The sequence below is a fragment of the Streptomyces sp. NPDC003691 genome (genome assembly GCF_053981115.1).
Window position 1 is genome coordinate 1 of the sequence record NZ_JBSFNQ010000052.1, and the last position, 56986, is coordinate 56986.

Here is a 56986-nt window from a genome sequence, read left to right on the forward strand (position 1 = left end):
GTACGCCCTCGTCGATCGCGAGCCTGGTCATGAACGCGAACTTCTCGTCCAGCGTGGACCCGGGCCGCTCCGGCGTACGCGTCAGGCGGCCGCGGTCTTCTTGTCCTCGGCGGCGCGCCGGCGCCTGCGGGCCAGCAGCACCCGGCGCTCCGCCGCCGTCAGTCCGCCCCAGACTCCGTAGGGCTCCGGCTGGAGCAGCGCGTGGTCCCGGCACTCCACCATCACGGGGCAGCGGGCGCAGACCCGCTTCGCGGCTTCCTCTCGTGACAGCCGGGCCGCCGTGGGCTCCTTGGAGGGGGCGAAGAACAGACCGGCCTCGTCCCTGCGGCAGACGGCATCAGCGTGCCAGGGCCCGTCCTGGTCTTCCCTGGCGGGTACCCGCTGGGAAGGAACGGCGGCCACCTGCAAGGACTGGTACGGCAGTTGCAGCACGGGTCTACTCCTGACGACGGCTTCGCGAGCGAGAGACGATGCAGCAGTCCCTACCCGCTGTACGCACGCCTATGCACTGAGTGGCACTCGGTTCCGGCGCACGGCACCGCGCACGGGGGGCACACGGCCGGAAACCGCCCCCGGCCCGGCAGCGGCGGCGCTCCGCTCAGCCCAGGTGTTTCCGCAGGCGGTTATGGAGATCGGCGACCCGCCGGCCGCGCTTGGGGCGCGCCTCGACATTGCCGAAAACCGCATACCCGTTGACGACCACCACCGGGGCCTCGGGGTCTGACGCCTCCGCCCCGCGGATCTCGAAGTTGCCGCAGATTCCGCTGCCGTTGCCGCGCAGGGTGATGTTCTCGGGGACCCGGACCTCGACATTGCCGAAGACCGAGGTCGCGTTGATCACCGTGACCCGCTGCTGGAACAGCGCCTGGGTGAGGTCGATCTCGACACTGCCGAAGAGGGAGAAGGCATTTGTCCGCTGCCCGATGCTCCAGCGGCCCTTGCGGACGGTGCTGGAGAAGACGGCGACGAGATTGTCCGGCGCGGCCGCTTCGGGACCGTAGGCGTACGGGGCGCCGCCGGCGGGCCTCGCGGACGCCGCCGCCGGCAGGTCCCGCACGATGGGCTGCAACTCGCCCAGGGTCTTGGCGCGGTAGACGGCCTCGATGCGCTCGGAGTGCTCCTCCGTGTCCAGCCGGCCCTCGGCCAGCGCGTCCCGGAGGATGTCGGCGATCCGGTCCCGGTCGGCGTCCGACGCGCGGATCCCGCCGGAGGGCCCGGCCCCGGGGGCGGGGACGGGCCCGGACGCCGCGGGAGCGGCGGGCTGCTGGGGGTGGTGCTTGTCGAGGTCCACGGCACCAGGGTAGCGAAACGCGATAGATCGCAACTAGGGGCAACACCCCTGGAAGCACCCGGGTTCCGGGCGGCCCGACCCTTAGTGGACGCCTTGGTGGACGGGCCGCCCGCGGCCGTGTCCGATGACCGGTCGGTAGCCGCCCGGCAGCGGACGGTGATCATCCGGCAGGCCCGCCCTACTGAGCCTTACCTCACAAGCCCGCCGCTCCGGGCGCGCTCTACCCTGGGGGGCGCGCCGTCGCCCGTCGATGTCGTGCGTTTTCATCCGCTGTGTGAGGAATGGCCGTCATGCCGGAATTCGTGTACTCCGATCTGCTCCCGCTGGGAGAGGACACCACCCCCTACCGTCTGGTGACCTCCGAGGGCGTCTCCACCTTCGAGGCCGACGGGCGCACCTTCCTCAAGGTCGAGCCGGAGGCGCTGCGGCGGCTCGCGGCCGAGGCGATGCACGACATCTCGCACTATCTGCGGCCCGCCCACCTCGCCCAGCTGCGGCGGATCATCGACGACCCGGAGGCGTCGTCCAACGACAAGTTCGTCGCGCTCGACCTGCTCAAGAACGCCAATATCGCCGCCGCGGGCGTACTGCCCATGTGCCAGGACACCGGCACGGCGATCGTGATGGGCAAGCGCGGCCAGAACGTGCTGACGTCCGGCCGGGACGAGGAGGCCCTCTCCCGCGGTGTCTACGACGCCTACACCAAGCTCAACCTCCGCTACTCCCAGATGGCGCCGCTGACCATGTGGGAGGAGAAGAACACCGGCTCCAACCTGCCCGCGCAGATCGAGCTGTACGCCACCGACGGCGGCGCCTACAAGTTCCTCTTCATGGCCAAGGGCGGCGGCTCGGCGAACAAGTCGTTCCTCTACCAGGAGACCAAGGCGGTCCTGAACGAGGCCGCGATGATGCGGTTCCTGGAGGAGAAGATCCGCTCCCTGGGCACCGCCGCCTGCCCGCCGTACCATCTGGCGATCGTCGTCGGCGGCACCTCCGCCGAGTACGCCCTCAAGACCGCCAAGTACGCCTCCGCGCACTACCTCGACGAGCTGCCCGCCGAGGGGTCCCCGGCCGGACACGGCTTCCGGGACAAGGAGCTGGAGGAGAAGGTCTTCGAGCTGACCCAGCGGATCGGCATCGGCGCGCAGTTCGGCGGCAAGTACTTCTGCCACGACGTACGGGTGGTCCGGCTGCCGCGGCACGGCGCCTCCCTCCCCGTGGCGATCGCCGTCTCCTGCTCCGCCGACCGCCAGGCGGTCGCGAAGATCACCGCCGAGGGGGTCTTCCTGGAGCAGCTGGAGACGGACCCGGCGCGGTTCCTGCCCGACACCACGGACGAGCACCTCGACACCTCCGGCGACGTGGTCCGCATCGACCTCAACCGGCCGATGGACGACGTGCTGGCCGAGCTGACGAAGTACCCCGTCAAGACCCGGCTCTCGCTGACCGGCCCGCTGGTGGTGGCGCGCGACATCGCGCACGCCAAGATCAAGGAGCGGCTGGACGCGGGCGAGGAGATGCCCGGCTATCTGAAGGACCACCCCGTCTACTACGCAGGTCCGGCGAAGACGCCCGAGGGGTACGCCTCCGGGTCCTTCGGCCCGACCACGGCGGGCCGGATGGACTCGTACGTCGAGCAGTTCCAGGCGGCCGGCGGCTCCCGGGTGATGCTGGCCAAGGGCAACCGCAGCAAGCAGGTCACGGACGCCTGCGCCGCGCACGGCGGCTTCTACCTGGGCTCCATCGGCGGCCCCGCGGCCCGGCTGGCCCAGGACTGCATCAAGAAGGTGGAGGTCGTCGAGTACGAGGAGCTGGGGATGGAGGCGGTCTGGCGGATCGAGGTCGAGGACTTCCCGGCGTTCGTCGTCGTCGACGACAAGGGGAACGACTTCTTCACCGAGCCGGCGCCCGCGCCGACGTTCACCTCGATCCCGGTCCGCGGGCCCGGCCTGGGCTGACGGCCCGGCCGTACCGGCCGTCCCGGCCGGGGTTTCCGGAGCGGCCGTACGGGGCCGGGCCCCGCGCCCGGTCCCGGCGGCCCCGGCTCCTGTCCCTGTCCCTGTCCCGCACCACGGGAGCGCGCCCGTTTCCCCGTACGAAGCAGTACGGGGAAACGGGCGCTTTCCGTTCCGGTCCGTCCGCCCGAGGACCGGCCCGGAAGCACTGACGCGGATGCCGGACGGTGCCTGCGGCTCCGCCCGAGGCCCGGCCCGGAAGCCGGGGCCGCGATGCGTACGGCCCCGCGGCAAGCGCCGCGGTAGGCACGGCGGCCCGGTGCAGGGCCGCCGCACCGTCCGGCGCGCCGCTCAGGAGCGGTGCGTACGGCTCAGAAGCGGTGCGCACCGAGCCGCGTACGGCTCAGAAGCACGTACCCAGCCGCGTACGGCTCAGGCGAAGCGCTGGTTGGCCGCACCCGCCGCACAGGGCCGCAGCCTGACCGGTGCCTGCGACGACTCGTGCGTCGCGCACAGCGACTGCGCGGCCGCCGGGCGCAGGGTGCCGTCCACCCGGACGAACTTCTGGTTGGCCGCGCCCGAGCAGTTCCACACGATCAGCTCGGCGCCGGACCGGTAGTTGGCGCCCGGGACGTCCAGGCACCGGTCCTGGGTGAGTTCGGTGTGGACCGAGCCGGCCGCGGGATCCTGCCACCAGCCCTGGTTGCGGCCGCCGTGGCAGCCCCAGCCGACGACCCCGGTGCCGTTGCTCGTCACCGAGCCGGTGACGTCGAGGCACTGTCCGGTGGCCTGGTTGCGCAGCGGCTTGTAGACGTCGTCCCAGGCCACGGTGCGCAGCACGGGCCGGCCGTCGGAGTTGGTCTCGGCGCAGCTCGCCTCCCGGGTTCCGGCGCCGTACATCTGGGTCAGGCAGGACGCGAAGGCCCCGTGCCCGCGGTAGTTGGGGTGGAAGGACTGCCGGGCGGTGTTCTCGTCCGGCGGGAAGGGGTTGGACAGCTCCAGGTGGAGGCCCCGGGCCCAGGTGTCCTCCATACACACCTCGTGGCCGTGGAAGAGCCGCGAGTTGTCCAGGTAGAGGGCGCCGGTGTTCGCGGCGGCCTGCCGCATGCCGCGCTCGAAGAGGGGCACCGCGGTGTTGCGGCCCCAGACGGTGTCGGCGTCGTACCCCATACCGCCGCAGATCAGCTTGCCGGGGAAGTTGGGGTTGTCGCGGAAGTCGGGGCCGATGGGGCCGGGGTAGCCCATGACGACCAGCTTGTAGTCCCCGTCCGTGTACCCGGCGCCGCGCATCACGGTCCGCAGATCGCGGACGGTGGCCTCCACCTTGGGTACCAGGGCGTCGACCCGGGCCTGCCAGCCGGGACCGTACTTGGGGGCGCAGGGCCCCTGGAGGGTGACGTACCGGACCACGCAGTCGGTCATGACCGGGCCGAACTGGAGGTCGTCGTTGGCCCCGGCGACCAGCAGGACCAGCTTGATGCGGGTGTTCCGGGCTTTGATGGCCAGATTGTCGCTCTGGACCAGCTCGTCGGCGTACTGCTTGGTGCCGCCGATCCGGATGTTCCCGGTGTACGCGCCGGAGCAGGCGACGTTGAAGGTGACGTCGGCGGCGATTCCGGTGCGGTGGATCGCGGCGTCGGGCGAGCGGTGGCACCAGTTGGACGGGCCGTCCGTGCCGGGCTCGTACGCGCCGATGCCCTCGCCGGAGATCTCACTGTCCCCCAGCGAGATCAGACCGGTTTTGCGGTCGGCGAGCGGCCGCTCGGCGGGGCTGCCGTACAGCTTCACGGCCTCCGCGGCGCGGATGGCCTCCAGTTCGGGCGTGAGCGGTACGGAGGCGGCCGCGGCCCGCTCCGTACGGCCCGGGTCCGCGCCGGCGGTGGGCGAGGCCAGGCCGACGAGTCCGGCCGCCAGCGCGGCCACGGCGGCCACCGTACATCGCAGCCTCCGTCCGGCCGTTCGTTCTCCGTGCGTCATGTGGTGCCTCCCCTGGTCTGTGGTTACCCCGGGTTCTACTGGCAGGTAGCGCGCAGGGGAATAGGCAGAACAAGACAAGTGCTCACCTTTGCAGGAGCCTTGCAGGAGTCCTCAGGAGGTACACACCCCATGACCGGAACCGACGGCGCCGGCGGTACGGCCGGCCGCGAGACAGGCGGCAGGGCGGACGGCGAGGCCGGCCGCGAGGACCGCGGCTACCGCGTCGAGCGGGATTCGATGGGCGAGGTACGGGTCCCGGCCGGGGCCAAATGGCGGGCCCAGACCCAGCGGGCGGTGGCCAACTTCCCGATTTCGGGGCAGCCGCTGGAGCGCGCGCACATCGCGGCGCTGGCCCGGATCAAGGCCGCGGCCGCCGTGGTCAACGCCCGGCTCGGGGTGCTGGACGAGGAGGTCGCGGCGGCGATCGCCGGGGCCGCCGGGGAGGTCGCCGACGGGCGCTGGGACGACCAGTTCCCGGTGGACGTCTTCCAGACCGGCTCCGGCACCTCGTCGAACATGAACATGAACGAGGTGCTGGCCACCCTGGCCGAGGAGCGGCTGGGACGGCCGGTCCACCCGAACGACCAGGTGAACGCCTCCCAGTCGTCGAACGACGTCTTCCCGTCCTCCATCCATATCGCCGCCACCGGCGCGGTGACCGGCGAGCTGATCCCCGCCCTGGAGCATCTCGCGGCGGCCTTGGAGCGCAAGTCCGCCGAGTTCGCCACGGTCGTCAAATCGGGCCGGACCCATCTGATGGACGCCACTCCGGTCACCCTCGGCCAGGAGTTCGGCGGCTACGCGGCCCAGGTGCGGTACGGCGCCGAACGGCTGCGGTCCGCGCTGCCCCGGCTCGCCGAGCTGCCGCTGGGCGGTACGGCGGTGGGCACCGGCATCAACACCCCGCCCGGCTTCTCCGCCGCCGTCATCACCGAAGTCGCGGCGGCCACCGGGCTGCCGCTGACGGAGGCCCGCGACCACTTCGAGGCGCAGGGCGCGCGGGACGGGCTGGTGGAGACCTCCGGGCAGCTGCGGACGATCGCGGTCTCCCTGACCAAGATCGCGAACGATCTGCGCTGGATGGCGAGCGGTCCGCGGACCGGACTGGCCGAGATCGTCCTGCCGGATCTCCAGCCCGGCTCGTCGATCATGCCGGGCAAGGTCAACCCGGTCGTCCCCGAGGCGGTGCTGATGGTCGCGGCCCAGGTGACCGGGAACGACACCACGGTCGCCGTGGCGGGGGCCGCAGGCAACTTCGAGCTGAACGTGATGCTGCCCGTGATGGCCAGAAACCTGCTGGAATCCGTACGGCTGCTGACCGCCGCCGCGAGGCTGCTGGCCGACCGCACGGTCGACGGCATCACGGCGAACACCGAACGCGCCCGGGAGTACGCGGAGTCCTCGCCGTCCGTGGTGACCCCGCTGAACAGGTACCTCGGCTACGAGGAGGCCGCGCGGATCGCGAAGAAGTCCCTGGCGGAGCGGAAGACGATCCGCCAGGTGGTGCTGGAGTCGGGCCATGTGGAGCGGGGCGCGCTGACCCTGGAGCAGTTGGACGAGGCCCTGGACGTCCTGCGGATGACCCGCCCCTGAGGGCGGCGGCGCCCCCGGCGAACGGCTCGCGCGGGCGGGGCCGGCGCGATCCGGTGCGCCCGGGGCGCGTCGCCGGTGCTCCCGGACGGGAACGGGCCGCCGGGACAGGTGCTCCGTAAGATCTGCTCATGACAGGCACGGAACAGACGGAGCAGACGGAACAACAGACTGAACAGCAGACGGAACAGCAGACGACGGCACGGAACGGCCGCCCGGCCGGGCACCCGGAGAACGGCACGCCGCCCCGGCCTGCTTCGGCCGCCCGGCGCTGGCGGCCCGGGGATCACATCCTCTGGCGGTACCGGGACCACGGCGGACCCGGCAGACCCGCCGCCCCCGACGGTGATCCGGGGTTCGCGGTCTGCCGCCCGGTGACCGTCGTCCGGGACACCCCCGAACTGCTCGCCGTCTGGCTGGCACCGGGAACGGAGTGCGTCCGTCCGGCGCTGGCCGACGGCTCCCCGCTGCACGAGCAGCCGCTGGCCACGCGCTATACCGTGCCGCGTACGGCCGTCCGCGACCACTGGTGGGGCGCGGGGGTGCTGAAGCTGGCCCGGCCCGGCGAGCCCTGGTCGGTCTGGCTCTTCTGGGACGAGGAGTGGGAGTTCCGGAGCTGGTACGTCAACCTGGAGGAGCCGCACACCCGTTGGAGTGGCGGAATCGACTCGGAGGACCACTTTCTGGACATCTCGGTTTTCCCGGACCGGAGCTGGCTCTGGCGGGACGAGGACGAGTTCGCCGAGGCCCGGCGCGCGGGCCTGGTCCGGGCGCCGGAGGCGGACCGTATCCAGCAGGCGGGCCGCGCGGCCGTGGCGTCGGTCCGGGACTGGGGGGCGCCCTTCGCGGACGGCTGGGAGCACTGGCGGCCCGACCCGTCGTGGCCGGTGCCTCCGCTGCCCGCCGACTGGGGGCGCACGCCCGCGCGGACGGCATCCTGAGGGCGCCGCGGCGGGCCGGGCGTGCCCCGGAGACGCACGGGCACGGGCCGGAGGCGTACGGACACCGGAGCCGTCCGGAGCCGGAGACGGCCGGGCTCGGGAGACGTAAGGGACCGGAGACGAGCGGACCCCGGAGACGTAAGGGACCGGAGACGTACGGGCACCGTCCCGGGCCGCCCCCGGAGCGGAAGCGGCACCTCTGCCTCCGGTCGGCCGGGCACCGGAAGCCCCCCGAGCACCGAAAGGCGGACAAACCCCCTGCGGGTGGAGCAGATGTGCGGCTTCTTGCCCAGATGTGACCGAGATCGCTTCGGGGAACTGCCCGCAATCTGTCCGACTCCGGTCCAAGAACGCCCTCCGGGGCAGAGGACGTCGTGAGACTCTTGATGCGCCCCCAGGGGTCAAACGTAGGATCGTCGTCCACAAGGCTCGCCGTTCGGGGACTGTTCGGTAACCATGGAGCGCAGCGCAGAACCTGACCGTGGGTCATCGGTGTCACCGGCAGCCGGCCGGCGCCGCGGCGGACGGTCCCTGTTCACCACATCAGTTCGCCAGTACGCCAGCAGAAGACAGGTCACTACGAGGGGGTGGAGCCGTGCGGGATGCCCGCCACCCTGTCGCCGTCGCCCGCGGCGCGGGTATACGGCCCCCTGAGGCCCATGCATCGCACACCCGGCCCAGATGGACGGAATCCCACGCGTGACGGAGCAGCCCACCTCCCATGAAGGCCGGCAGCCCTTGGCTGCCCGGTCGCAGGAACGCACCCGGCCGCGGGCGGACGCGGCCGCCGCCGCGGCGGTGTCCGCCGCGCTCTCCTCGCCCGTCCCGGCGCCGAACGGCCCGGTCGGCGGGGGCGTCGCGCATCCGCCCGGCACACCCGCGGGCTCCGGCGGCCCGGGTCTGCCGGGTAGCCCCGGCGGTCCCGGTCTGCCGCCCGGCACACCCGACCCGGCGGGCGCCGCCCGCCGCGAGGGCGACCGGCTGCGCTTCGTGGGCGCCGCGACCCGCCGGATCGCCCGGGGCATAGACCTGGACGAGATCGTCCTGGGCCTCTGCCGGGCGACCGTGCCGACCTTCTCGGACGCGATCCTGGTCTATCTGCGCGACCCCCTGCCGGTCGGCGACGAGCGCCCGGTCTCGCCGTTCCTGCTCCGGCTGCGCCGCACGGACCGGCTGCGTTTAGCTGAAGACGGTGCCGACTTCGGTGGTACGGGCCTGCTGCCCGTCATCGATCAGCACAACGAACTCACCCCGGCGGCCGAGCAGTGCGAGGTCCGCTCCGGCGGCGCGCTCTCGGAGGTGCTCCGCGGGGTGCGGCCCGTCTTCGGCGACTCGGCGGCGGCCCGCGCCGCGCTGCCCGAGCTGCTGGGCGCGGACCGGACGGTCCCCAACGGCCACCGGGCGATCCTGGCGCCGCTGCGCGGGCGGCGCCGGGTGATCGGTGCCGCCGTCTTCCTGCGCCGCCCCGACCGGCCGGCCTTCGAGCCGAACGATCTGCTCGTCGCGGCCCAGCTCGCCACGCATACGGCGCTGGGCATCGACAAGGCGGTGCTGTACGGCCGGGAGGCGTATATCGCCGACGAGCTCCAGCGCACCATGCTGCCGGACTCGCTGCCCCAGCCCACCGGCGTCAAGCTGGCGTCGCGCTATCTCCCGGCGGCCGAGACCGCCCGGGTCGGCGGCGACTGGTACGACGCGATCCCGCTGCCCGGCAGCCGGGTCGCCCTTGTCGTGGGAGATGTCATGGGCCAGCTGCGGACCACGGCGCAGACGCTGGCCGGGCTGGACCTGCCGCCGCAGGAGGTGCTGCACCATCTGGACGAGCAGGCGCAGCGGCTGGGCACCGACCGGATGGCGACCTGCATGTACGCGGTGTACGACCCGGTCTCGCACCGGATCACCATCGCCAACGCCGGGCATCCGCCGCCCATCCTGCTCCATCTGGGCGGCCGGGCCGAGGTGCTGCGGGTGCCCTCCGGCGCACCGATCGGCGTCGGCGGGGTCGACTTCGAGGCCGTCGAGCTGGACGCCCCCGCCGGGGCGACCCTGCTGCTGTACACCGACGGTCTGGTGGAGTCCCGGCTGCGGGACGTCTGGACCGGTATCGAGCAGTTGCGGGAGCGGCTGCACGCCACCTCCCAGCTGACCGGCCCGGACCACGCCCCGCCGCTGGAGGCGCTCTGCGACGACGTCCTCGACATGCTGGGCCCGGGCGACCGGGACGACGACATCGCACTGCTCGCGGCCCGTTTCGACGGGATCGCGCCCAGTGATGTCGCCTACTGGTTCCTGGAACCGGAGGATGCCGCCCCGGGCCGGGCCCGGCGCCTCGCCCGGCGGGCGCTGTCCCGCTGGGGTCTGGAGGATCTGTCGGACGCGGTGGAGCTGCTGGTCAGCGAGGTCGTGACCAATGCCGTGCGGTACGCGGAGCGGCCGGTGACCCTGCGGCTGCTGCGGACCGATGTGCTGCGCTGCGAGGTCGGCGACGACTCCCCGCAGCTGCCTCGGCAGCGCAAGGCCCGCGATACGGACGAGGGCGGCCGCGGTCTGTTCCTGGTGAACCGGCTGGCCCGGCGCTGGGGCGCGACCCGGCTCTCCAGCGGCAAGGTCGTCTGGTTCGAACTCCCGACCAGGCCGTAGGGCCGGCGGGCCGGACGGAAGCAGGCAGGACAGAAGGGCGGGGCCTCCGCGGCCCCGCCCTTCTGTCCTGCTCCCTGCCCCCGGGTCCCGTCCCGGGGGCAGGGAGCGGGAGGCAAGGAGCAGGAGGCAGGGAGCGGGCCCCGGAAGAGGGTCCCGGCGGGGCATACGCCCGACCGGCGGAGGCGGAGGGGCGAGCGGTTGCCGACACCGTGTCGGCGGCGTTCACTGGGGTACACGGCGCCCGTAGCGACCCAACCATGTCTCCCGGCGGGAGGACGCTCGTGTCCGATACCCCCTACACCACCAACAACGCCGGCATTCCGGTGGAGAGCGACGAACACTCCCTCTCCGTCGGACCCGACGGCCCGGTCCTGCTCCAGGACCACTATCTGATCGAGAAGATGGCCCAGTTCAACCGGGAACGGGTCCCCGAGCGGGTGGTGCACGCCAAGGGTTCGGGGGCGTACGGCTTCTTCGAGGTGACGAACGACGTCAGCCAGTTCACCAAGGCGGACCTCTTCCAGCCCGGGAAGCGTACGGAGATGCTGGCCCGGTTCTCCACGGTCGCCGGTGAGCAGGGCTCGCCCGACACCTGGCGGGATCCGCGCGGCTTCGCGCTGAAGTTCTACACCGAGCACGGCAACTACGACATGGTCGGCAACAACACGCCGGTCTTCTTCGTCCGGGACGCGCAGAAGTTCCAGGACTTCATCCGCTCGCAGAAGCGCCGGCCCGATTCCGGGCTGCGCGACAACGATATGCAGTGGGACTTCTGGACCCTCTCCCCCGAGACGGCGCACCAGGTGACCTGGCTGCTGGGCGACCGGGGCATCCCGAGGTCGTACCGCTTCATGAACGGCTACAGCTCCCACACCTATATGTGGGTCAACGCCGGCGGCGAGCGGTTCTGGGTGAAGTACCACTTCAAGACCGACCAGGGCGTCGAGTTCCTCACCCAGGCGGAGGCGGACGAACTGGCCGGCCGGGACGCCGATCTGCACCGCCGGGATCTGCACGAGGCGATCGCGGGCGGGAACGCCCCGAGCTGGACGCTGTACATGCAGATCATGCCGTTCGACGAGGCGCCGGACTACCGCTTCAACCCCTTCGACCTGACGAAGGTGTGGCCGCACGGCGACTATCCGCTGATCGAAGTCGGCCGGATGGTGCTGGACCGCAATCCGGAGGACTACTTCGTCCATATCGAGCAGGCCGCCTTCGAGCCGTCGAACCTGGTGCCGGGCATCGGCCCGTCGCCGGACAAGATGCTGCTCGGACGGCTCTTCTCGTACCCGGACACCCACCGGTACCGGATCGGCCCGAACTATGCGCAGCTGCCGCCGAACCGGGCGCACTCGGTGGTCTCCTCGTACGCCAAGGACGGGCCGATGCGGTACGAGCCGGCGAACACGGCACGGCCCTACGCGCCCAACTCCTACGGCGGGCCGGCGGCGGACACGGCGAAGTTCGGGGAGATCGCGGGCTGGGCCAGCGCGGGCGAGATGGTCCGGGAGGCGTACACGCTGCACCGGGAGGACGACGACTGGGGCCAGGCGGGCACCCTCGTGCGGAACGTCCTCGACGACGCGGCCCGGGACCGGCTGGTGTCGAACGTCTCCGGGCATCTGAAGGACGGGGTGTCCCGGCCGGTGCTCGACCGGGCGCTCCAGTACTGGCGCAATATCGACCAGACGGTCGGCGACCGGATCGCCAAGGAGGTCAACGGCGCCTGACGGGGCCGGACGGTACGGCGGTGCCCGCGGCACGCTCCCCGGAGAGGGGGCGCCGCGGGCACTTCGCCGTACCGGCTCGGGGCGTCCGGTCCGGCTCGTACGGCTCGGGTGGTCCGGCCGGCCGGTTCAGCTCACCCGGATCAGGCCGTCCGGATCAGCTCGTCAGGTGGCGGCCGTCCGGTTCAGTCCGTCCGGTTCAGGAGCCCGGGGGCCGGAACTGCGGCCGCGGGTTCGGGTTCCCCGGCTCCGCCGGGTTTCCGGGCTCGCCGCCCGGATCACCGGGTCCGGTGCCGTCGGTCGGGCTCTGGGACGGCGAGGGGCGGGTGGGGGGCCGGATGGTCGGCGAGGCGGGCGGGTCGATGACCGGCGGCCGGGACGTGGTCCGGGACGGCGACGGCTCGGCCGGTTCCTCCTCGCGCGGCTCCTCGCTGGTGCTGGGCGACGGCTCGCCGGAGTCCGACGGGGAGGGCGCGGGCTCGCCGCGGGCGGGCTCGGCGACCTCCAGGTCGAACCGGGCGCGGGCGTCGGCGGAGCCGAGCGCCTCGGCGGTGTACGCCTTCCAGATCCTGGCCGGCATGCCGCCGCCGTTGGCCCGGCCCGGGTTGATGGTGTCGGTCAGGGTGACCTGGCCGGTGCCGTCGGCCTTCTCGCCGAACAGGGCGACGGAGGTGACCAGCTTCGGGGTGTAGCCGACGAACCAGGCGGAACGGTTGTTCTCGGAGGTGCCGGTCTTGCCGGCCGCGTCGTACGGGCCGGCGGCACGGCGGCCGGAGCCGTCCTTGACGACGCCCTCCATGGCTGCCGTCACGGTGTCGGCGGTACCGCGGGAGATCACCTGGCCGCCGACCGGGTCCTTCAGCGCCGCCTTGCGGGCCCGGTGCTCGGCGGACTTCACGATGGAGGGGGTGACCTTCTTGCCATGGTTGGCGAAGGTCGCGTACACCCCGGCCATGTCCCAGGTCGAGGCGCCCATCGTGCCCAGCGACATGGCGGGGCGCTCGGGCCAGCCGTCGCCGTCGCGCATACCGAGGTCCAGCGCGGTCTTCTTGGTCTTCCCGGGGCCGACGTCGACGATCATCTGGGCGTAGACGGAGTTGACGGACTGGTTGGTGGCGCGCTGGACGGTGATCCGCGGGCCGTAGTCCCGGTCGTCCTCGTTCTCCGGGTTGAACGGGGTGTCGCTGCCGACCACGGGCCGCTTGCTGGTGCCGTCGTAGACGGTGTTGAGGCTGATCGGCTCGCCGTCCTGGGTTTTCGACTCGTTCTCCAGGGCGGAGGCGAACACCACGGGCTTGAAGGTCGACGCGGGCTGGTAGTCGCGGCGGGTGGCGTTGGACAGCCAGTGCTCGGTGGCGCCGACCCCGCCGTACAGGGCGACGACCTCGCCGGTCTCCGGGTCCACCGAGGTGGCACCGGCCTGCACGGTGGCGTCCTTCTTGTCCTTCTTCCGGTCGAGCTGGGACTCCAGCTGCTCGGCGACAGCCGCCTCCAGCTCCTTCTGCCGGGCCCGGTCGATATTGAGGGTGATCGTCCAGCCGCCCGCCTTGATGTCCTCCTCGCCGATGCCCTGCCGGGCCAGCTCGGCGTTGGCGGCCTCGACCAGATAGCCGGTCTGGCCCTCCATGCCGGGGGTGGCCTTCGGCGCCTTCGGCACGGGGAACTTCTGGGCGTCGCGGACGGCCGGGTCGAGCTTGCCCATCTCGACCATGTTGTTCAGGACGTACGTCCAGCGCTCGGTCACCAGCTTCTTGCCGGTCTCCGAGGCGATGGCCCAGTCGTACTGGTGGGGGGCCTGGAGCAGGGCGGCGAGATAGGCGGCCTGGGAGACGTTCAGCTTCGACGCGTCGACGCCGTAGTACGCCTGGGCGGCGGCCTGGATGCCGTAGGCACTGCGGCCGAAGTAGCTGGTGTTGAGATAGCCGGCCAGGATGTAGTCCTTGCTCTTCTCCTGGTCGACCTTGAGGGCGATCACCAGTTCCTTGAGCTTCCGGCTGACCGTCTGGTCCTGGTTGAGGTAGTAGTTCTTGACGTACTGCTGGGTGATGGTCGAGCCACCCTGCTTGCCCTTGCCGGAGACGGTGTTCAGCAGACCCCGGGCGGTGCCCTTGAAGTCAATGCCGTTGTCCTTGTAGAAGCTCTTGTTCTCGGCGGCGACGAAGGTGTGGCGGACGTCCTGCGACAGCTCGTCCAGCTCGATGATCTCGCGGTTGACCTCGCCGGTCCGGGCCAGGACGGTCCCGTCGGCGTACTTGTAGACGTTGGACTCCATCTCGGCCTGCGCGTTGGCGGCCGGGACCGGGACCATCATGTAGATCACCGCGAAGGCGCCCATGCCGAGCAGGCAGAGGCCGAGGAAGGTGCCCAGCATCTTCTTCCAGGTGAAGAAGCGGCGTATGCCCGTGCGTCCGCTCGTCCCGCCCCGGCGCGCACCGCGCTGCCGGGCACGTCGTTCCTCGGCTCGGCCCATCGCCCGTCCAGCTCCGCTCTTCCCCGAGGGGGTCTCGTTACGGTCACCGGTATCCGGTGACCGTTCTGGTCGCAGCCGACCAAAACAGCTTAGAAAGCTAACATCGCTCGCCCTGAAAAAATCGGACTGATCACGTCATTCCGGACGTGAGAATCAGCACCCCTTCCCTGAGAAACGACCCCCGGGCCGCCCCCGGGGTTGCCTTGGAGGCCGCCACAGGTATTAATGTGTAATCACATTGCTAGCAGCGGTCGCCGAGGCGGCCGCTGTCGGCAGCAGCACGGACCGGCGGCCGGTACGGCCACCGGTGCACACGAACCCTGGGGGGACTTCATGACCACCGCCGACATGACGAGAGACCAGCACCCGACGGCGGACCCGCAGATACGGGAGTTCCCGGCGTCCAGCATCGGCGGCGGGCTCGCCCTGCTGCTGGGGGTGGCCGGGGTCGCCGCGGGCGCGCTGACCGCCGCCGCCGCAGGCGTGGTGGAGCGCGATGCCGCCCAGTTGGGGCTGATCTTCGGGGGCCTGCTGCTGGGGCTTGCCGCGCTGGTCGCCATGGCCGGGCTGAACATGGTGGAGCCCGGTGAGGCCCGGGTCGTCCAGCTCTTCGGCCGCTACCGGGGCACCGTCCGCACCGACGGCCTCCGCTGGGTCAACCCGCTCACCTCGCGGGAGCGGATCTCCACCCGGGTCCGCAACCACGAGACCGCGGTCCTCAAGGTCAACGACGCCTACGGCAACCCCATCGAGCTGGCCGCCGTGGTGGTCTGGCGGGTCGAGGACACCGCCCGGGCAATGTTCGAGGTCGACGACTTCCTGGAGTTCGTCTCCACCCAGACCGAGTCCGCGGTGCGGCAGATCGCCATCGAGTACCCCTACGACGCCCATGACGAGAACGAGCTCTCCCTCCGCGGCAACGCGGAGGAGATCACCGAGAAGCTCGGCGTCGAGCTCCAGGCCCGGGCCGAGGCCGCGGGCGTACGGATCGTCGAGTCCCGCTTCACGCACCTCGCCTACGCCCCGGAGATCGCCTCGGCCATGCTCCAGCGCCAGCAGGCGGGCGCCGTGGTGGCGGCCCGGCGGCAGATCGTGGACGGCGCGGTCGGGATGGTCGAGGCCGCGCTGACCCGGATCGGCGAGGACGGCATCGTCGAGCTGGACGACGAGCGGAAGGCGGCGATGGTCTCCAATCTGCTGGTCGTGCTCTGCGGCGACCGCTCGGCCCAGCCCGTCGTCAACACGGGCACGCTCTACCAGTGACGCCCCCGCCGCCCCCGCCACCGCCACCGCCACCGCCACCGCCACCGCCTCCGCCTCCGCGCAAGCAGGTACTGCTCCGGCTGGACCCCGCGGTGTACGACGCCCTCGCCCGCTGGGCCTCGGACGAACTGCGCAGCGCCAACGCCCAGATCGAGTTCCTGCTCCGCCGGGCCCTGGCGGAGGCCGGGCGGCTGCCGGGCGAGACCAAGCCGATCCGCAGAAGGGGCCGCCCGCCGAAGGCGGTACCGGACCCGGACGGCGGCGCGGGCAGCGGCCCGGACGGCGGCGCGGACGCGGGAGCGGGCGGCAGCGGTCCGGATACCCGCCCGGACCTGGACGCGGGAGCGGAGGGCGGAGCGGGCTGAGCCCGTACCGCCCGCCGGCCCCCGGCGCCGGGGGCCCGACGCCGGGGCCGGAGCGGCCGTGCGGACTCGTGTCCCGTACGGCCGTTCCGGCCCCTCGGCGGTGTCCGGGGCAGTGTCCCGGTGTCGCCCACCGGGCCGGACGAGAGGTCCGATTCCCGCCGGAACAACGGCCCCCGCCCGGCCAGGATCGGTGCCATGAACCGTATCGACGGAAAAACAGCACTGGTCACGGGCGGCAGCAGGGGTATCGGCGCGGCCGTCGCGGTACGCCTCGCCGAGCAGGGCGCCGATGTCGCGATCACCTACCACCGGAGCGCGGACCGGGCCGCCGGGGTGGTGGCCCGGATCGAAGCGGCCGGGCGCCGGGGACTGGCCGTCCGGGCCGACAGCGCCGACCCGGACGCGGTCCGCGCGGCCGTGGCGCGGACCGCGGACACCTTCGGCAGGCTGGACGTCCTGGTGAACAACGCCGGGGAGTTCCAGGTGGCCCCGCTGGAGGAGCTCACCTCCGAGCAGATCGACCGGACCCTGGCGGTCAATGTCCGCGCCCCGCTGGTCGCGGCCCAGGCCGCGGCGGCCCGGATGACGGACGGCGGCCGGATCATCGGCATCGGCAGCAATGTGACGACCTACATCCCCTTCCCCGGCTTCTCCCTCTACTCGGCGAGCAAGACGGCGCTCGTCGGGATGACGAAGGCGCTGGCCCGGGAGCTGGGCGGGCGGGGCATCACGGTCAATGTGGTGCACCTGGGCGCGACGAACACCGATATGAACCCGGCCGACGGGCCGCTGGCAGAGACGATCCGCGGCTATACCGCGGTGGGGCGGTACGCCGAACCGGCCGATGTCGCGGCCATGGTCGCCCATCTCGCCGGGCCGGACGCGGCCTATGTGACCGGGGCTCAGATCGCCGTGGACGGCGGCTTCACCTCGTGAGGCGGGCGCCCCGGGAAACGATCACGGGGTGATCGGCCCGCCGCCGGGCCCGCCGGAGCGGGACCGCCCGGCCCGGAACCGGCTCGTGCGGGAACCGCTCGCGCGGGACGAGCCGGGGCAGGACCGGCCGCGGCGGCCGGTCCCGGGCCCGCCGGAGCCGGACTGCGGCTCCCACGGGCCGGGCGCCCCGGTCCCGGGCGGGCCGGGGCGGGACCGTACGGCACGGGACCTGTTCGTACGGGAATCGTTCGCATGCGGCGGGCGGGTGCGGGGCCGCCTCCCTCGGGACCCGCCGGGGCGGCAGGGCCCGCTCCCGTACGGGCCGACGGGCGGGCGGACGGCTCCGCGCGACGGCACGGGTCACACCACCCGGGTCATGACGGAGTCGTAGCCGCCGCCCCCGGGGTAGACCCAGGAGCCCGAGAGCGTATTGCCGCCGTCGCCGAAGACCGCCCGGTAGTAGGCCGGGGACCCCTTCTCGCCGCCCCAGATGGTGAGGGTGTCGCCGTCGAGCTCGTAGACGTAGTCGAAGGTGTTGCCCTGGCTGTCGTAGTAGCGGGAGCGGATGTCCTCGCCCGGCTGCTCCGCGCCGAACTCCTTCAGCCGGCCGATGACCTCGATCCCGGTCACGGGCTGCCCGAACTGCTCCAGGCGGATGTCCTGGAGCAGGAAGAAGCCGCCTTCCAGCCAGCGGTAGGTGACGGTGCCCTCGACCCCGCCGCTCACGGCCCAGGTGCCGGTCAGCCGGTCGAGCGCGCGCAGGGCGGCGTCCGGGCCGGGGGTCGCACCGTCGGCGTTCTCGTCGGTGTTCCCGGAAGCGGTCTCGGGAGCGGTCTCGGTGGTGGCGGTGTGCTCGGTCATGGCTCGCTGTCCTTCCGCGGTGGTGGTGCGCTTGCGCGGCGCCGCTGCGCCGTTGCCCGTATGACGGGCGGCCCGCGGGAAAGGAATCGGCGGCGCTTCTGTGACCCGCGTCACTCCGCCAGGGTGAGCGGGAGCCCGGCCGACAGCCCGGGGTCGAAGGTGATGATCTCGGCGATCAGACCGTCCACGACGGTCAGGACATCGATGTTGACCGCGGTGAACACGGTCTCGCCCGCGCGGCGCACATAGTTGACGGCCGCGGGCCGGCGGTTGACCGCGTACGCGACCGAGCGCCACTCGCCCCAGGCCCCGCCCCCTTCCAGCACCGGGCGCCACAGGCCGAGAATCGCCTCCCGCCCGTCGAAGACCAGACGGTGCGGGGGCATGGTCTGGCGGGCGTCCTCGCGCAGCAGCAGGGCGAGCGCGGACAGGTCGGCGTCGCGGGAGGCGGCCAGGTAGCGCTGGAGCAGTTCCCGTTCGGCGGCGCTGGGTTCGGTGGCGGCGCCCCATTCGGAGCGCTGTTCGGGCAGATGCGCGCGGAGGGTCGTACGGGCCCGCTGGAGTGCGCTCTTGACCGCGGGGAGGGTCATGTCGAGGGTGTCCGCGGTCTCCTGGGCGGGCCATCCCGCGATGTCGCGGAGGATCAGCACCGCCCGCTGGCGGGGCGGCAGATGCTGGATGACGGCGAGGAAGGCCAGCTCGACGGTCTCCCGGGCGATCGCGACGGCATGGGGTTCCCCGCTGCCGGGGGCGGCCAGGTCGAGGAGGTGGTCGGGGTAGGGCTGGAGCCAGGTGACCTCGGCGAGGGCGGCGGCCGGGGATCCGGCACCGTCGGCGGTGAGCGCGGTCTCGCGGGTGCGGGCGGGTCCGCGGAGGAAGTCGAGGGCGGCGTTGGTGGCGATCCGGTAGAGCCAGGCCCGGAAGGTGGAGCGGCCCTCGAAGGCCTCGCGCCGCCGCCACGCCTTGAGCAGGGTCTCCTGCACCAGGTCCTCGGCGTCGGTGAAGGAGCCGAGCATCCGGTAGAGGTGGACCCGCAGCTCATGGCGGTAGCGCTCGGCGAGGGCGGTGAAGACCGCTTCGCCGCCGGTGCGGATCGTCTCGGCGGACGGTTCGTCCGCGGTCCGGCCCGTACGTCCCCGGGCCGTACCGGTCTCCGTCGCCGTCCCCGTACCGGTCCCGCTCCCCTGGCTGCTCATACGCCCCTTCGTATCACCCGGGGGGTTCCGGTCCGGCCATCACCGCCCCCCGGCCTCCGGGGCGGGCGGAGGGCGCGGCGGGGGCAGGCGGTCCGGGGCTCGCCCCGGGCCGTCCGGACCTTCGGGGCGAACCGATTAACATCGGAAGGAGCGATAGGAGGAAGGTATCAATGGTCACGCCGAACCGGGGTAAACAGCCCAGCCTGTCACAGCTGCGGGCGTTCGCGGCTGTTGCTGAGCATCTGCACTTCCGGGACGCGGCCGCGGCCATCGGTATGAGCCAGCCCGCGCTCTCCGGGGCCGTATCGGCGCTGGAGGAGACCCTCGGGGTGCAGCTCGTGGAGCGGACCACCCGGAAGGTGCTGCTCTCCCCCGCCGGCGAGCGGCTGGCGGCCCGCGCCAAGGCCGTGCTGGACGCCGTCGGGGAGCTGATGGAGGAGGCGGCGGCGGTCCGGGCCCCCTTCACCGGCGTGCTGCGGCTCGGGGTGATCCCGACGGTGGCGCCCTATCTCCTTCCCGATGTACTCAGGCTGGTCCAGGGCACCTATCCCGACCTCGACCTCCAGGTGCACGAGGAACAGACCTCGTCCCTGCTGGACGGGCTGGCCGCCGGACGGCTGGACCTGCTGCTGCTGGCGGTGCCGCTGGGCGTGCCGGGGGTCACCGAGATCCCGCTGTTCGACGAGGACTTCGTGCTGGTGACCCCGGGGGGCCACCCCCTCGGCGGGCGCCACGACCTGCCGCGCGAGGTGCTCCGGGAGCTGCCGCTGCTGCTGCTCGACGAGGGGCACTGCCTGCGCGACCAGGCGCTGGACGTCTGCCGCGAGGCGGGCCGCGACGAGGGGACCCCGGTCACGACGACGGCCGCGGGCCTGGCCACGCTGGTGCAGCTGGTGGCGGGCGGCCTCGGGGTGACGCTGCTGCCGCGGACCGCGGTGGAGGTGGAGACCGGCCGGGGCGGCCTGCTGACCGGCCGGTTCGCCGAGCCCGCCCCGGCCCGCCGGATCGCTCTGGCGACCCGCACCGGGGCGGCCCGCCAGAGCGAGTTCGAGGAGTTCGCCCGGTCGCTGCGGAGCGCCCTGGCGTCCCTTCCGGTACGGGTGCGCACCGAGGCCGACGCGGGGACCGGGCCCGGGGTCTGAGGGCGCCGCCCCTGGGCCGGGGCGGGACGGGGCGCCGGAGACCCGGTGCGCCCGGGCAGCCGGAAGACCGGGACCGGGCACCCCCCTGGCGCCCGGTCCCGGTCGTACCGCATTCGTACCGTCGTACCGCATTCGTACCGCGGTCGTACCGCGCGGCTACTCCGTACGCAGACCGTCGGGCCGCATCATCCGGTAGAGCGGGGGCATGGCCAGCCCCGTCACCACCACGATGACTCCGACGCCCGCTCCGGCCACCGGGAGGAAGCCCCACCGGTCGGCCACCTCGGCCCCGACCAGTTCGAGCATCACCAGCCCGAGGCCGATACCGCCCGCGATCGCCAGGACCGTGCCGAGGAGCACCGGAAGCGCGGTCTGCCAGAGCACCGACCAGGCAATGGTGGACCGGCGGGTACCGAAGGCCACCAGGACCGAGAGCAGCTTGCGCCGCTCCCGCAACTGCTCGATCTGGGAGACCAGCATCGAACCGGCGATCAGCAGCATGGTCACCAGCGAGCCGATCAGCAGCCCGCTGCGGACCTTGGCGAACTTGTCGTCCTCCTCGACGGTGAGGAACTGGACGACGCTCGCCCTGGGGTCGATCCCGGCCACGGCGTTGCGGATGTGCTCCGCGGCCTCGGGCACCTTCTCGTTGATGAAGACGAGAGTCCGGACGCCCGCGGCGGGGAAGCTCCGGAGGTCGACGGCGCCCGGGGTGGCGAGGATGCCGGCGTGTTCGTCGCCCATCGCGTCGGCGTGGGCCACGACCGTTGCCGAACCCTTCGGCAGGGACCAGGTCCCGGGCCGCCCGCCGTCCTTCGCGGCACTGTCGCCGGAGTCCGGCTCCACCGTGGCGTACGGCTTGCCGAGAGCGGCGGACCTGGTGATCTCCGCCGCCCGCTCTTTGTCCTTGCCGACGGCGACGAAGGCGTCGCCGTCCCGGCACGAGGAGATCCGGGCCAGTTCGCGCAGGGTGGCGCAGTCGCCGACGGTCAGGGTGAGGCTCTCGACCTGCACGGCCCCGGCCTCGGCCTCCTCCGGGGTGGGGGGAGGCAGGTGGAGGCGCGTCTGCACCGTGTCGGTGACCTTCCGGACGCCGTCCGTGCGCTCGAATCCGGCGACCATCCGACGGGCCGACTCGGCGTCGGTGAAACCGGTTTCGGCGCTCAGCACGGTCAGGCCGGGCTGCCCCTCCTTGTTCTTGACGAAGTCGCCTTCGACCGCGGAGAACAGCATCTGGAGCGCGATCCCCCCGGCCACCGCGACCATGATCCCGCTGACCGCGCGGGCGGCCGCGCCGCTGCTCAGCTGGAGTCTGCGGACGGCGAGCTGCCAGGGCACCGGACCGCCGCGCAGCCTGCCGACGGCGGTGTCGACGAGCCAGGGCAGCAGGGTCGTCAGCCCGACGAGCACCAGCACCGCTCCGGCGGCGATCGGGAAGACCGCGGGATTGGCCTCGTTCCGGTCGATCCGGCCGGTGAGCAGCACTGCCAGTCCGGCGGCCGTGAGCAGCAGCCGCCACCACAGCCTGCGGGACGCGGGGGTGGTCTGCCGGACCACGCCGAGCGGCTCGATGGCCACCGTACGCAGGGCGAACAGGGTGACCGCGACGGCCGAGACGGGCACGGCCACCAGGGTCAGCGCGCCCAGCAGCGGACTCGGCATCACATCCGCCGGGAAGGCGCTCAGACCGTAGAGACCGATTTCCGCGGCGAGCGGCCGGACCGCGGAGAACAGCCCGATACCGGCGGCCAGTCCGAGCAGCGCCCCGAAGAGCGCCTCGCCGGCCGCGATCCGGCGGACCGACCGGGCGTCAACGCCGACCAGGCGGAGCGCCGCCAGCCGCCGGTCGCGCCGCTCACCGCCGAACCGGACGGCGGCGGCGACGAACACGGCCACCGGCACCAGCAGCACCACGCAGATCAGAATGATCAGGACGACGAGTACGGGGTTGAGCGGCTCGCCCACCATGACCTTGTCGTCGTAGGCGCTGATCCGGGTGGCGCCGAAGCCCGCCGACAGCCGGTCGTTGCCCAGGTAGAAGTAGAAATCGCGGGAGCCGAGGAGTCCCTCGTCGCCGATGGTGCCCACGATCCGGGCGTCGTAGCGCTCGGCGAGCAGCTTCCCCTCCGGGGAGCGCAGCAGTTCGCCGAAGGCGGGCGAGACGACCATCTCGCCGGGCTTCGGGAAGACGGAGACGCCCGGCGGCCGTACGGGGTCGGAGCCGTCGGCCTCCAGCAGTACGCCCTGGATGGTCCGGCCCTGGTAGGAGGTCTCGACCTGGTCCCAGAGGGCGGTGCGGTCGGTGCGGGCGGCCTCCGGCGCACCCGTGTTCTTGAGCTCGACCGGGACCCGGGCGTCGCCACGGGCTTCCCGCTGCTGGACCATGCCGGGGGCGGAGGAGGCCAGCAGGAGCATTGCGACGCCGAGGCCGACGCCGAGCGCGGTGAGGAGGGTACGGGTCCAGCCCTCGCGGCCGCCGGAGGCGCCGAAGCGGATACCGAGGGCGAGGTCGCGGGCCCAGGTGCGGACGGTCATGCGACGTACTCCAGGCCGCGGGTCTTTCCGTCGCGGACGACGACTTCCCGGTCGGAGTAGGCCGCGACCCTGGCCTCATGGGTGACGAGGACGACGGCCGCGCCGGTGGACCGGGCGGCTTCGGTGAACAGCTCCATCACCCGCTCGCCGTTGAGGGAGTCGAGGGCGCCGGTGGGTTCGTCGGCGAAGAGCACCCGGGGCGAGGTGACCAGGGAGCGGGCCACGGCGACCCGCTGCCCCTGTCCGCCGGAGACCTGGCCGGGGCGCTTGTGCCCGATGTCGTCGACCTCCAGCCGCTCCATCCACTGCCGGGCGGCGGCCTCGGCCGCCTTCCGGCCGGTTCCGGCGAGCCGCAGCGGGAGGGCGACGTTCTCGGTGCAGGTCAGTTCGGGCACCAGCTGGCCGAACTGGAAGACGAAGCCGAAGGCGGTACGGCGGAGTTTGCTGCGTTCCTTGTCGGAGAGCGAGGCCAGTTCGCGGCCCTGGTAGCGGATGGATCCGGAGTCGGGCGGCACGATGCCGGCGAGGCAGTGCAGCAGGGTCGACTTGCCGGAGCCCGAGGGTCCCATGATGGCGACGACCTCACCGGCGTGGACGGAGAAGTGGGCGCCGTCCAGGGCGGGGGTGGGGCCGTACGCCTTGCGCAGGTCCTCGGCGACGAGCAGGGCTCCTTCGGTGGTCATGCGCCTACCTCCTGGGCGAGACGGTCCAGCCGGGCCGCGGTCAGTTCCAGCCAGCGCAGATCGGCTTCCAGATGGAAGAGGGCGTGGTCGCAGATCAGCTGGTCGGCGAAGTCGCCGCGGCGCTTGCGGTCGGTCAGGATCCGCATCAGCCGCAGATGCTCGGAGCGCTGCGTGTCGAGCAGCTCGGCCGCACCGCGTCCGGTCAGCAGCGCGATGACGACCTTGGTGTAGAGCGTGGACTGGAGGTACGGCTCCGGGGCCTCGGGCCGGGTGAGCCACTGGTCGACATCGGTGATCCCGGCTTCGGTGATCGCGTACCGCTTGCGCTCGGGCCCGTCACCGGGCTCCACCCCGTCGACCTCGACAAGGCCGTTCTTCAACAGCCGGGACATGGTCGAGTAGACCTGCCCGTAGTGCAGGGGCTTGTCGTGACCGAACTTGTCGTCGAAGGCGCGTTTCAGGTCGTAGCCATGACGAGGGCCGGACTCCAGGAGCCCGAGAAGAGTGTGACCTATGGACATGCCACGACTATACACACTAGGTATACACACCATGAATACCCAGGTCAGAGCGTTACCATCCAGGGACAATCGAAAACCTCCACCGAGACGGCCCCCGGGTCTCCCCGCCCGCTCCTCACCTCTCGCGGGCGGCCCGCACCGACGGGTCGGACGAGCTGGCGGCCGTCACCCGAAGCCCTCGGACAGCAAAGCGCCCCGCCTCTCCGTCACGGAGCCGACGGGGCGCTTTCTCTCGCTCGGACCTACGGCAGGTAGACCTTCTGCCAGTCGATAGAGCTCATGCTCAGGGCCGCCTCGGCGAGCTCCCGCGCGGAAGCGGTCTTGAGGTTCGCCCTGCTCGTGTCGATCCAGCCCTGAACGTTGGCGTAGCCCTGCTCCCGGTACTCGACGGCTTGAATCAGACATTCGAGCTTGTCCGCGTCGCGCGCACAGACCACTTCGAGCGAGTCTCCGTTCTCGTACTCCGAGACCACGCTCTGCGCCCCGGCCCGGACCGCCGGGTGGGCGGCGGAAACCTGGTCCGCGGTGACCTTCTCGTTCGAGGCCGCGTCCAGGTACCGCCTGCCGATGTGCGGGATGTCCCCGACCCGGGTCTCCTGCGTGTCGTGCCACAGGCCCAGCAGGGCGGCCTTTGCCGGGTCGGCGCCTTCCATCATGGCAAGAACACTGGCGATCAGTCCGACACGGAAGGAGTGCTCGCCGATCGTCTCGGGATCCTTGACCCCCGCGATCCACCACCCCGACCTCTTGGCCCGCTTCAGCATCCCCATCTCCAGCAGGAAGCCTGCGGTGCCCTTTGCCGTATCGTCCGCCATCTGGCCCTCCGGTCCTGTCACGTGCGCCGCTCGCGTAGAACGTAGTGCACAGCCGTGGGCTCCCGCTCGGCCCGAGCGGAGATTCGATCACCGTCGAGCAACTCCGGTGCGGCCTGCTGACCGGCCGGTTCGCCGAGCCCGCCCGGAGGCTGAGGACGCCACCCCTGGGCCGGAGGCGCCGGAACCCCGTGTCCCCCGGGCAGCCGGAAGCCCGGGACCAGGCGCCCCCCGACTGCCTGGTCCCGGGTGCAGGTGACGGCCCGCCGGGCGGGCCGTATACCCGGGCGCCGCTACTCCGTACGCAGGCCGTCCGGGCGCATCATCCGGTAGAGCGGGGGCATGCTCAGCGCCGTCACCAGCGCGATGACCCCGATGCCCGCTCCGGCCACCGGGAGGAAGCCCCACCGGTCGGCCGCCTTGAACCCGACCAGTTCGAGCATCACCAGCCCGAGGCCGATGCCGCCCGCGATCGCCAGGACCGTGCCGAGAAGTACTGTGAGCGCGGTCTGCCAGAGCACCGACCAGGCAATGGTGGACCGGCGGGTACCGAAGGCCACCAGGACCGAGAGCAGCTTGCGCCGCTCCCGCAACTGCTCGATCTGGGAGACCAGCATCGAGCCGGCGATCAGGAGCATGGTCGCCAGGGAGCCGATCACCAGTCCCCTGCGGACGTTGGCGAACAGCCTTTCCTCATCGGCATTCCGGAGCTGGGCGACAGTGGCCGCGGAGTCGGCCGCGGCCACGGTGTTGCGGACGTGCTCCGGGACATCGGGCACCTTGTCGTCGGTGGAGACCATGGCCCTGACGCTCGTGACGGAGAAGCTCCGGAGGTCGACGGAGCCCGGGGTGGCGAGGATGCCGGGTTGTTCGTCGCCCATCGTGTCCTTGTCGGCCTGGACGATCGATGAGCCCTTCGGCAGGGACCAGGTCCCGGGCTGCCGAGCCTTCCCGGCTTCGCCTTTGCCACGGTTCGGCGCCGCCGTCATGAACGGCTTGCCGAGGCCCGCGGACCGGGCGATCTCCGCCGCCCGCTTCTTGTCCCAGCCGGCGGCCACGAAGGCGTCGCCGTCCCGGCACGAGGAGATCCGCGCCAGTTCGCGCAGGGTGGGACAGTCGCCGACGGTCAGCGTGAGCATCTCGCTGTACCCCCCGGACGCGGCATCCTCCGGGGTCTTCGGGGGGACGTAGAGGTGGGTCTGCACCGTGTCGGTGACCTTCAGCACCCCGTCCGTCCGCTCCAGGTCGGCAACCGTCCGAAGGGCCGTCCCGCCACCGGCAAAGGAGGCGTTGACGCTCAGCACGGTCCGGCCCGGCGGTTCGTCGTGCTCCGGTACGAAGTCGCCCTCGGCCCCGGAGAACAGCATCTGGAGCGCGATCGCCCCGGCGACCGCGACCATGATCCCGCTGACCGCGCGGGCCGCCTGGCCGCTGTTCAGCTGGAGTCTGCGGACGGCGAGCTGGTAGGGCACCGGACCGCCGCGCAGCCTGCCGACGACGGTGTCGACGAGCCAGGGCAGCAGGGTCGTCAGCCCGACGAGCACCAGGACCGCTCCGGCCGCGATGGGGAGGGTATCGGCGCCGCCCGGGCCGATCCGGCTGGTGAGAAGCAGCGCCAGTCCGGCGGCCGTGAGCAGCAGCCGCCACCACAGCCTGCGGGACGCGGGGGTGGTCTGCCGGATCACCCCGAGCGGCTCGATGGCAACCGTACGCAGGGCGAACAGGGTGACCATGACGGCCAGGACGGGCACGGCCACCAGAGTCAGCCCGCCCAGCGGCGGGCTCGGCATCACATCCGTCGTGAGGGCGCTCAGCTCCTGGTGTTCGATCCGCCCGGCGAGCGGCCGGACCGCGAAGAACAGCCCGATGCCCACGGCAAGTCCGAGCAGCGCCCCGAAGAGCGCCTCACCGGCCGCGATCCGGTGGACCATCCGGGTGTCGGCGCCGACCAGGCGGAGCGCCGCCAGCCGCCGGTCGCGCCGCTCGCCGCCGAAGCGGACGGCGGTGGCCACGAACACGGCCACCGGCACCAGCAGCACCACGCAGATCAGAATGATCAGGACGACGAGTACGGGGTCGATGGGCGAGGCCGTCCATGCGCTGCTGCCATAGCCGCTGATCCGGGTGCCGCCGCCGGCCGGTGAGAGCTGGGCGTTGCCGAGGTAGAAGTAGAGCTCGCGGGAGCTGAGGAGTCCCTCGTCGCCGATGGTGCCCACGATCCGGGCGTCGTAGCGCTCGGCGAGCAGCTTCCCCTCGGGGGAGCGCAGGAGTTCGCCGAGGGCGGGCGAGACGACCATCTCGCCGGGCCTCGGGAAGGCAGAGACGCCCGGCGGCCGTACGGGGTCGGAGCCGTCAGCCTTCAGCAGTACGCCACGGACGTCCCGGTCCCGGTAGGAGGTCTGGACCAGGCTCCAGAACACGGTGCGATCGGTACGGGGAGGCTCCGACCGGTCGAGGCCCTTCGGCTCGGCCGGGAGCCGGGCACCGGCCCGGGCGTCGCGATTTTCGATCATGCCGGGGACGGAGGCGGCCAGCAGGAGCATCACGACGCCGAGGCCGACACCGAGCGCGGTGAGAACGTTGCGAATCCAGCCCTCGCGGCCGCCGGAAGCGCCTAAGCGGATACCGAGGGCGAGGTCGCGGGCCCAGGTGCGGACGGTCATGCGACGTACTCCAGGCCCCGGGTCTTTCCGTCGCGGACGACGACTTCCCGGTCGGAGTAGGCCGCGACCCGGGCCTCGTGGGTGACGAGGACGACGGCCGCGCCGGTGGACCGGGCGGCTTCGGTGAACAGCTCCATCACCCGCTCGCCGTTGAGGGAGTCGAGAGCACCGGTCGGCTCGTTGGCGAAGAGCACCCGGGGCGAGGTGACCAGCGAACGGGCGACGGCAACCCGCTGCCCCTGCCCGCCGGAGACCTGGCCGGGACGCTTGTGCCCGATACCGGAAGGCCCCGTCACGGCAACGACCTCACCGGCGTGCACGGAGAAGTGAATGCCGTCGAGAGCGGGGGTCGGACCGTAGGCCTTGCGTAAGTCCTCGGCGACCAGCAGGGCTCCTTCGGCGCTCATACGCCCACCTCCCGCGCGAGACGGTCCAGCCGGGCAGCGGTCAGTTCCAGCCAGCGCAGATCGGCTTCCAGATGGAACAGTGCGTGGTCGCAGATCAACTGGTCGGCGAAGTCGCCGCGGCGCTTGCGGTCGGTCAGGATCCGCATCAGCCGCAAATGCTCGGACCGCTGCGTGTCGAGCAGCTCGGCCGCACCGCGCCCGGTCAGCAGCGCGATGACCACCTTGGTGTAAAGCGTGGACTGGAGGTACGGCTCCGGGGCCTCGGGCCGGGTCAGCCACTGGTCGACATCGGTGATCCCGGCTTCGGTGATCGCATACCGCTTGCGCTCGGGCCCGTCACCGGGCTCCACCCCGTCGACCTCGACGAGACCGTTCTTCAACAGCCGGGACATGGTCGAGTAGACCTGCCCGTAGTGCAGGGGCTTGTCATGACCGAACTTGTCGTCAAAGGCACGTTTCAAGTCGTAGCCATGACGAGGACCGGATTCCAGAAGCCCGAGAAGAGTGTGGCCTAAGGACATGCCGCGACTATACACACGAGGTATACACGCCATGAATACCCGAGCGGGAGCCTTTCCGGCCAATCCCCAGCGGGACGGAATATCATCCTCCGGGCGACCGGACGGGCCCTCCTATTGATTGGAGGACCGGATCACAGTGACCCGATTGATCAATTTCACCGCCGATCGCAGGTGTGACAGGGTGGTTTTGTCCAACCCCTCAGCACCATGGAGTGACACTGTGCTCACTGTCGGCGACCAGTTCCCCACCTTCGAACTGACGGCCTGCGTCTCGCTCGAGAGCGGCAAGGAGTTCGAGGTCATCAACCACAAGTCCTACGAGGGCAAGTGGAAGGTCGTCTTCGCGTGGCCGAAGGACTTCACCTTCGTCTGCCCGACCGAGATCGCCGCCTTCGGCAAGCTGAACGACGAGTTCGCCGACCGCGACGCCCAGGTCCTCGGCTTCTCCGGTGACTCGGAGTTCGTCCACCACGCCTGGCGCAAGGACCACGCCGACCTGCGTGACCTGCCCTTCCCGATGCTGGCCGACTCCAAGCACGAGCTGATGCGCGACCTCGGTATCGAGGGCGAGGACGGCTTCGCGCAGCGCGCCGTCTTCATCGTCGACCCGAACAACGAGATCCAGTTCACGATGGTGACCGCCGGTTCCGTCGGCCGTAACCCCAAGGAGGTCCTGCGGGTCCTCGACGCCCTCCAGACGGACGAGCTGTGCCCGTGCAACTGGACCAAGGGCGAGGACACCCTGGACGCCGGCGCGCTGCTGGCCGGTGAGTGACCCATGTCGCTCGACGCGCTGAAGTCCGCCATACCGGACTACGCCAAGGACCTGAAGCTCAACCTGGGCTCGGTCATCGGCAACAACGACAAGCTCTCCGCGCAGCAGCTGTGGGGCACGGTCCTGGCCACCGCGATCGCCTCGCGCAGCCCGATCGTCCTGCGTGAGCTGGAGCCGGAGGCCAAGGCGAACCTCTCGCCCGAGGCGTACAACGCCGCCAAGGCCGCTGCCGCGATCATGGCGATGAACAACGTCTTCTACCGCACCCGGCACCTGCTCTCCGACCCGGAGTACGGCACGCTCCGCGCCGGTCTGCGGATGAACGTGATCGGCAACCCGGGCGTGGAGAAGGTCGACTTCGAGCTGTGGTCGCTCGCCGTCTCCGCCGTCAACGGCTGCGGCCAGTGCCTCGACTCGCACGAGCAGGTGCTCCGCAAGGCGGGCGTGGACCGCGAGACGGTCCAGGAGGCGTTCAAGATCGCTTCCGTCGTCCAGGCCGTGGGCACCACGCTGGAGTCCGAGGCCGCGCTCGCGGGCTGACCCCCGGGCAACGCAACGGCGAAGGGCCCGTACGACATCGGTCGTACGGGCCCTTTCCCGTGTCCCGCCGTACCGTTTCCAGCACCGCACCGCGGTACGGCGGGATCCGGAACCCGGCCGCGGGTACGGCGGGGATCCGAACGGATCCCGGTACGGCGGGGACCCGGAACGGATCAGTCCCGGCCGCCGCGGAGTTCCTTCAGCAGCGCTCCCGCATCCGCCGCCAGGGCCTTCCGGCTCTCCTCGGTCTCGGCCAGGGCCGGCGGCGGTCCGCTCTCCTCACCCGACCAGTAGGAGTAGAGCTGTACCTGGAGCACCGCCTGCCCGTCGAGGACATGGAGCGCGTGGCCGCCCCCGCCCTCGTTCATGCGGTACGCGCGCTCACCGAATCCCGTCACCGGCTCGGCCTTGACATGCATCCGCGCCGCCTGCGCCCTGACCTGCGCGTCGAACTCGGGCCCCGGGTCGGTCTTCCGGTGCAGTGTGTAGCTGATGTGGACCCCGATGCTCGGCTCGGGCTCCGTCCCCTTCTCCGGCGCGACGGACGACAGCGCGCCGTTGTGCCCGAGCATCAGGCTGCAGTGCGCCTGGTCCATCGCCGGGTGCGCGAACTTCTCCGGGTTCCGGGACGACACCTTGCCGTGGACCGCGGCGAGTTCCTGCACGGCGGCCGACTCGCACAGATCCGAGACCGCCCGGTACGGGCCGGGGTCCGGGTCCCCGCCGGTCACGGCCGAGTACGCGAACAGTCCGCCCGCCCAGAGCAGCGAGGTCGCCACCACTCCCACGACACCCCACTGCCAGGCCCTCAGCGGTGGTCTGCGCTCCGCCCGGCCCGACTCCAGCCGGTCGTCGCGGTCACCGCGGTCATCACCGTGGTCGCGGCCGTCGCCCCGCTCGTCGTACTCCTCGTCCCGGTCCGGGACCCCGGGCGGTCCGGGCAGCAGCGGGCCCTGCTCCGGCGGGCCGTCGCCCACCAGCTCGGGTTCGGAAATCATCGCGCGTCCCCTTCTGTTGTCGCCGCCGTACCTCCTGGTCCGTCCGGCCCGTCCGGCCCGTCCGGCCGGTCCGGGGCCGGTCCGGCGGGCGGCCGAACCGCGCTCTCCGGCCGGTCCGCCGCCCGCGGGCCCGGTACGGCCTCCGCCGGAGCCGCGGGCCGCTCCACCGGGCCCGCCGTGGACACCACGGGCACCGTCGACACCTCCGACACCACGGGTACCGCGCCGGGCGCCGTCCGCTCCTTCAGTGACTGCTCGCGGCCGTAGGCGCGCAGATAGCCGACGACCGTATTGCCCACGGCGACCAGCGGTACGGCCACCACCGCGCCGCCGATCCCGGCCGTGAGCCCGCCGACCGCCACCGAGAGGACCACGGCCAGGGGGTGCACCCGGACCGCGCGGCCCAGGATGAACGGCTGGAGCACATGGCCTTCGATCTGCTGTACCGCCAGCACCACGACCAGCACCATCAGCGCGGTGAACGGCCCCTGGGTCACCAGTGCCACAACTACCGCCAGAGCACCCGAGATAACCGCGCCGACCAGCGGGATAAAGGCGAACAGGAAGATGAAGACGGCGAGCGGGACCGCCATCGGGACATCGAGGAAGTAGATCCCGAGACCGATGAAGATGGCGTCGATCAGGGCCACCAGCACCGTGCCCCGCACATAGGCGGTCAGGGTGCGCCAGGCCCGCGGACCGGCCCCGGCGACGCCCTCCCGGGCCTGCGCGGGCACCAGCTTCAGCGTCCAGTGCCAGATCCGGTCGCCGTCGTAGAGCAGGAAGAGCGTGGAGAACATCGCCAGCAGGATGCCGGTGAGGATCTCCACCATCACCGTGACGCCCTGGAGTCCGGCGGAGGTGATCTCCTGGGTGTTGTTGCCGATCGCCTGGCTGAAGTTGTCGGCGATGTCGTTGATCTGCGACTCGGTGACATGGAAGGGGCTGTCCAGCAGCCAGCGCTTCCCCTCTTCGATACCGGCCCTGACCTTCTCGGACAGGGTGTCGAGGTTCTCCATCACCTGCCAGACCACGAACCAGCCGACCAGGCTGATCACCACGAATCCGACGACGACGGTGACCGCGGTGGCGGGCCCGCGCGGCATCCCCCACCGCTTGAGCCGGGCCACGGTCGGATGGAGCAGGGCCGTGATCAGCAGGGAGGCGACGAAGGAGAGCATCACCAGCTGCACCGCGCTGATGACCTTCATCAGCACCCAGAACACCCCGGCGAGCACCAGCAGCCGCCAGCCGGCCTCGGCGGCGACCCGGATGCCCCAGGGGATGGCCGAGGTCGGATCGGGCCGCGGCGGTACGGCGGGGGCGTACGCGGGCGGCGCGGGCACGATCACCGCCGGACCGTCCCCGGCGGTCCGCTCCCCGGCGCCGCCGCCCGCGGTCCGCCCGCCGTCCGTGTCCCCGGAGCTCCCGGAGTCCCTGGTGCTCCCGGCGTCCTCGTCAGCGGCGTCGGCGGCGGCCCGTCGCTCCTGCAACAGCTCGGCCGCCCGGCCGAGTCCGGCCGCGGCACCCGCCAGCCAGCCAGGAATCCGTGACATGACGTTTTCCCTGCCCCCCATGCTCTCCCCCAGTCGCCCGGCGCTCCGGGACCGACGACGCTACAACACACACGCCGGAACCCCTCACCGTAGGGACGGTGAGGGGTTCCGTGAAGTTGAGCGGCGGACCGTGCGGCCGGGTACCGGTCAGTACCAGCGGTTCTTCTGCCAGAAGTCCCAGGCGCCGCAGGGGCTGCCGTAGCGGTCGTTCATGTAGTTCAGGCCCCATTTGATCTGGGTGGCCGGGTTGGTGCGCCAGTCGGGACCCGCCGAGGCCATCTTGCTGGCGGGGTACGACTGCACCAGCCCGTACGCGCCCGAGGACGGGTTGGTCGCCGTATAGCGCCAGCCCGACTCCTTGGTCACGATGCTGCTGAAGCACTGGAAGTCGCCGGCCGACATCATCTGCCGGGCCATGTCCTTGACCTCGGCGATGGTGTACGAGGCCTTGGCGGTGAAGCTGGAGGCGTCGCGGGCCTTGTCGCGCTGGGCGCGCTCCTTGGCCTCTTCGCGGTCCTTCTTCGCCTTGGCCTCGGCGGCGGCCTTCTTCTCCTTGGCCGACTTGGCGGCCGCGACGCGCGCGGACTCCTCCGCCGACTTCTTGGCGGTGGCTTCGGCGGCGGCGGCCTGGGCACCGGCCTGCTCGGCGAGTGCCACGGCCTGTACCTGGGCCTGTTCGCCCGAGGGGACATCCGCGAGGAGGGTCGTCGCGTCGGACGCGGCCGTCTCCACATTGTCCGAGGACTGTGGGTTGCCCGAGGCAACGCCGACGACGGCTCCGACGGTGGTGACCGCGGTGGCCGATGCCACCGCGAATCCCCGGACCGAGATCCGGCTCACACGGTTTCCTTCCAGCATCACCCGCACAGGTGACCCCGCGGGCGAATCGTGCCCCTGGCGCTGGCCTCCACTGAAACGGGTCACGGGAGGCACTGGCCCGCGGTCAACTCCCGTCGCGGGAGTGGCCGGTGATGCTTTCCGGGCGGCACACGACGGTCGGTTGTGGAGTTGTGGGAGTGGTGCTGGGCACCACAGGTGATCCATGGGTGTCGTGTGCGGGGCCTGACGGAAGCAAGACTTTGCCGGAACCCGGCACCGCAAGGCAATTCCCGGTCGGGTGGGAAAGCTCACATGGCCTACCCGCCGTTTTTTCGGTCGAACGCCGGTACGGAACGACGCCGCCCCGCTAGGCTCTTGCGTCTTTCGCGGGACGGCGCCGTAAAGGACCGTAAAGGTCTGCAAAGGCTCCCCAAGGGCAGGGAAGCCCTGTTAGCGGATCAGAGGTGTACGTCCTCCAGCATTTCGGTCACCAGGGCGGCGATCTGGGAGCGCTCGGAGCGGGTGAGGGTGACATGCGCGAAGAGCGGATGCCCCTTCAGCTTCTCGACCACGGCGACCACTCCGTCGTACCGGCCGACCCGCAGATTGTCCCGCTGGGCCACATCGTGGGTCAGGACGACCCGGGAGTTGGCGCCGATCCGGGACAACACGGTGAGCAGGACGTTCCGCTCCAGCGACTGGGCCTCGTCGACGATGACGAAGGCGTCGTGCAGCGAGCGCCCCCGGATATGGGTGAGCGGCAGGACCTCCAGCATCCCGCGGCCCAGGACCTCCTCGATGACCTCCCGGCCCGCGACCGCCGACAGCGTGTCGAAGACGGCCTGGGCCCAGGGGTTCATCTTCTCGGCCTCGGTGCCGGGGAGATAGCCCAGTTCCTGGCCGCCGACCGCGTACAGCGGACGGAAGACCATCACCTTCTGGTGCTGACGGCGCTCCAGGACCGCTTCCAGTCCGGCGCAGAGCGCGAGCGCCGACTTGCCGGTGCCGGCCCGGCCGCCGAGGGAGACGATGCCGACGTCGGGGTCGAGCAGCAGGTCCAGGGCGATGCGCTGTTCCGCGCTGCGGCCGTGGATACCGAAGGCCTCGCGGTCGCCGCGGACCAGCCGGACGTTCCCGTCCGGGGTGACCCGGCCCAGGGCCCGGCCGCGCTCGGACTGGAGCACCAGACCGGTGTGGACGGGCAGCTCGGCGGCCTCGGGGACGTAGACGCTCTCCTCTCCCCCGTACAGCAGGTCGACCTGGTCGGCGGGGAGGGCGAGTTCGGCCATGCCGGTCCAGCCGGAGCCGGAATCCGTGATGGCGAGCTCGGCGCGGTACTCCTCGGCGAGCAGCCCGACCGACGACGCTTTGATCCGCAGCGGCAGGTCCTTGGAGACGACGGTGACGTCGTACCCCTCGGCCTGGAGGTTCCTCGCCACCGCCAGGATCCGGGAGTCGTTGTCGCCCAGCCGGTAGCCGGCCGGGAGGATCCCGGGATCGGAGTGGTTCAGCTCGACCCGGAGCGTGCCGCCGAGTTCGCCGAGCGGCAGCGGCGCGTCGAGCCTGCCGTACCGGATGCGGAACTCGTCCAGCAGACGCAGGGCCTGGCGGGCGAAGTAACCCAGTTCCGGATGGTGCCGCTTGGCCTCCAGCTCGGCGATGACCACGATCGGGAGCACGACTTCGTGCTCCTCGAAGCGGTTCGGGGCGTTCGGGTCGGCCAGCAGGACGCTGGTGTCGAGAACGTACGTGCGCCGGTCGGGCGTGCGGCGCTTAGTGCTGTTCACCACGGAAGGACGTACCCCCTCGGAAGAGGTCGACGGAGCGGTGCCGTCGCGGGCCAGGGCCCGCCCGCCACTGACGGCGGGGGACCGGCCCCGCCGTCAGGCGGGGAAAGGAGCCGGGCTGCGGGCCGCAGTGCACGGGCCGAGCTCCGGCCCTCCGCGTGGTCCGCACCGCCGGTGCGTGCCTTCGTGTGCAAAGGGCCTCCCGGGCGGGCGGCCGGAGCCGCCCACGGAGATCCGGCGTCCGAGGACCGGGCGCCGACCTGCTGGGAATATGCCCTCGATCATGCGCGGCCATGCCCCGGTCGGGGACGGCGGATGGCCGAACAGTGGGTGAAGGGACCGGAAAGCCCCCTGGCGGGGGTCGGGTCAGCCGCCGTAGCGGCGGTGGCGGGCCGCGTAGTCGCGCAGCGCCCGCAGGAAGTCGACCTTGCGGAAGGCGGGCCAGAAGACCTCGCAGAAGTAGTACTCGGAGTGCGCGCTCTGCCAGAGCATGAAGCCGGAGAGGCGCTGCTCGCCGCTGGTGCGGATGACCAGGTCGGGGTCGGGCTGGCCGCGGGTGTAGAGGTGCTCGGAGATCAGGTCGATGTCGACGATCTCCGCCAGCTCCTCGAAGCTGGTGCCCTTCTCGGCGTGCTCGTGCAGCAGGGAGCGGACCGCGTCCGCGATCTCCTGGCGGCCGCCGTAGCCGACGGCGACGTTGACGAGTATCCCGGTGTGGTCCGCGGTGGCCTGCTCGGCCTCCTTGAGCACGGTCTGGGTGCGGGCGGGCAGCAGGTCCAGGGTGCCGACGTGGTGGACCCGCCAGCGGCCGTCGGCCGCGAGGTCGCGGACGGACTGCTCGATGATGCCGAGCAGGGGCGTCAGCTCCTCCTCCGGCCGGTCGAAGTTGTCCGTGGAGAGCATCCAGAGGGTGACGACCTCGACATCGGTCTCGGCGCACCAGCCGAGCAGTTCGAGGATCTTGCTGGCACCGGCCTGGTGGCCCTGGGCCGCGGTGTTTCCGGCGGCCTTGGCCCAGCGGCGGTTCCCGTCGAGGATGACTCCGATGTGTTTGGGCACCTGGGCGTGGTCGAGTCGGCCTTCCACCCGGCGTGCGTAGAGCCTGTACACCAGGTCCCGCAAGTTCACAGAGTCCACCTCTCGGTCCGATTGGCTCACCCCGCCCCGGTCCGGGCCTCGGCGGACCTGGGGGTGTGGGGGACCGCGGGGTTTCCCCGGGTCCGGGTACGGGCGACGCGCACCGGCCCCGGTCCCCACCCGTGCGGTGCACACCGTCCGGGCCGTGCGGCGAATCCCTTGAAGGCGCCACAGTACTGCGCACGGGCCACCGGGGCCCAACCCGGTCTGTCACAAGTCCGTGATAAGGAGGGATACGTGACTGATTCCTCCGCTTACCTCGCCTCCCCCGGCCGCTACGACGCCATGGAGTACCGCCGCACCGGGCGCTCCGGGCTGAAGCTGCCCGCCGTCTCGCTGGGCCTCTGGCACAACTTCGGCGACGACCGCGCCCTGGACACCCAGCGGGCGATTCTGCGCCGCGCCTTCGACCTCGGCGTCACCCACTTCGACCTGGCCAACAACTACGGTCCGCCGCCCGGCTCCGCCGAGCTGAACTTCGGCAAGATCTTCGCCCAGGACTTCGCGGCATACCGGGACGAACTCATCATTTCCACCAAAGCGGGATATCTGATGCATCCCGGTCCGTACGGTGAGTGGGGCTCCCGGAAGTACCTGCTGTCGTCGCTGGACGCCTCCCTGGGCCGGATGGGCCTGGAGTACGTCGACATCTTCTACTCGCACCGCTTCGACCCGGAGACTCCGCTGGAGGAGACGATGGGCGCGCTGGCCTCCGCGGTGCAGCAGGGGAAGGCGCTGTACGCGGGTGTCTCCTCGTACAACGCCGCGCAGACGGCCGAGGCGGCGCGGCTGCTGAAGGAGATGGGCGTACCGGCCCTGATCCACCAGCCCTCGTACTCGATGATCAACCGGTGGATCGAGGACGACGGGCTGCTGGACACCCTGGAGAAGGCGGGCATGGGCTGTATCTCGTTCGTCCCGCTCGCCCAGGGGCTGCTGACCGGCAAGTACCTCCAGGGCATCCCGGAGGGCTCGCGGGCCACCCAAGGCAAGTCGCTGGACCCGGGGCTGCTCTCGGACGAGGTGGTCCGGCGGCTGAACGGCCTGAACGAGATCGCGGCCGGCCGCGGCCAGTCGCTGGCGCAGCTGGCGCTGAGCTGGGTGCTGCGGGATCCGCGGATGACCTCGGCGCTGATCGGCGCGTCCAGCGTGGCCCAGGTGGAGGAGAACATCGCCGCACTGTCGGCGGCGCCGCTGACGGCGACGGAGCTGACGGAGATCGACGCCTTCGCGGTGGACACGGCGGGGACGAACATCTGGGCCGGACGGGGTCTGGGGTAGTCGCCGTCCGGCGGGGTCCGGACCCGGCGGGGTGCGGGCCCGGCCGGGGCGGTGCCGCCCGGCTTCCGAGGGGCCCGGGGGCGGTGTCCCCGGGCCCCTCGGGGCCGGGAAAAAGAACCGGGCCGGTCCGTGGGGGGGGATACGGACCGGCCCGAGGGGGGGTTTCCACCATAACGCGTCCCCGGCGCCGGCGAGCGCAAGCGGGGCCCGCCGGGGTGTCGCCGGCCGGGCCGGGACCGTCGGACGGCGGGGCGCACGCGGGCGCGAACCCAGGGATTCCGGGGTTTTCCCGCAGGGCAGCGGTGGTGCGGACCTCCGCAGAGGCGCCGGACGGCATCCCCCGAAGGGGGAAGCCGGGTGGGGCCGCGTGTTGACGCCGCGGGCCGCTCACGGCGGCGCGGCGGGCCTCACCGCCGCGGCGGGTGCTCTGCCCGGCCGGGCCCTCCAGGCCGCAAGGCACCCGGCACCCGGGCGCCCCCGGGATACGGGTGCCCGAACCCCTGAGCACCCGGGCGGCCCGGTGCCGGGTGGGCTACGCAGCGCCCGTCTTGTTGGCGACGATCTCGTCCATGTATGTCTTGCCCCACTCGCCGAGCGGCTCCAGGGCCCGGTTCAGGGACTCGCCGAGCGGGGTGAGGGAGTACTCCACCCGGGGCGGCACCTCCCGGTAGACCTCGCGGTGGACCACCCCGTCCGACTCCAGCTCCCGCAACTGCTGGATCAGCACCTTCTCGCTGACCCCGTCCAGTGCCCGCTTCAGCGCACCGAAGCGCACCGCGCCACGGGCCTCCAGCTCCCACAGGATCAGGGGCTTCCACTTCCCGCCGACAACATCGACGGCGACATCGAGACCACAGTGGTAGACGGGCTTGCGTACGGTCACGGGCAACTCCTGGTCCGGCCCCGGTTTCACGCGGCCTGCTGACGGTTCGGCGGATCGGCGGTCGGCGGCGGCGCGCCGCTCCCCGGTTCCCTGCCGTGCGGAGACCGCGGGCCCGCCGCGTATACCGCTCCCCTCAACGAGGACCGCCACTGACCGCATTCCCGCCTGCGGTCGCGCCATGACGGCATCCCTCCCCGGTACGCCCGCCGTGAGCCGGACCGCGTCCACCGCCCGGACCCTGCTGGGGGACGGGCCGAGCCGACGGCGGGCCCGGGCCGGGCGGGGTCAGCCGTGGGCGCCGGGGGCGCGGGGCGGGCCCATTCGCAGCAGGGTGATGCCGTCCCGTTCGGCGACCTTGCGGTAGCCGTACACCCGCTGGGCCAGCTCCAGTTCGGCCCACTGCTGTTCGGGCGGATAGGGCCAGTGGCCCGCGTGGTAGGGCCAGGCGGGGGGCGCCTGGCGGTCGTGGACGATCCACTGGGCGGTGGGCCGCGGCAGCCGGTCCCGGTCGTACTCGTAGAGCTTCGCGTCGACCGGGAAGGAGGGGAAGAGGACGACCTCGGTCCGGGAGGTGAGCTGGGGTACGAGCCGGTTGGTGGCGGCGACCGTGGCTCCGTCCGGGATCCGCGCCAGCAGCGCCCTGGCGGCCTCGACATGTCCGGTGGTGCGCCAGGTGGCCCGCTGGGCGAGCTGGGCGAGCGGAAAGCTGGGCAGTATCACCGCGGTCACGGCGAGGGCGGTGACGAGGGAGGCCCTGATATGCCGGTCGGCGGGGGTGCGCCCACGGCCGGCCGCGGCTCCCATGGCAGGTCCGGCGGCGGGTCCCGGCGCGGGTCCGGTGGTACGCCAGTGGCGGAGCGCGTCGATCAGCCCGGCGGCCACGACCGGCATCAGTACCGCGCTGTAGTGGAACGACGTGCCCCAGTGGAAGCCGTTCTGGGAGAGCATCCGCCAGGTGAGGGTGGGCAGCGCGAGCAGGGCGAGCGGGGAGCGCAGGGCGAGCAGCGCGGAGGGCGCGAAGACGAGGATCAGGGTCATCGCCTTGATGTCCGGGCGCAGGGCGTCCAGCGGGGCGAAGGCGATGGTGCCGAGCAGCGAGCCGTGGGCGCCTTCGCCGAGGTTCTCGCCGTGGGCATAGCCGCCCGCCGGGTTGAACGCGGGCAGCAGCAGTTTGATTTCGACGGCGCTGGCCACCAGTCCGCCGGCCGCGGTGAGCAGGCCGAGCCGCCGGGGTCCCTTCCAGGCGGTGTAGGCGCCGACGGCGGCCAGGGTGAGGCCGAGGTCCTCCTTCACCAGGACGAGGGGGACCGCCCAGGCGACCGCGGCCCGCCAGCGGCGGCGCCCGAGGGCGGTGACGGCGGCCGACACCAGGGGTACGGCGAGCGCGACCTCGTGGAAGTCGAAGGCGACGGCGGAGGCGATGCCCCAGCTCAGCCCGTACACCAGCGCGACGGCATGGGCGGCGCGGCGGCCGAGGACCTCCCGGGCCCAGCCCGCCAGGGGGACGACGGCGACGGCGAGCAGCGCGGCCTGGGCGAGCAGCAGCGTGAGCGGTCCCGGCCAGATCCGGTACAGGGGCGCGAGGACGGCGATGGCGGGGTGGAAGTGGTCGCCGAGGAGATTGAAGTCCTCGCCGCGCAAGGGAACGACGGGGGGCCGCAGTTGGGCGTAGGCGCGGACGGCCTGCTCGAAGATGCCGAGGTCGTAGCCGGTGGTGCGGATGAGCAGATGGCGGCGTACGGACACGGTCGCATAGAGCGCGAAGAGCCCGGCGGCCCAGGCCCAGGGGAGCAGTGCGGCCGGGAAACGGGCGGCGGGGCGTGCTCCACCGGGCTCCGGCGCGGGGGCGGGCCCCGGCACGGAGTCGGAGGTGCGGGGACGCAGCATTCCGCGCCACGCTGCCGTGTTGTCAGAAAATGTCCGCATAGATTCGGATGCTAGACGGGGTTGATGGTCCGTTTCGTATCGATTCGGGTGTGTTGGAAAAGCAGCGGCCCGGGGTACGGGGGCGACCGGGCGGGCCGGACGGGCCGGGGCGTTCCTGCGGCCCGGGCCGGGGGCGGGCGGGCGGGTGTTCAGGCGGGGCGCCCGGGACCGGTGTTCAGGCGGGGGCGGCCAGCGCTCCGGCGACGACGCCCGTGAACGCCCCCGCCATCATGAACGGGCCGAACGGGATGGCGTCCCGCCGCCCGGCGCGCCCCCGGAGCATCAGCGCGATTCCGTACCCGGAGCCGAACAGGAAGCCGGCGAAGGCTCCGGTGAGCAGCGTCGGCCAGCCGTACCAGCCGAGGACGGTGCCGAGGGAGAGGGCGAGCTTCACATCGCCGAAGCCGAGGCCCCCGGGGTGGAGGAGGAACAGTCCGAAGTACCCGGCTCCGAGCGCCAGCCCGCCGAGCACCGCCGTACTCCAGGAGCCCGCCGCCCCGGGCAGACCGGCCGCCGCGCCGAGCAGACCGGCGGCCATGGCGGCCAGCGGCAGGGTGAGCTGGTCGGGCAGCCGGTGCACCCGCAGGTCGACCAGCGCCAGCACCAGCGCGAACGGCACCAGCAGCAGCCAGACCGCCAGTTCGGGGCGGGGCCCGGTGGCGGCGGCGAGCACCGCGCAGACGGCGGCGCCCGTCACGGCGGGGACCGCGGCGGCCCGCCCGGTCCCGCACTCCCGTCCGCCGCTTGTGTCGCTCCCGTCGCTCCCGCTCCCGTCCCGCCCGGGACCGCAGCCGGGCCCGGCGAGCCAGCCCCGCGCCGGTCCGGCCAGGGGATGTCCGGCCGGGCAGACGGCGCGCCACGCTTCGTCCGGTTCGACGGCGAGCCGGTAGACGGCCCGGGGAACCAGTACTCCGGTGCCCGCCCCCCACAGGGCGGCCGCGATGATCAGCATGGCGTCCACGGCTCAGAGCGTAGGCGGCGGGAGCGGACCGCACCGGGCGCTTGACCGTATGTCCGGATGGCCCGGTGTCCGGAACGGCCGGGTGTCCCGAACGGCCGGTGCCGCTACGGTCGTCCGTCATGGGACGAGAACGGCGATGGCGGTCCGGTACGGGCACCCTGCGCATCCTGGCCGGTGAGGCCGCGAACGGCACAAGCAGTACGGGCGGAACGAGCGCGGGCAGAACGAGCGCGCCGGGAGCGGTCGCGGGAACGGGTGCACCGGCCCCGGACCCGGTGGCCGCGCCCGGCGCACCGGCGGTCCCCGCCGGGATACCGCTGGAGATCGCGGCCTCGTACGGGACCCGCCGCCGGGGGCTCCTCGGCCGGGACGGTATCGACGGGGCGATCCTGCTGACCCCGTGCAACGCCGTCCACACACTGGGGATGCGGTTCGCCGTCGATGTGGCGTATCTGGACGCGGAGTTGCGCGTGGTCGCCCGGCACACCCTGCCGCCCCACCGGCTGGCACTCCCCCGGCTGCGGGCCCGCCATGTGCTGGAGTCGGCGGCCGGGGCGATGGAACGGTGGGGGGTGCGGCCGGGGGTCCGGCTGGCGGTCGAACAGGCTCCGGAGGACGGGTTCCGGGCCGGGGCCGCGGAGTAGCGCCGCCCGCCGGGAGGGCTGCGGGCTGGGGGTGCCGGGCGTCCCGGACAAGGCCGGGCTGTGCGGCGGCTCTGCGGATACACCTCAGGGCACGGGTTCCCACGGGGAGCGGGCGGCCGCCGCGCGGGCGAGGGAGCGGCGGAGCAGGACGGTCCAGACGACGAGTACGGCCAGCAGTGCCGTACCGAAGCCGAAGGCGGTGAAGGCGACCGTCCGCAGGGCCTCCCGGCGGTCGGTCTGCCGTTCGGTCAGCCCGGTGCCGGCCGCCCGGCGGTCGGCGGCGGTGACGCCGAACCCGGCGGCCAGGGGATCGGCCGCGTACGGCGGGGCGGGACGGGCGTCGCCGGTGACGGCGACCCGCAGCGTCACCGGGGCCGGGCCCTGCTCCGTACCCCCGCCGCCGTCGCCGCCGTCGCGGGTGAGCCGGACGAAGTACCAGCCGGCGAAGCGCATCGCGCCGATCTCGTTCCGGTCGGAGGTCCGGTTGCCGAACGCGACGGGGGCGGTGGCCAGCGAGAGCGCCCGGCCGGAGCGGGCCGTCTCGGCGCTCTGGACAAAGCCGCGGGCCGTGTTGAAGACCGTCATCCGCAGTCCTTCGCCGCCGCCCCGGCCGGTGCGGGCCGCGTCGAGGAAGAGCTGCTGTCCCCAGTCCACGGGCACCCGGTAGAACCGGGTCTCGCCGGGGGCGAGTTCGGTCCGCCAGACACCGTGACCGGTGGCCGGCGCGTCGTTGAAGCCGGAGCCGCCGTCCGCGGTCCGGGCCGCACCGGTGGGCCAGCCGGAGGTCCGGGTCTCGTAGGAGCCGGCGGGCGGCGGTATCTCCTCGCCCCCGCGCAGTCCGGGCTCCAGCATGAACCGCAGCTCCACGGGCGCGCTGCGGGCGCCCGCCTCCGCACCCTGCTCCCCCGAGCCGGTGTCGGTGCCGGTGCCGCCGAGTCCCTCCACCGCGTACTCGTAGACGCCGGGCTCCTGGCACTCCCGGCCGGGACCGATCCGCCGGGTCGCGTAGTCGGCGACCGGCCGGGCGCCGGAGCTGCCGAAGGTGATGTCGGTGCCGTCGCTGCAGGAGGCGCCGCCCGGCGAGCCCAGGGAGATCCGGATGCCCTCGGAGGCGCCGACCCGGGCGCCCGGCGGCGGGGCGAGCACCGCCGAGACATAGGCGTTGGAGGCGCCGTCGAGCCGGATCCGGTAGGTCTTGCGCTCCCCCGCCGCGATGGTGTCGGTGTACGTCCCCGGGGTCAGCAGGGGCCCGTTGCCCGAGGCGGCGCCGGTGACGGGGCGGGCGTCCCGGGCGGGCTCGTACGCCTCCGCGACCCGGGCGGCCCCGTCGTCGGCGGCGGCGGCCGGGACCGGCAGGACCGCGGAGACGGACCCGCAGAGCAGCAGCGCGACGGCGCGCAGGGCGCGCCGGACGGTCCGCGGCGACGGACGGCGGGGGTGCCAGGACCGGACCGCGGGCCGCGCCGGATTCCCGCGGACCGCCGGGTCCCGGCGCGCTCCGGAGTCCGTTCCCGCGGACGGCACCGCCGCCCTCCCCGCCCGGCCCGGCCCCATCCGTCCGCTCCTCAGCCCATTCGGTCGACGACCGACACCCTCGCCAACAGGTCCCCGGGCCCGGCGCGTCCGGCCGGGCGACCGGCCCGCAGCGTACAGCGGACCCGGCTTCTTTCGAATGTACGGCCGGACGACCCGGGGCCGGGCCCCGGGTCCGGTCCGGCGCCCCCGGGTCAGCCCGACAGGTCCCCGGACCCGGTCCCGGCCTCGCTGCCGGAGGTGCTCCGGGCGCCCGTCGGGAAGGTGATCTCCACCCGGCGGTTCTTCCGGCGGCCCTCCTCCGTCGCGTTGTCGGCGATCGGGTAGTCCTCGCTGTAGCCGCGGACCTCGTAGGTGGTGTTCGGGTTGTCCAGCCGGGAGCTGAGCACCCGGTGGACGGCGTCGGCGCGCTCCTTGGAGAGCTTCATGCCGTGCTCGTAGGTCCCGAGGTTGTCGGTGAACCCGAAGATCCGCACCTTGCCGGGCCGGTTGCGGCGGATCTCGGCGGCGATGGCCGCCATCCGGCCCGCGGACTGCGGGCCGAGAACGGAGCTGTTCCTGCCGAACAGCACTTCGGCCTGGAGCGCGAGAGTGAGGGAGGTGGTGGTCTCCTCGCGCCGCTCCTCACCGCCCTCGGTCTCCACGATCGACACGATGTCGAGGACCCGGGGGGCGGCCAGGGTCGCCCCGTCGCGCATCTTGAGCCCGGGGTCGTCCGTGTCGACCTTCGGCGGCTCCGGGGCGGATCCGGCGGCGCCCGGCACGGGCGCACCCGGGGTCTCGTCGGCCGATACGGCCGGTGCGCCGCCCCACTGCACCCCGGTGACCAGGAGCAGCGCGGCGAGCGTCACGGCCGCGGCGGGGCGGGGCAACCGGCGAGCCGGATGCGAAGGGCGCGGGGGGCGCTGGGGGCGCGTCATGACAGCCCGATCGTCGCGGTCGGCATCAGGGGCAGCAGGACGTCGACGGACTTGGTGCCCGCGGGCGGCGCGGGGTACTGGGCGAAGAAGTCGAGGCTCTGGCCGGGCTGCATGGTGCTGAGGCCGGTGGTGGTCAGAGGATTGCCGTCGGTGTCGCGGAGCACGTAGTACCGCTTCTTGCCCGCCTTGTCGACCAGCGTCATCCCGGCCAGCGACGGCCCGGTCTGCTTGACCTGGCTCTCCTGGCCGCTCCACTGGAGGGGGGCGAACTGGGACTTGCCGCTGCTGTTCCGGATGGCGCCGGTGAGCGTCAGATAGCCGCCGTCGTCGCGTTTCGCCGTGGCGTAGACGACTTCGAAGCCGTTGCTGCCCTTGACGGTCGCCAGGGGCGCCTGGTCGCCGCCCGTCGTACCGCCGTCGCCGGTCGGGGCGCCGCTGTCGCCGGTGCCGCCGTCCTGCTGTCCGGGCTGGTCCGAACTGCTGCCCGCGGGTGCGGAGTCCGAGGCCTTGCGGTCGGGCTCGTCACCGCTGCCGCAGGCGGTGAGGGAGAACATCAGCGCCGCGGCGGCCAGGGCCGCGGCGGCGGCCGATCGGGCCGTTCGGGCCGCTCCCTGGGGGCTTGCTCCGTGCCGGGTCCTCATCAGTGCTTTCCTTCATGTCGGTTCACGGTCAGTCCGGTCAGTCCTCGGCGAGCCGTACGGTGAAGAGGTCGGACATCGCCGGAAAGTCGTCCGGGCGCTCGGGGTCGATCGTGAAGTCGCCGTCGTCGCAGCGGAGGTCGCCGAGGGGCGGCGGATCCGGAGGCTCCTCGCCCTCGCCGGGCGGGGCGCTCGGCCCCGGGTCCGGATCGGTGTCCTCCGGGGGCGTCGGGGAGGGGGTCGGCGCGGGGGCGGCTTCGAAGGTGCAGCGGGGCTCCACGACCGCGGTGGCCGACTGGCGGGCCCGGGCGCTTCCGGTGCCGGGGACGACGGATTCGCCGACCGGGTTCACGGAGAGCACCTCGACGGCGAAGCCCCAGCGGCCGTCGCCGAGCGGACCGCACCGTTCGACGGTGCCCTTGTTCCGCGCGGCGAGCGCGGCGGCGGCGTCGCAGGCCGCGCCCGAGGGGCCGGTGAAGTCCCCGCCGAAGATCCGCCGCAGGAGGTCCGGGTCGAGGGGAAGGGTCCACAGGTCGTCCCCGACCCGGTCGCGGGACTCCTGGGCGGCGGCCAGCGCGGCCGCGTCCGCCGCGGACCGGGCGCCGTTGCGGACGGCGCCCGCCTGCCCCACGACGAAGAACGCCAGGGCGGCGAAGAGGACCAGCGCCACCATGGCGATATAGAGGGGGACCGCCTGGCCCCGGTCGCGCGATCCGTCCCGGACGCCCGCCGCGGCTACTTCCCGCCGCCGGTGTTCAGCACCTTCTGCACCTGCGCCTTCAGGCCGTTGGCGATATCGTCGCCGACGCCCGAACCCGCCACCGCGGCGATGATGATCGCGACCAGCACGATCACGCCCACGTACTCCACCGCGCCCTGTCCCCGGTCGCGCCGCTCCTTCAGCGCCTCGGCCCGTACGGCCGTCCAGGCCCGGAGCCGCACCCGGGCCTCGACCACGGCCTTCAGCGTCACGTTCGACATCGTCTACCCCTTCGGCGCCGGCGGCGGCACGACACCCGCCCGGCTTGTACCGGTCCATGACACCACCCGCCGTGACGGCTTCCTCGCGGTCCGTACGGACGGCCTCGCGAGCACTGTATGACGCGGCGATTCGGTTGCGAAGGGGGCCTGGGCACCAACATCCCGGCACCGGGCCGAAGTCGGGCACCGGCGGTGATTTTCGGCCAGGGTCGGGAAGGGGCCGGCCGCCGGACCTCCGCGGCGGGTCCGGCTCCGGCCGGAACGCTGTTCCCACGGGGTCCTCCTCCCGGCCGCCCGCCCCCGTCGCCGGGGTGGCGCACGGACCGCCGGGCATCCCGGGGTCCGCCGTCGAATGTCCCACAACTAATTGCGAAAGCAAAGACTTTGGGGTCAATTCGTCAGCCTCCGAGCACATCGGCGAAGTCGACCCCGGAGCCGTAGTAGAAGCTCATGATGATCAGGATCATCGTGGCCGGGAGCATCACCAGGGTGACCACGAGGGTGGCCTTGGGGATCGCCCGGGCCGCGTCCCGCCGGGCATTCTGGGCATCCGTACGGCGCATGTCGTTGGCGATCTGGATCAGGGTGTCCACGATCGGCGCGCCCAGCTCCTCGCCCTGCTGGAGCGCGGTGACGAACATCGACACCTGCTCACTGTCATTGCGTCTGCGCAGTTGGTCGAAGGCCTCTCGGCGGCTGACGCCCATATCCATCTGGCGCAGGGTGATCCGGATCTCGTCGGCCCACGGTCCCCGGTACTTCTCCGCGACCCGCTCCAGCGCCTGCCGGAAGCCGAGCCCGGCGGAGACGACGACCGCGAGGACATCGAGGAAGTCGGGGAGGGTGCGCTCGATATCGGCACGGCGGCGGCGGATCGCGGCCCGGATGATCACATCGGTCCAGGTGAGCCCGAAGACCAGGGCCAGGATCGCGACCAGGTACTCGCCGCGCAGCAGCATGGAGAGGGCGGCGAGCAGCCCGAGTCCGCCGTAGACGGCCCGGCGGGCGGCGTAGCGGTCGACGGTCAGTCCGCCGGGGTTGCCCGCGGCGTCGAGCCTGCGGCGCAGCGCGTCGACCCGTTTGGGGCCCATGGTGCTGAGTACGGCGGGGGCGTAGCGCATCCCGAGCCGGTCGATGCCGGAGCCGACGGCGGTGGTGCGGGTGGCGCCGACCTCCAGGGCGAGGACCAGGTCCCCGGGGAGCTTGGCGTCGGCGCGGTACATGCGGATGCCGTGGAAGACCCCGTACACGGAGAGTCCGAGGAGTACGGCGAGCAGCAGTCCGGTCATCGTCGGTCCCCTTTCAGACCTGGATGCGGGAGATGCGGCGGATCAGCAGTCCGCCGAGGACATAGAGGCCGACGGCGACCAGGGTGGCGAGCTGGCCGGTGACCGAGCCGGTCATCTCGTCGAGGGCGCCGGGGGCCATGCCGTTGATCATCAGCAGGAAGCCGAAGCCGAGGAGCGGGACGGCGAAGGCGGTGACTTTGATCTGGGAGAGCATCGTGGTGACCTCGCGGCGGGTCTCCTTCCGCTCCTCCAGGGTCTGGGTGAGGTTCCGGAGGGAGCTGACGACCTGGCCGCCGGCCCGGTTGGCGAGGACCAGGGTGGTGACGAGGACGACGAGTTCGCGGGAGGGCAGGCGTTCGCCGAGTTCGGCGAGCGCGTCGTCGAGGCTCTGGCCGACGGCGAGCCGGTCGGCGACCAGTCCGAGTTCGGCGCCCGCCGGATCGTCCAGTTCGTCGGCGGCCATGGCGAGGGCGGTACGGAGCGCGAGCCCGGCCTGGGTGGCGTTGGCCAGCACCCGGGCCAGCTCCGGCAGCTGGTTGATGAAGGCCTCGGTCCGCTTGGCCTGCTGCCAGCCGAGGAAGGATTCGGCGCCCCAGACCGCGGCGAGGGCGGCCAGCACGCCGAAGAAGGGCGTGAAGACCGCCGCGACGACCGCGTAGACCAGCACCAGCAGGGCGGCGGCGGCCACCACGTACTCGCCGGGGGTGATGTCGAGGCCGGTGGTGCGGATCCGGCGTTCCAGCCGGCGGCCGAAGCGGGTGCGGCGGATCCGGCGGTCCACCCCGGGGAACCGGCGGCGCCGGCCGGTCCGTTCGGGGCCCGGGCCGGTCTGGGACATGCGCTCGACGAGCGCGTGCAACTGGGCCCGGCCGGCCGACCAGTGGTGGACCCCGGCCACACCGGCGACCCCCGCGAGCAGGACGGCCACGAGGCTGAGGAGCGTGGGGGTGTTCATCGGGGGCGGGCACCTTCTGCGTCGGCGGGGTCGGGGGCGGGGGCGGAGACAGGGGTGGCCCGGGCGGCGGGCTCGGGGGCCGGGGCGGGCCGGAGAACGCGGACGGGAGCGGGGGCCGCCGGGGCCGGGGCGGGCCGGGAGCCGGGGACGGAGACCGCTGGGGCAGGAGCGGACCGGGGGCCCGGGGCGGTGGGGTCGTACCGGACCGGGTTCACAGGGCCCTCGTCCCCCGTACGGCGAGCTGCGCCTCGCTCTCCGCCACCCCGAAGACCAGCGGGAGCACCTCGTTCCGCAGATGGAGCCGTTCGGCGACCCGGCGCGGCACCGGGTGGTAGACGAACCGGCCGTGCACCCGGCCGTCGGCCGACATCGGCCGGGCGTCGAAGCGGCAGACGGAGACGATGCGGTAGTCCTCCCGGCCGTGGGAGTCGACCACCGCGATCTCGGTGACCCGGCGGGAGCCGTCCCCGTGCCGGGTGAGCTGGACGATCACGTCCACGGCACTGTTGATCTGGTCCTTGATGGCCGCGAAGGGGATCTCGACCTCGGACATCGAGGCCAGTGTCTGGAGCCTCATCAGGGCGTCCTCGGCGCTGTTGGCGTGGACGGTGGCGAGGGAGCCGTCGTGGCCGGTGGACATCGCCTGGAGCATGTCGAGGGTCTCGCCGCCGCGGACCTCTCCCACGATGATCCGGTCGGGGCGCATCCGGAGCGAGTTGCGGACGAGGTCGCGGATGGTGACCCGGCCCTTGCCCTCCACGTTCGGCGGCCGGCTCTCCAGGGTGATCACATGGCTCTGCTGGAGCCGGAGTTCGGCGGAGTCCTCGATGGTCACGATGCGTTCGCCGTCCGGGATCAGCCCGGAGAGGGTGTTGAGGAGGGTGGTCTTCCCGGTGCCGGTGGCGCCGGAGACGATCACATTGAACTTGGCCCGGACGAACCCGGCGAGCAACAGGGTCATCTGCTCGTCCAGCGAACCGATGCCGATCATCTCGGCCAGGGTGAAGGTGCGCGGGAAGCGGCGGATGGTGAGGACGGGGCCGCTGAGGGAGAGCGGGGGGATGATGACATTCACCCGCTCGCCGGACGGCAGCCGGGCGTCCACCATGGGGTTGGCCTCGTCGACCCGCCGGTTGACGGTGGAGACGATGCGCTCGATGGTCTGCATCAGCTGTTCGGTGGAGGAGAACCGCATCGGCAGCAGTTCGAGCTTCCCGGCCCGCTCGACATAGACCTGTTCCGGCCCGTTGACCATGATTTCGCTGACCGAGGCGTCCTCCAGCAGCGGTTCCAGGATGCCGAGGCCCAGGGCCTCGTCGACCACCCGCCGGATGAGCCGGGCGCGTTCGGCGGTGGAGAGCACCGGGCCCTCGCGGCTGATGATGTGTCCGAGGACCCGCTCCAGCCGGACCCGCCGGTCGCCCGCGGCGAGGGCGGACATCTCCGCGAGGTCGATCTCCTCCAGCAGCTTGGCACGGTAGACGGCGACCAGACGGCCCACCTCCCCCCGGCCGTCGGCCGGTTCGGGGCTGCCGATGCGCGCCCGCAGGCTCATGTCTGTCAACTCCCAGGTGGTGCGGTGAGGTGGTGCGTTGAGGTGGTGCGGCGGTCCGGGTGGGGCGGGGTGGCGGTGGAGGGCAGCGGGGGGGCGGTGGCACGGCATCAGTCGCAGGGCATGGTCACCGTCCGTACCGCCGGGTCGAAGTCGAAGACCGGCAGCAGCGACGGCACCTCGACGACGGCGGTCACCGAGACCTCGTCGTCCTCGCCGGAGCAGCCGCCGGGGTCGAAGCGGGCGCCGTCGGCCAGCCAGCCGCTGATCGCTGATCGCCCGGCGGCGGGGCCCCGCCCGGCGCCGTCCTCGGTGGCCTCGGTCCGGGCGGCGGCGCGGGCGGCGGTACCGGCCTGCTGGGCGGTGTAGGCGACCAGCCCGGTCTGGATGGCGGCGAGCGCGACGAAGACCAGGAGCGCGAGCACCCCGGCGTACTCGACCGCGGCCTGCCCCCGGTCCCCGGCGGGGCGGCGCGGGGCGCGGTCCCCGGCGGGGCGGTACGGGGCACGGTCCCCGGCGGGTCCGGGCGGGGCGCCGGAGCGCCGCGACCGGGCAGGGGCCGGGTGCCCGTGGCCCGTCCGCCGCGCCGTCACCGCTCGCTCCGTTCGTCGAGGGCGGCGCCGTCGCCGGTGACCGGGATCGGGAGGTCGGGGCCGCCGGGGAGGAACGCGGGGACCCGGAGCCGTACCTTCGCCCGGTACAGCTCGCCCGAGGGGCCGCAGTCGACGTCGGCGCCCTGCCAGGAGCCGGGCAGGGCGCGGCGGGCGGCGGTGGCGCAGGCGGACGCGCCGCCCACGGCGCCCGCCCGGGCGCCCTCGTCGGCGGCGTTCCCGGCGAGGGAGAAGGTGTAGCCGGTGAGGGCCGCCTGCCAGAGCAGCCCGACGGTCACCAGGATCACCGGAATGGTGCCGGTGAACTCGATGACGGCCTGGCCCCGGTCGCCGTACCGCCGAGCCGCCCCCGGCAGCCAGCAGCCCCGTACCGCGCCCGGCAGAGCACGGTCACCCGGCGCTTCCGGTACGGCGCGCGGCCGCGCCGTACCCCGGCGGCCCCCGCCACGCACCGGCCCGTACCGCCCGGTTGAGTACCGCTCGGCTCCGTACCCCTCCGGCCCGTACCGCCCGGCGCCCGTACCCCGTCCGGTCCGCGACGGCGCCCCGCGGCCGCTCACCGCGACCGTCCCCGCCGGAGCCCGATCGACCCGCGGTCGCCGCGGAACCGGCCCGCCTTCTGCGGTACGGCCCCTTCCGGGGCGCGGACCAGGCCCAGCTCCCCGGCGAGCGCCCAGAGCGCCTGCTTCACCGCCGACCGGGCCTCCAGATCCTGCATCCGGCCCGCGTCGATCACCGGCTGGAGCTCCTTGAAGCCCGCGGGCACCGTCGAGGCGGCGACCCGGGTGCCGGTGATCCGTTCGATCAGCGGCGGCTGGATCTCGGTGGACCGGGTGTGCCGGTTGACCACCACGACGGTGTCCTCGGCCTTGCGGATCTGGAGCCGGTCCCAGAGCCGGACCATCCGCTTGGCCGCCCGGACAGCCACCACGTCCGGGGTGGTCACCAGCAGGGTGGTGTCGGCCATTTCGACGGCCGCCGCGTTGCCGCCGGTCATCTGGGTGCCGCAGTCGGCCACCACGACCTCGTGGCGGCCGCGCAGGGCGCCGAGGATCTGGCGTACGGCCCGGTCCCCGACGTCCTCGCCGCGCTCGCCGTCGGAGGGGGCCAGCAGCAGCCCGATCCCGGTCTGGTGGGCGAAGAGGGCGTCCTGGAGCACCCGGGGCGTGATGTCCTGGATGGCCGCCAGGTCGGCGATCGAACGCCGGAACTGGACATCGAGGTAGGAGGCGACGTCACCGGACTGGAGGTCGAGGTCGACCAGGGCGACACTCCGCCCGGAGGCCCGCGCGGCCAGCGCCAGCTGTACGGCGGTGACCGTCGTCCCGACCCCGCCCTTGGCACCGCTGACGGTGACCAGCCGCCCGCCGGCCCCGGCGACCAGTTCGGCGGAGGAATGCCCGAGATGCCGCCGTACACCGGTGGACCAGTTGGCCGCCGACTGCACCCGCTGGGCCAGTTCGTCGTACGCCACCGGCAGCCCGATCAGCCCGCGCGCGCCGGAGTCCATCGCGGCCGAGTAGAGGCCGGGGCCCGCGTCCACGGTGACCAGGACGACCCCGACTGCGGGGAAGCGGAGTGCGACCTCCCGGATCAGCTCCAGCGCCGGGACCGGTCCGATCCGCTCGTGGACCAGGACCACCTCGGGCAGTTCGTCGAGGGATTCGGCGGCCAGCCGGGCCAGCAGGTCGAGCAGGGCCGTCGAGTCGGCGACCGGGAGCGCGGGCTCGGCGCCGGGCAGCTGGCCGAGCAGGGAGGTGAGGGCGCGGGCGGCGTCCGGGTCGCCCACGGCCGGGAGGATGCGAGTGGTCATCCGGCACTCACCTGTTCTTGTCTTCGTCGAGGGTGTACGTGCTGTCGCCGGGCTTGAGCGAGCCGGGGCCGCCCTTGGCGAGGAGGGCAAGCCGGACGTTCACCGCGAAGGACTCGGCGTAGGCGACCCGCTGGGCGTCCGCGGTGGTCAGCGCGAAGGTGATCGGGACGGCCTCACGGGCGGCGTCCCGGCGCTCGTCGCGCTTGGCGGTGATCGGGGTGAGCCGTCCGACGTCGATGACCCGGGCGCGGGAGACGATGATCCGGGACTCGTCGGGGTCGCTGTCGCGGCGGCCCTCGAAGGTGGCGAAGATATTCACCAGATCACCGGGGGTGATCTTCCCGGCGACCCCGGTCGCCGCGTCCACCATGATCGCGATCTCCTGCTCGCCGGGGGCCAGCGCGGGCCGTTTGACGATCATGTCCTCCTGGAGGAGGGAGCCCTTGCGCAGGGTGGTGACGGCGATCCGGCCGCTGATGCCGTCGAGGTCGGTGACCGCGCTCTCCGAGAGCCAGCGCTCGGGGATGCTGGTCTTCTCGAACTGGTCGGCGCGGAGCGCGGTATAGGGCGCCACCTCGGTTTTCACCCGGTACGCGGTCACCTCGGGGCCGACCTTGGAATTCACGTCGCCGATGACGGCGATCACGCCGGCGAAGGCCGCCAGGGCGCAGAGGACCGAGATCGTGAGCAGGATGACGCCTCGGCGTTGGCGTGAATTCATGAGCTGGGGAACCTCGTTCGCAGAAGGGGCAGAAGGGCCGGCGGGCAGGACGGCAGCGGGGCGGAGCGGGACGTACGGAACGGGCCCGGGTCCCCGGAACGGGCCGGTCCGCCGGCCGCCGCACCGCCGGGACGGACGCCGGTACGGACGCCGGTACGGTCCGGGCCGCCGGTACGGTCCGGGCCGCCGGTACGGTCCGGGCCGCCGGTACGGTCCGGGCCGCCGGTACGGCGGCACCGGCGGGGACGGGGCCCGGCGGCCCGCGGCGCCGGCGGTCCCGCTCCGGGCAGGCGTACGGGATCAGCCTGCCGGAGTTCCATGGCCCAGAACCCCGGAAGGGAGGAACCGCCCCTGGTCGGCGTGGGGCCGGCCGCCGGACCCGGCCGGTACCGGGGGCGCGGCGCAGAATCCGCAGAGGTCGCCGATGAGCTGGATGCCGCACCAGGAGCAGGTCTCCCGCCGTACCGAGGAGACGAGTTGGTAGAGGATCGCGATATCGGGCAGGAAGGCGGCGAACTCGACCAGCTTGGGCGTACCCCACCAGTCCGCCGAGGCGGCGGGCAGCGGGACCTCGTCGACGCCCTGCGTCTGCCAGCCGGGCGCCAGGGTGCCGGTGACCCAGTCCGGCTGCGCCTGTCCGCGGGCGATCACCATCCGGGTGGCGAAGTCGGGCCCGGTGAGCAGGGGCGCGGCGCCCCGGTCCGCGGAGCCGACCCTGATCAGTTCGGGGGTGGGGCCGGCCAGTACGGCGAACTGGGCTCCGGGTACCCACGATTTGGCGTGCGACTTCAGCCCGACGGGCACCCGGTCGAGTTTGGCCACGGAGTGCAGCAGCGCCCCGGCGTAGACGTAGTGGGAGAGCAGCCGGGCGGCGGAGGCGACGACACCGGGGCCGAAGTCGCAGATCGACAGCTGGCGGAGCTGGCGGACGAGTACGGCGGCGCCGAGCGGCGGCAGCTCCAGCGGGACCAGGGCCAGCCGGTCGGTCTCCAGCACGGACCGTACGGTCTGCAACCGGCGCCGGTGGGCGGCCGGGAGGGACGCGGGGTACGCCACGACGACATGGCCGTACTGCTCCAGTAGTAATCCGGCCGCGCGGATCGCGTCGTCCAGCGGGGCTTCCTCGGGGGACGGAAGGGGGGCCGCCGTCGGTGTATGCGGGTCCATGGGCGGTAGCACCAGGTCTGCGCTGGTGACAGCTATTGCGGTCGGCACGCTGGTTCCCCGTTCGACAACGGCCGACGGGGATCCGTGACCGCGGTTCCGTACTGCCTGCTTACTGCCTGTTGCCTGTTCCTGTTGCCTGTTGCCGACGGTGCGCCTGCCTGCTGACTGCCGACCGTCCGCCGGTTACTGCCTGCTGCTCCTGCATCAGCACTTTAGCCACGAGGTGGGGGCCAGAGAACACCCCGCCGGAACTCACCGCCCCGCCCCGAGCACGCTCCGCTCAGGACACGGCCGTACGAAAGCAGTGAATCCGGTACCGATCCACCGGCTTCGGCCCTGTTCGGGGCGGTCGGCGCACCGCCGGGCCGGGCCGGGGGCCGCAGGCATCCGGAACTCCTTCCGCACCAGGGCCGTTCGGCCCCGGTTCCGGCACCCCGTCCAGGATTCGGCCGAAAATCGCCCCCGGCGGCGCGGGACCCGGCCGGTCGTGGCCGGGGCGGCCGGGAGACTCCGGAACGGCGAATCGCTGACAGAGGTCTTGACAACCTCATTGGTCTGGACCAGTTTTACGCCAACGGCGGATGCGCCACTCGCGCACCGGCACCATCCGCTGCTCCTGTGTTTCCGCAGTTTCCGCATTTTCCGCACGGCCCGTTCGTTCCGGGTCCTCCCGGACCCGGACGGTTCCCCGCTCGTTCCCTCCGGCTCTCCCTGGTTCTTCGGTTCTACGGTTCCCCGGTTCTCTCGGTTCCTTCGGTTCCTTCGGTTCACGCCGGTTCCCCGCCGGCGCCCGGCAGCACTCTCCGGTTCCACCGGTCCGGCCCCGGCCCTTCAGGGTCCCCCCGGGCACCCGCACCACGGATCCCCCCCACCCACGCACCGTCCGAGTACCTCCAACCCCCACACCTTCGGAGGCAGTACGTGCTCTTCACCAGACGTCCGCGGAGCTGGCTCGGCGGAGCCCTGGCGCTCGCCGTCGGCGCCGGTCTCACCGTCCTCGGCACCGCGGCTCCGGCGCAGGCCGCCGACATCAACAACGCCAAGAACCCCGGCTTCGAGTCCGGTCTCGCGAACTGGACCTGTACCGGAGGCAACGGCGCGACCACCTCCACCCCGGTCCGTACCGGCGCGAGTGCCCTCAAGGGCACCCCGGCGGGCACGGACATCGCGCGGTGCAGCCAGTCCGTGGCGGTCAAGCCCAACTCGACGTACACCCTGAGCGCCTATGTCCAGGGCAGCTTCGTCTATCTGGGCGCCACCGGCACCGGCACCACCGACGTCTCCACCTGGTCGCCGGGCGGCACCGGGTGGAACCAGCTCTCCACCACCTTCCGGACCGGCGCCTCCACCACCTCCGTGACGGTCTACACCCACGGCTGGTACGGCCAGTCCGCCTACTACGTAGACGACGTGAGCGTCTTCGGTCCCGACGGCGGCGGTGGCGGCGAGGAGCCGCCGGTGATCCCGACCGTCCCGACGGGCCTCGCCGCGGGCTCGCCGTCGACCACCACGGTCCCGCTGAGCTGGAACGCCTCCCCCGGCGCCACCCAGTACCACGTCTACCGGGGCGGGGTGAAGGTCCAGACCGTCACCACGACCTCCACCACCATCGGCGGGCTGACCCCGAACACCCTCTACAACTTCACGGTCTCGGCGGCCAACGCCGCGGGCGAGTCGGCCGCCTCGGCCCCGCCGGTCGCGGTCCGCACCCTGCTGGAGGACATCAACCCGACGGTCCCGCGCCACGCGGTCACCGGCTACTGGCAGAACTTCAACAACGGCGCCACGGTGCAGAAGCTGCGCGACGTCAGCCCGCAGTACGACATCATCGCGGTCGCCTTCGCCGACTCCACCACCACGCCCGGCGAACTGACCTTCAACCTCAGCTCCGCGCTCGGCTACGCCAATGTCGCCGAGTTCAAGTCGGACATCGCGGCCAAGCGGGCCGCGGGCAAGTCGGTCATCATCTCCGTCGGCGGTGAGCTGGGCAACGTCACCATCAACAGCGACGCCTCCGCGACCGCCTTCGCCAACAGCGCCTACGCCCTGTTCCAGGAGTACGGCTTCAACGGCATCGACATCGACCTCGAACACGGCATCAACTCGACCTACCTCACCAAGGCCCTCCGCCAGCTCTCCGCCAAGGCGGGCCCGCGAATGGTCCTGACGATGGCCCCGCAGACGATCGACATGCAGTCGACCGGCACCGAGTACTTCAAGCTGGCGCTGGCGGTCAAGGACATCCTTACCGTCGTCAACACCCAGTACTACAACAGCGGCGCGATGCTCGGCTGCGACGGCCGGGTCTACTCGCAGGGCTCGGTGGACTTCCTCACCGCGCTCGCCTGCATCCAGCTCCAGGGCGGACTCGACCCGTCCCAGGTCGGCATCGGGGTCCCGGCCTCGCCGCGCGGCGCGGGCGGCGGCTACGTCTCCCCGTCCACGGTGACCGCGGCGCTCGACTGCCTCACCCGGGGCACCAGCTGCGGCACCTACCGGCCGACCACCCCCTGGCCCGCCCTGCGCGGCGCGATGACCTGGTCCATCAACTGGGACGCCCACGCGGGCAACGCCTGGTCCAACGTCGTCGGACCGCACGTCGACGCCCTTCCGTAACCCCGGCCCGACCGGGAGGGTCCGGCCGGACCGGTAGCAGCCGGCCGGACCCGCGGCACCCGAACCAGTCGTACGAACCGTCCACCCCCACGCCGAAGGTCGTACGACACCAGCGGCAGCGCCACCGACCTGTCCCGGTGGCGCTGTCGCGCGTTCGGGCCGTCTCTTCCGGATCCTGCCGGGCTCACTGATCCGGCCCGATCCGAAAGGAACTCCCGAGGCCCGGTCCGCCCCCGCGGACCGGGCCTCCGGCGTATGCACCGCCGTCCCCGCCCGCTCCTGGGCCAGTCGCCATCTCCTCGCGCCCCGGCGCCTGTCCGGCACCTCCCCGTCCCGGCGCCTCCCCGCGCCGCGGTCACCGCCCGCCCCCGGACGCCGTCTTGA

The 56986-nt window shown here is 72.5% G+C and carries 47 protein-coding genes and 1 pseudogene; 14 read left to right on the forward strand and 34 right to left on the reverse strand.

Annotated features, from left to right (window positions below):
- Positions 1–81 precede the first annotated feature (81 nt).
- Both ACWDR0_RS23005 and ACWDR0_RS23010 read right to left on the reverse strand, forming a co-directional pair.
- Positions 82–432 (reverse strand): WhiB family transcriptional regulator, encoded by a 351-nt coding sequence (locus tag ACWDR0_RS23005; RefSeq protein WP_456353614.1) that lies wholly within the window; start codon positions 430–432, stop codon positions 82–84.
- A 166-nt stretch (positions 433–598) separates the two neighbouring features.
- Entirely contained in the window at positions 599–1291 is a 693-nt protein-coding gene (locus ACWDR0_RS23010; RefSeq protein WP_456353615.1) for a DUF1707 SHOCT-like domain-containing protein, read from the reverse strand.
- Between the two features lie 290 nt (positions 1292–1581).
- Here ACWDR0_RS23010 and ACWDR0_RS23015 point away from each other — a divergent pair, with 290 nt between their 5' ends.
- The gene (locus ACWDR0_RS23015; protein WP_456353616.1) at positions 1582–3249 is read left to right on the forward strand and encodes a fumarate hydratase; all 1668 of its coding nucleotides are present in this window, start codon (positions 1582–1584) and stop codon (positions 3247–3249) included.
- A gap of 429 nt (positions 3250–3678) precedes the next feature.
- Here the strand turns inward: ACWDR0_RS23015 and ACWDR0_RS23020 are convergent, their stop codons facing one another.
- Complete coding sequence (locus ACWDR0_RS23020) at positions 3679–5223, reverse strand: ricin-type beta-trefoil lectin domain protein (protein WP_456353617.1); 1545 nt, start codon at positions 5221–5223, stop codon at positions 3679–3681.
- Between the two features lie 129 nt (positions 5224–5352).
- Here ACWDR0_RS23020 and ACWDR0_RS23025 point away from each other — a divergent pair, with 129 nt between their 5' ends.
- From ACWDR0_RS23025 to ACWDR0_RS23040, 4 genes are all read left to right on the forward strand, one after another.
- Entirely contained in the window at positions 5353–6816 is a 1464-nt protein-coding gene (locus ACWDR0_RS23025) for a class II fumarate hydratase (RefSeq protein WP_456353618.1), read from the forward strand.
- 128 nt (positions 6817–6944) lie between these two features.
- Positions 6945–7754: a cytidylyl-2-hydroxypropylphosphonate hydrolase gene (gene fomD / locus ACWDR0_RS23030; protein ID WP_456353619.1), complete on the forward strand. Its 810-nt coding sequence runs from the start codon at positions 6945–6947 to the stop codon at positions 7752–7754.
- A 699-nt stretch (positions 7755–8453) separates the two neighbouring features.
- On the forward strand, positions 8454–10394 hold the full coding sequence (locus tag ACWDR0_RS23035; RefSeq protein WP_456353620.1) for a SpoIIE family protein phosphatase: 1941 nt from the start codon (positions 8454–8456) through the stop codon (positions 10392–10394).
- Between the two features lie 257 nt (positions 10395–10651).
- Positions 10652–12127, forward strand: coding sequence for a catalase (locus ACWDR0_RS23040; protein ID WP_456353621.1), 1476 nt, complete (start codon positions 10652–10654; stop codon positions 12125–12127).
- Positions 12128–12323: 196 nt separating this feature from the next.
- Here the strand turns inward: ACWDR0_RS23040 and ACWDR0_RS23045 are convergent, their stop codons facing one another.
- On the reverse strand, positions 12324–14594 hold the full coding sequence (locus ACWDR0_RS23045; RefSeq protein ID WP_456353622.1) for a transglycosylase domain-containing protein: 2271 nt from the start codon (positions 14592–14594) through the stop codon (positions 12324–12326).
- 333 nt (positions 14595–14927) lie between these two features.
- Here ACWDR0_RS23045 and ACWDR0_RS23050 point away from each other — a divergent pair, with 333 nt between their 5' ends.
- The 3 genes from ACWDR0_RS23050 (at position 14928) to ACWDR0_RS23060 (ending at position 17158) form a co-directional block, all read left to right on the forward strand.
- Positions 14928–15857: an SPFH domain-containing protein gene (locus tag ACWDR0_RS23050; protein WP_456353623.1), complete on the forward strand. Its 930-nt coding sequence runs from the start codon at positions 14928–14930 to the stop codon at positions 15855–15857.
- A 71-nt stretch (positions 15858–15928) separates the two neighbouring features.
- On the forward strand, positions 15929–16222 hold the full coding sequence (locus ACWDR0_RS23055; RefSeq protein WP_456353658.1) for a hypothetical protein: 294 nt from the start codon (positions 15929–15931) through the stop codon (positions 16220–16222).
- 195 nt (positions 16223–16417) lie between these two features.
- A complete protein-coding gene (locus ACWDR0_RS23060) occupies positions 16418–17158 on the forward strand; it encodes an SDR family NAD(P)-dependent oxidoreductase (protein ID WP_456353624.1) in 741 nt (246 codons plus the stop codon).
- Positions 17159–17518: 360 nt separating this feature from the next.
- Here ACWDR0_RS23060 and ACWDR0_RS23065 read toward each other — a convergent pair whose 3' ends face one another.
- Both ACWDR0_RS23065 and ACWDR0_RS23070 read right to left on the reverse strand, forming a co-directional pair.
- Positions 17519–18019, reverse strand: coding sequence for a hypothetical protein (locus ACWDR0_RS23065; RefSeq protein WP_456353625.1), 501 nt, complete (start codon positions 18017–18019; stop codon positions 17519–17521).
- Between the two features lie 110 nt (positions 18020–18129).
- On the reverse strand, positions 18130–19215 hold the full coding sequence (locus ACWDR0_RS23070) for an RNA polymerase subunit sigma-70 (RefSeq protein ID WP_456353626.1): 1086 nt from the start codon (positions 19213–19215) through the stop codon (positions 18130–18132).
- Positions 19216–19385: 170 nt separating this feature from the next.
- Here ACWDR0_RS23070 and ACWDR0_RS23075 point away from each other — a divergent pair, with 170 nt between their 5' ends.
- The gene (locus tag ACWDR0_RS23075; protein WP_456353627.1) at positions 19386–20357 is read left to right on the forward strand and encodes a LysR substrate-binding domain-containing protein; all 972 of its coding nucleotides are present in this window, start codon (positions 19386–19388) and stop codon (positions 20355–20357) included.
- Positions 20358–20513: 156 nt separating this feature from the next.
- Here ACWDR0_RS23075 and ACWDR0_RS23080 read toward each other — a convergent pair whose 3' ends face one another.
- The 7 genes from ACWDR0_RS23080 to ACWDR0_RS23110 all read right to left on the reverse strand — a co-directional run bounded on the left by ACWDR0_RS23080 (position 20514) and on the right by ACWDR0_RS23110 (position 28499).
- The gene (locus ACWDR0_RS23080) at positions 20514–22892 is read right to left on the reverse strand and encodes an FtsX-like permease family protein (RefSeq protein WP_456353628.1); all 2379 of its coding nucleotides are present in this window, start codon (positions 22890–22892) and stop codon (positions 20514–20516) included.
- Positions 22889–23575 (reverse strand): ABC transporter ATP-binding protein, encoded by a 687-nt coding sequence (locus ACWDR0_RS23085; RefSeq protein WP_456353629.1) that lies wholly within the window; start codon positions 23573–23575, stop codon positions 22889–22891. The genes ACWDR0_RS23080 and ACWDR0_RS23085 overlap by 4 nt, the downstream gene beginning before the upstream one ends.
- The gene (locus tag ACWDR0_RS23090; RefSeq protein WP_456353630.1) at positions 23572–24096 is read right to left on the reverse strand and encodes a PadR family transcriptional regulator; all 525 of its coding nucleotides are present in this window, start codon (positions 24094–24096) and stop codon (positions 23572–23574) included. Before ACWDR0_RS23090 ends, ACWDR0_RS23085 begins: the two co-directional genes overlap by 4 nt.
- Positions 24097–24338: 242 nt before the next feature.
- Positions 24339–24911 (reverse strand): HD domain-containing protein, encoded by a 573-nt coding sequence (locus tag ACWDR0_RS23095; RefSeq protein WP_456353631.1) that lies wholly within the window; start codon positions 24909–24911, stop codon positions 24339–24341.
- A gap of 290 nt (positions 24912–25201) precedes the next feature.
- Complete coding sequence (locus ACWDR0_RS23100) at positions 25202–27571, reverse strand: ABC transporter permease (RefSeq protein ID WP_456353632.1); 2370 nt, start codon at positions 27569–27571, stop codon at positions 25202–25204.
- Positions 27568–27978, reverse strand: a complete 411-nt coding sequence (locus ACWDR0_RS23105) for an ATP-binding cassette domain-containing protein (RefSeq protein ID WP_456353633.1) — start codon at positions 27976–27978, stop codon at positions 27568–27570. The genes ACWDR0_RS23100 and ACWDR0_RS23105 overlap by 4 nt, the downstream gene beginning before the upstream one ends.
- Positions 27975–28499 (reverse strand): PadR family transcriptional regulator, encoded by a 525-nt coding sequence (locus tag ACWDR0_RS23110; protein ID WP_456353634.1) that lies wholly within the window; start codon positions 28497–28499, stop codon positions 27975–27977. Before ACWDR0_RS23110 ends, ACWDR0_RS23105 begins: the two co-directional genes overlap by 4 nt.
- Before the next feature lie 220 nt (positions 28500–28719).
- On the opposite strand from ACWDR0_RS23110, the gene ACWDR0_RS23115 reads away from it, so the two are divergent.
- The gene (locus tag ACWDR0_RS23115) at positions 28720–29274 is read left to right on the forward strand and encodes a peroxiredoxin (protein ID WP_456353635.1); all 555 of its coding nucleotides are present in this window, start codon (positions 28720–28722) and stop codon (positions 29272–29274) included.
- Between the two features lie 3 nt (positions 29275–29277).
- Positions 29278–29814, forward strand: coding sequence for an alkyl hydroperoxide reductase (locus ACWDR0_RS23120; protein WP_456353636.1), 537 nt, complete (start codon positions 29278–29280; stop codon positions 29812–29814).
- Between the two features lie 173 nt (positions 29815–29987).
- On the opposite strand, the gene ACWDR0_RS23125 is transcribed toward ACWDR0_RS23120, so the two are convergent.
- The 5 genes from ACWDR0_RS23125 to ACWDR0_RS23145 all read right to left on the reverse strand — a co-directional run bounded on the left by ACWDR0_RS23125 (position 29988) and on the right by ACWDR0_RS23145 (position 36102).
- The gene (locus ACWDR0_RS23125; RefSeq protein ID WP_456353637.1) at positions 29988–30812 is read right to left on the reverse strand and encodes a hypothetical protein; all 825 of its coding nucleotides are present in this window, start codon (positions 30810–30812) and stop codon (positions 29988–29990) included.
- Positions 30809–32368 (reverse strand): AI-2E family transporter, encoded by a 1560-nt coding sequence (locus tag ACWDR0_RS23130; protein WP_456353638.1) that lies wholly within the window; start codon positions 32366–32368, stop codon positions 30809–30811. Before ACWDR0_RS23130 ends, ACWDR0_RS23125 begins: the two co-directional genes overlap by 4 nt.
- A gap of 147 nt (positions 32369–32515) precedes the next feature.
- Positions 32516–33208, reverse strand: a complete 693-nt coding sequence (locus tag ACWDR0_RS23135; protein ID WP_456353639.1) for an aggregation-promoting factor C-terminal-like domain-containing protein — start codon at positions 33206–33208, stop codon at positions 32516–32518.
- Between the two features lie 437 nt (positions 33209–33645).
- Positions 33646–34977 (reverse strand): PhoH family protein, encoded by a 1332-nt coding sequence (locus ACWDR0_RS23140; protein ID WP_456353640.1) that lies wholly within the window; start codon positions 34975–34977, stop codon positions 33646–33648.
- A gap of 363 nt (positions 34978–35340) precedes the next feature.
- The gene (locus ACWDR0_RS23145) at positions 35341–36102 is read right to left on the reverse strand and encodes an isoprenyl transferase (protein WP_456353641.1); all 762 of its coding nucleotides are present in this window, start codon (positions 36100–36102) and stop codon (positions 35341–35343) included.
- A 246-nt stretch (positions 36103–36348) separates the two neighbouring features.
- On the opposite strand from ACWDR0_RS23145, the gene mgrA reads away from it, so the two are divergent.
- Positions 36349–37392 carry an L-glyceraldehyde 3-phosphate reductase gene (gene mgrA, locus ACWDR0_RS23150; protein ID WP_456353642.1) on the forward strand — a complete coding sequence of 348 codons (1044 nt, stop codon included), beginning with the start codon at positions 36349–36351 and terminating at the stop codon, positions 37390–37392.
- Positions 37393–37924: 532 nt separating this feature from the next.
- Here mgrA and ACWDR0_RS23155 read toward each other — a convergent pair.
- The 3 genes from ACWDR0_RS23155 to ACWDR0_RS23165 all read right to left on the reverse strand — a co-directional run bounded on the left by ACWDR0_RS23155 (position 37925) and on the right by ACWDR0_RS23165 (position 41153).
- Positions 37925–38275: a winged helix-turn-helix transcriptional regulator gene (locus ACWDR0_RS23155; RefSeq protein ID WP_456353643.1), complete on the reverse strand. Its 351-nt coding sequence runs from the start codon at positions 38273–38275 to the stop codon at positions 37925–37927.
- Positions 38276–38560: 285 nt separating this feature from the next.
- Positions 38561–40162, reverse strand: coding sequence for a DUF2079 domain-containing protein (locus ACWDR0_RS23160; RefSeq protein WP_456353644.1), 1602 nt, complete (start codon positions 40160–40162; stop codon positions 38561–38563).
- A 214-nt stretch (positions 40163–40376) separates the two neighbouring features.
- On the reverse strand, positions 40377–41153 hold the full coding sequence (locus ACWDR0_RS23165; RefSeq protein ID WP_456353659.1) for a prepilin peptidase: 777 nt from the start codon (positions 41151–41153) through the stop codon (positions 40377–40379).
- A gap of 128 nt (positions 41154–41281) precedes the next feature.
- Here ACWDR0_RS23165 and ACWDR0_RS23170 point away from each other — a divergent pair, with 128 nt between their 5' ends.
- Positions 41282–41806 carry a DUF192 domain-containing protein gene (locus tag ACWDR0_RS23170; protein WP_456353645.1) on the forward strand — a complete coding sequence of 175 codons (525 nt, stop codon included), beginning with the start codon at positions 41282–41284 and terminating at the stop codon, positions 41804–41806.
- Between the two features lie 84 nt (positions 41807–41890).
- Here the strand turns inward: ACWDR0_RS23170 and ACWDR0_RS23175 are convergent, their stop codons facing one another.
- The 13 genes and pseudogenes from ACWDR0_RS23175 to ACWDR0_RS23235 form a co-directional block, all read right to left on the reverse strand.
- Complete coding sequence (locus ACWDR0_RS23175; RefSeq protein ID WP_456353646.1) at positions 41891–43330, reverse strand: hypothetical protein; 1440 nt, start codon at positions 43328–43330, stop codon at positions 41891–41893.
- Positions 43331–43533: 203 nt separating this feature from the next.
- The gene (locus ACWDR0_RS23180) at positions 43534–44259 is read right to left on the reverse strand and encodes an OmpA family protein (RefSeq protein WP_456353647.1); all 726 of its coding nucleotides are present in this window, start codon (positions 44257–44259) and stop codon (positions 43534–43536) included.
- Positions 44256–44900, reverse strand: a complete 645-nt coding sequence (locus ACWDR0_RS23185; protein ID WP_456353648.1) for a hypothetical protein — start codon at positions 44898–44900, stop codon at positions 44256–44258. The genes ACWDR0_RS23180 and ACWDR0_RS23185 overlap by 4 nt, the downstream gene beginning before the upstream one ends.
- 37 nt (positions 44901–44937) lie before the next feature.
- Positions 44938–45585 (reverse strand): annotated as a pseudogene (locus ACWDR0_RS23190) (pilus assembly protein TadG-related protein); the annotation flags it as partial.
- Positions 45586–45632: 47 nt separating this feature from the next.
- Positions 45633–45878, reverse strand: a complete 246-nt coding sequence (locus ACWDR0_RS23195; protein ID WP_456353660.1) for a hypothetical protein — start codon at positions 45876–45878, stop codon at positions 45633–45635.
- A gap of 398 nt (positions 45879–46276) precedes the next feature.
- Positions 46277–47167 carry a DUF5936 domain-containing protein gene (locus tag ACWDR0_RS23200; protein WP_456353649.1) on the reverse strand — a complete coding sequence of 297 codons (891 nt, stop codon included), beginning with the start codon at positions 47165–47167 and terminating at the stop codon, positions 46277–46279.
- A gap of 13 nt (positions 47168–47180) precedes the next feature.
- Positions 47181–48122 (reverse strand): type II secretion system F family protein, encoded by a 942-nt coding sequence (locus ACWDR0_RS23205; protein WP_456353650.1) that lies wholly within the window; start codon positions 48120–48122, stop codon positions 47181–47183.
- A 211-nt stretch (positions 48123–48333) separates the two neighbouring features.
- Positions 48334–49677: a CpaF family protein gene (locus ACWDR0_RS23210; protein WP_456353661.1), complete on the reverse strand. Its 1344-nt coding sequence runs from the start codon at positions 49675–49677 to the stop codon at positions 48334–48336.
- 107 nt (positions 49678–49784) lie between these two features.
- Positions 49785–50267 carry a TadE family protein gene (locus ACWDR0_RS23215; protein WP_456353651.1) on the reverse strand — a complete coding sequence of 161 codons (483 nt, stop codon included), beginning with the start codon at positions 50265–50267 and terminating at the stop codon, positions 49785–49787.
- A complete protein-coding gene (locus ACWDR0_RS23220) occupies positions 50264–50737 on the reverse strand; it encodes a TadE/TadG family type IV pilus assembly protein (RefSeq protein WP_456353652.1) in 474 nt (157 codons plus the stop codon). The genes ACWDR0_RS23215 and ACWDR0_RS23220 overlap by 4 nt, the downstream gene beginning before the upstream one ends.
- 104 nt (positions 50738–50841) lie before the next feature.
- On the reverse strand, positions 50842–52098 hold the full coding sequence (locus ACWDR0_RS23225; protein ID WP_456353653.1) for an AAA family ATPase: 1257 nt from the start codon (positions 52096–52098) through the stop codon (positions 50842–50844).
- Between the two features lie 7 nt (positions 52099–52105).
- The gene (gene cpaB / locus ACWDR0_RS23230; RefSeq protein ID WP_456353654.1) at positions 52106–52819 is read right to left on the reverse strand and encodes a Flp pilus assembly protein CpaB; all 714 of its coding nucleotides are present in this window, start codon (positions 52817–52819) and stop codon (positions 52106–52108) included.
- 300 nt (positions 52820–53119) lie between these two features.
- Entirely contained in the window at positions 53120–53986 is an 867-nt protein-coding gene (locus ACWDR0_RS23235; RefSeq protein WP_456353655.1) for a hypothetical protein, read from the reverse strand.
- Positions 53987–54907: 921 nt separating this feature from the next.
- Here ACWDR0_RS23235 and ACWDR0_RS23240 point away from each other — a divergent pair.
- Positions 54908–56602 carry a chitinase gene (locus ACWDR0_RS23240; protein WP_456353656.1) on the forward strand — a complete coding sequence of 565 codons (1695 nt, stop codon included), beginning with the start codon at positions 54908–54910 and terminating at the stop codon, positions 56600–56602.
- Positions 56603–56986: the final 384 nt, after the last annotated feature.

What these genes read in the sequence shown, in the direction of transcription:
- ACWDR0_RS23120 (WP_456353636.1), top strand. Translation starts at nt 29,278, where the DNA reads ATGTCGCTCGACGCGCTGAAGTCCGCCATACCGGACTACGCCAAGGAC.
- ACWDR0_RS23095 (WP_456353631.1), bottom strand. Translation starts at nt 24,911, where the DNA reads ATGGCGGACGATACGGCAAAGGGCACCGCAGGCTTCCTGCTGGAGATG.
- ACWDR0_RS23200 (WP_456353649.1), bottom strand. Translation starts at nt 47,167, where the DNA reads ATGACCGGACTGCTGCTCGCCGTACTCCTCGGACTCTCCGTGTACGGG.
- ACWDR0_RS23085 (WP_456353629.1), bottom strand. Translation starts at nt 23,575, where the DNA reads ATGACCACCGAAGGAGCCCTGCTCGTCGCCGAGGACCTGCGCAAGGCG.
- cpaB (WP_456353654.1), bottom strand. Translation starts at nt 52,819, where the DNA reads ATGAATTCACGCCAACGCCGAGGCGTCATCCTGCTCACGATCTCGGTC.
- ACWDR0_RS23070 (WP_456353626.1), bottom strand. Translation starts at nt 19,215, where the DNA reads ATGAGCAGCCAGGGGAGCGGGACCGGTACGGGGACGGCGACGGAGACC.
- ACWDR0_RS23060 (WP_456353624.1), top strand. Translation starts at nt 16,418, where the DNA reads ATGAACCGTATCGACGGAAAAACAGCACTGGTCACGGGCGGCAGCAGG.
- ACWDR0_RS23025 (WP_456353618.1), top strand. Translation starts at nt 5,353, where the DNA reads ATGACCGGAACCGACGGCGCCGGCGGTACGGCCGGCCGCGAGACAGGC.
- ACWDR0_RS23090 (WP_456353630.1), bottom strand. Translation starts at nt 24,096, where the DNA reads ATGTCCATAGGTCACACTCTTCTCGGGCTCCTGGAGTCCGGCCCTCGT.
- ACWDR0_RS23130 (WP_456353638.1), bottom strand. Translation starts at nt 32,368, where the DNA reads ATGTCACGGATTCCTGGCTGGCTGGCGGGTGCCGCGGCCGGACTCGGC.
- fomD (WP_456353619.1), top strand. Translation starts at nt 6,945, where the DNA reads ATGACAGGCACGGAACAGACGGAGCAGACGGAACAACAGACTGAACAG.
- ACWDR0_RS23020 (WP_456353617.1), bottom strand. Translation starts at nt 5,223, where the DNA reads ATGACGCACGGAGAACGAACGGCCGGACGGAGGCTGCGATGTACGGTG.
- ACWDR0_RS23080 (WP_456353628.1), bottom strand. Translation starts at nt 22,892, where the DNA reads ATGACCGTCCGCACCTGGGCCCGCGACCTCGCCCTCGGTATCCGCTTC.
- ACWDR0_RS23205 (WP_456353650.1), bottom strand. Translation starts at nt 48,122, where the DNA reads ATGAACACCCCCACGCTCCTCAGCCTCGTGGCCGTCCTGCTCGCGGGG.
- ACWDR0_RS23165 (WP_456353659.1), bottom strand. Translation starts at nt 41,153, where the DNA reads ATGCTGATCATCGCGGCCGCCCTGTGGGGGGCGGGCACCGGAGTACTG.
- ACWDR0_RS23225 (WP_456353653.1), bottom strand. Translation starts at nt 52,098, where the DNA reads ATGACCACTCGCATCCTCCCGGCCGTGGGCGACCCGGACGCCGCCCGC.
- ACWDR0_RS23185 (WP_456353648.1), bottom strand. Translation starts at nt 44,900, where the DNA reads ATGAGGACCCGGCACGGAGCAAGCCCCCAGGGAGCGGCCCGAACGGCC.
- ACWDR0_RS23160 (WP_456353644.1), bottom strand. Translation starts at nt 40,162, where the DNA reads ATGCTGCGTCCCCGCACCTCCGACTCCGTGCCGGGGCCCGCCCCCGCG.
- ACWDR0_RS23050 (WP_456353623.1), top strand. Translation starts at nt 14,928, where the DNA reads ATGACCACCGCCGACATGACGAGAGACCAGCACCCGACGGCGGACCCG.
- ACWDR0_RS23100 (WP_456353632.1), bottom strand. Translation starts at nt 27,571, where the DNA reads ATGACCGTCCGCACCTGGGCCCGCGACCTCGCCCTCGGTATCCGCTTA.
- ACWDR0_RS23125 (WP_456353637.1), bottom strand. Translation starts at nt 30,812, where the DNA reads ATGATTTCCGAACCCGAGCTGGTGGGCGACGGCCCGCCGGAGCAGGGC.
- ACWDR0_RS23180 (WP_456353647.1), bottom strand. Translation starts at nt 44,259, where the DNA reads ATGACGCGCCCCCAGCGCCCCCCGCGCCCTTCGCATCCGGCTCGCCGG.
- ACWDR0_RS23105 (WP_456353633.1), bottom strand. Translation starts at nt 27,978, where the DNA reads ATGAGCGCCGAAGGAGCCCTGCTGGTCGCCGAGGACTTACGCAAGGCC.
- ACWDR0_RS23015 (WP_456353616.1), top strand. Translation starts at nt 1,582, where the DNA reads ATGCCGGAATTCGTGTACTCCGATCTGCTCCCGCTGGGAGAGGACACC.
- ACWDR0_RS23065 (WP_456353625.1), bottom strand. Translation starts at nt 18,019, where the DNA reads ATGACCGAGCACACCGCCACCACCGAGACCGCTCCCGAGACCGCTTCC.
- ACWDR0_RS23045 (WP_456353622.1), bottom strand. Translation starts at nt 14,594, where the DNA reads ATGGGCCGAGCCGAGGAACGACGTGCCCGGCAGCGCGGTGCGCGCCGG.
- ACWDR0_RS23170 (WP_456353645.1), top strand. Translation starts at nt 41,282, where the DNA reads ATGGGACGAGAACGGCGATGGCGGTCCGGTACGGGCACCCTGCGCATC.
- ACWDR0_RS23210 (WP_456353661.1), bottom strand. Translation starts at nt 49,677, where the DNA reads ATGAGCCTGCGGGCGCGCATCGGCAGCCCCGAACCGGCCGACGGCCGG.
- ACWDR0_RS23075 (WP_456353627.1), top strand. Translation starts at nt 19,386, where the DNA reads ATGGTCACGCCGAACCGGGGTAAACAGCCCAGCCTGTCACAGCTGCGG.
- ACWDR0_RS23040 (WP_456353621.1), top strand. Translation starts at nt 10,652, where the DNA reads ATGTCTCCCGGCGGGAGGACGCTCGTGTCCGATACCCCCTACACCACC.
- ACWDR0_RS23110 (WP_456353634.1), bottom strand. Translation starts at nt 28,499, where the DNA reads ATGTCCTTAGGCCACACTCTTCTCGGGCTTCTGGAATCCGGTCCTCGT.
- ACWDR0_RS23235 (WP_456353655.1), bottom strand. Translation starts at nt 53,986, where the DNA reads ATGGACCCGCATACACCGACGGCGGCCCCCCTTCCGTCCCCCGAGGAA.
- ACWDR0_RS23195 (WP_456353660.1), bottom strand. Translation starts at nt 45,878, where the DNA reads ATGTCGAACGTGACGCTGAAGGCCGTGGTCGAGGCCCGGGTGCGGCTC.